The organism is Mycobacterium sp. ST-F2 (assembly GCF_001905655.1).
GTDB lineage: Bacteria > Actinomycetota > Actinomycetes > Mycobacteriales > Mycobacteriaceae > Mycobacterium.
In genome coordinates this window covers 1-56,107 of sequence record NZ_JMHT01000063.1, presented here as the reverse complement: position 1 = coordinate 56,107, position 56,107 = coordinate 1, and the positions used below count along the sequence as shown (strand labels likewise).

The following is a 56,107-nucleotide window of genomic DNA, read 5'->3' as shown; positions in this document are numbered from 1 at the left end:
TGGCCCACATGACCGGCAGGACCGCGAACAGCGACAGCAGCACGCTCAGCGCGTCGACCGGGCCCGGGTTCGGGTCCCGTGATTCCGGCACCAGCTTGGGGGCCAGCACCAGCAGCGGCAGCAGGATCGGCACCGCGATCATGAAGACCGCGCCCCAGTGGAAGTGCTGCAGCAGCAGGCCACCGACGATCGGGCCCAGGGCCGAGCCGGCCGCGAAGCACGACGCCCAGATGGCGATGGCCAGCCGGCGCGACGTGGCCTCGGTGAAGATGTTGCGGATGAGCGACAACGTCGACGGCATCAGCATGGCGCCGAACACGCCGAGCGTGGCGCGTGCGGCCACCAGGTAGCCGGCGCTGGGCGCGAACGCCGCGGCGGCCGAGACGGCGGCGAACCCGACCGCGCCGATGAGCAGCAGGCGGCGCCGGCCGAGCCGGTCGCCGAGGCTGCCCATGGTCACCAAAAGCGTTGCCAGCACCAGTGAATAGATGTCGACGAGCCACAATTGGGTGGAAGCCGACGGGCGGAATTCTTCAGCGATGCTGGGCAGCGCGAAGGCCAGCACCGTGTTGTCGATCGAGATGAGCAGCACGGGCAGCATCAGCACTGCCAGCGCCCACCAATGGCGTTGCGGGGTCCGGTTCGTCACCTCATTGGTGACGAGACTGGTGGACATGGGAATTACCTAACTTGTTGAGGATTGATCCAGGGTGATGGTGCCGGCCGTCAGGCTGGCCATGATGGCGTCGACGATCTCGACCCGCGGCGCGATGTTCCGGCGCAGTGCCTCATATCCGGCGTCGAGCAGGGCCCAGAAAACCAGGCGCGGCCACTCCGGTGGGCTGGTCTGCGGTCGTGCCGAAACCCGCGCCAGCACTTCGGCTATCGCCTCGTCGCCGGTATCGAGGATCGCGGACAACTCCGGATCGGCCACGATGGTCGGCTCGTTGTAGACGAAGGGGACGATGGGTCCGAGGTCCAGCTGGGATTCGACCACGCGGCGCAGTGCCGCGAGCGGGGGACCACAGGCCGGTTCGGCTTTGTCGATGGCGGCGTTGCACATCTCGTGCACGTACAGGGCGACGGCGCGGATCAGCTCGGAACGCTCGGGGAAATACCGGTGCAGCGTGCTGCGGCCGACGCCCGCGGCGGCGGCGATGTCACTCAGCGACGCCGCGGGATTGGTCGCCAGGACGGCGGTGGCGGCATCGAGAATCGCCTTGCGGGTGCGCGAACGCACACCCGTGTCGAGCGATTTCAGTTCAGCCATGTGTCAAAAATAGCATGTTTGGCCGAAAATGGGACAATGTTGTTCCATTATGGAGTTGGAGCTCACCGGGAGATTCGCTTGGCCGGTGTCATCCGTAGCGTCAAAAAACTAGACTTGCGGTGTCTAGCACTGATTTTGATCGGTTTGTTTCCGGAGGCGGGCCATGGCCACGTACAGGAAGATTGCATCGACAACAGCACTCGCCGCAGGCCTCGTAGCTGCGGTTCTGGGTATCGGTTCGGGAACTGCGAGCGCCGCGCCGGCGCACGATCCGGGCATGATCCCCATGGACCACGGTTGGGGCGGCGACGACTGGGACGACCACCACGGCTGGGGCTGGGGCCATCGTGGTTGGGGCAACGGTCAGGGCTGGGCGCCCGGGTGGCCGCCGCCGTGCATCACCGTGCCGTACGTCAGCATCTGCGCATAGGTCGCCGCGCGAGCTTCCCGGGTCGGTTTGGCGACGCGGGACGTCGAAGGCATTTCGAACCCGCGACCTCTTCGGCCAGCTTCAGCAGAACCTGTCGGTGGGCAGGTGGATGCTGGGCGCAACCATAGGGAAGGGGTGGATATGTGCTGGAAATGCGATAACCCAAACGGCACCACCGAGGAGTACCTCGACATGTTGCGCGGGATCATGAAGGACCACGGATGGGCCGTCCAGTTCGTGGAAGACGATCGTCGGCCATTCGCGTACACAATCGGTCTGCACAACCTGGGTCTGCCGGAGTTGCTGGTCACTGGGTTACAACCTCAGACGGCCGGCCGTGTGCTGAATTCACTCGGCCATCAGATTGTCGAGGAGGGGACGTTCTTGCAGCCCGCCATGCATATCGACTACCAGGGCGAGTTCATATTCGAGGTCATCGATGTCGAACATCCGGACGTGCATTTGAAATACGCGGTCGAACTCTGCAGTCCGCGAATTCGCGCGTTCCAACTTGTGTGGACCGATGCTCGTGGCCACTGGCCTTGGGAGCGCGGGTGGAGCCACGGTCGCCGTAGGCAACCAGTTCTTGGCGTCCGCAGGCAACCGAACGGCGGACCCGCGTAAACGAAGAAGGCCCCGACCAGATTTCCCTGGTCAGGGCCTTGCTCACTTGTCGGGGTGGCGGGATTCGAACCCACGACCTCTTCGTCCCGAACGAAGCGCGCTACCAAGCTGCGCCACACCCCGCGTGAAGCCACGACAGCGTATCGCACCGGGGCCCTCAGAAGCCAAACGGCCCTCGCGGGGTGATGTAGCCGCAGGTAGACGGGGTTAGCGGCCAAGATCACGTCCGCTGGCGGGATGGATTTTTGCTCATCGTGCGTTCAATCAAGTAACTGTGATTGGCGACAGCTCAACGGTGAGAAAGCGAGGAACGAACATGACCGGATTGGGAGCTCTGCTCTACTGCGGATTCTTCGGTCTGGCGGCGCTGTGGCTGTTCGCGACTTCTGACTACCGGGCGGCGTATCGGGCGGCCTGGAACGGCCGCCATGATCACGCCCAGCGCCCCGAGCGCTCGAACTCCGCCAGTGCCGCTACGGCTTCCGCGGAGTCCAGCCCGCGGCTGCTGACCCACGCGTCGTCGAAGTAGGTATCGGTATAACGGTCGCCGCTGTCGGCGAGGAGCGTCACCACCGACCCACTGCGGCCCTGCGCCACCATCGCGGCCAGCAGGCCGAACGCACCCCAGATGTTCGTCCCCGTGGACGGACCCACCCGGCGCCCCAGAACCTTGCTCACGTGCCGTGCTGCGGCCACTGAGGCCGCGTCCGGTACGGACACCATGGCGTCCACCACGCCGGGCAGGAACGACGGTTCCACCCGCGGCCGGCCGATGCCCTCGATGCGCGACGACGCCCCGGTGAACACGTCCCGGTCGCCCGTGGCCCACGACGGATAGAACGCCGAGTTCTCCGGGTCCACGACGCACAGCCGGGTGGCGTGGCGCCGGTAGCGCAGGAACCGTCCGATGGTGGCGCTGGTGCCGCCGGTGCCCGCGCCGACCACGATCCACTCCGGGATCGGATGAGCCTCCTCACGTAGTTGGGAGAAGATCGACTCCGCGATGTTGTTGTTGCCGCGCCAGTCGGTGGCGCGCTCGGCGTTGGTGAACTGATCCAGGTAGTGGCCGCCGGTCTCGCGTGCCAGCCGCTCCGCCTCGGCATACACCTGCGACGACTGCTCCACGAAATGGCAACGGCCGCCTTGTGATTCGATCAGTGCGATCTTCGACGGGCTCGTCGACTCCGTCATCACCGCGATGAACGGCAACCCGAGCAGCGCCGCGAAATACGCCTCGGACACCGCCGTGGAACCGGACGACGCCTCGATGACGGTCGTCTGCGGGCCGATCCAGCCGTTGCACAGCCCGTACAGGAACAGCGACCGGGCCAGCCGGTGCTTGAGGCTGCCGGTGATGTGCGTGCTCTCGTCCTTGAGGTACAGCTGGACGTCCACGTCCGCGCTCCATGCGGCCGGCAGCGGATAACGCAAGAGGTGGGTGTCGGCGCTGCGCCGGGCGTCGGCCTCGATCAGGCGGACGGCGTTGTCGACCCAGTCGCGGCTCACCGTGCCGAGACGGCCGGCTGCGTCATATCGGCGCCGATACCGGTGTGTCCGCCGCCGGTCGGCGCGGCCACGAGTGTCAGCAGCGTCACCTCGGGCCGGCAGCAGAAGCGCACCGGTGTGTAGGGCGAGGTGCCCATGCCGGCGGACACGTGCAGCTGCGTGTGCGCGCCCCAGCGGGACGGACCCTTCACCCGCGAGGTGTCGATGTCGCAGTTGGTCACCAGCGCGCCGTAGAACGGCACGCACAGCTGCCCGCCGTGCGTGTGGCCGGCCAGCACCAGCTGGTAGCCGTCCTCGGCGAACCGGTCCAGCACGCGGGTGTACGGCGCGTGGGTGACACCCAGCGACAGATTGGCCGCCGGGTTGGGCCGCCCGGCGATGGTGTCGTAGCGGTCGCGGTTGAGGTGCGGATCGTCGACCCCGGCCACGGCGATGAGCTGACCGTTGACCTCGATCTCGCGCCGGGTGTGCGTCATGTCCAGCCAGCCGCGCTCGGTGAACGCCGCGCGCAGGTCCTGCCACGGCAGCGGCCGTCCGGTGATCCGCTTGTGCTTGTTGAACAGGTAGTTGGCCGGGTTCTTCGGCTTCGGCGCGAAGTAGTCGTTGCTGCCGAACACGAACACGCCGGGCACCGCCAGCAGATCACCCATGGCCTGCACCACGGCCGGCACCGACTTCGGGTGCGAGAGGTTGTCGCCGGTGTTGACCACCAGATCGGGCTCCCAGCGGGCCAGCTCGCGCAGCCAGGCCTGCTTGCGACGCTGCGCCGGCATCATGTGCAGATCGCTCAGGTGCAGCACCCGCAGCGGCGACGAACCGGGCGTCAGCACCGGCATGGTGACCTCACGGACCACGAACGCGTTGCGCTCGATCAACGACCCGTAAGCGAGGCCAGCAGCCAGGGTTCCGGCGACGGTGACGGCTGCGTTGCGGGCGATGGCAGACATGCAGGCAGCCTACTTGCTCAGCCCGGTAATTGGCCCGTTGTCGCTGGTCATCGTTAGAAAGCCCACAGGGTTGGCTTAGGTCGTTCTGAGGTTTCTGCCGGGCCTATGGGGGCGGGGGGCCGAGCACCGGCACCGTGATGGGCGGCAGGCCGGGAATCTCCACGACCGTCGACCCGATCTGTACCGGCGGCAGGCCGTCGAGCCCCGGAATCCCCACTGGCGGGGGTGGCGGCGGAGGCGGCGCGATGCCGTTGCTCACCAGGATCGTGACGATCGAGCCGGGGATGGTCTGGCCCGACGGGGAGGTGCCGATCACCTGGCCCGACGGCGACGCGCTGTTGACCCACGACGGCTGCGGGGCCAGCTGGAAGCCGGCTTCCTTCACGCGGGTCTGCGCCAGGTCGATGTCCATGCCCGCGACGCTCGGCACCTTCGAGCCCGGTCCACCGTCCACGTAGCGCGGGTCGGTCGGCGGCATCACCACGTTGGGCGGCGTGAACTGCTTCATCGCGGTGAACCAGGTGCGGGCCGGCTCATGACCACCGTAGAGATCACCGCGGCCGCACTGGCGCAGCGGGAACGAACACAGATCCGACGGCGTCGTGGAGTCGTCGTAGATGTAGTTGGCGGCGGCGAAGGCGCTGGTGAAGCCCAGGAACGCCGATGACCGGTGGGCCTCGGTGGTGCCCGTCTTTCCGGACATGGGGAAGGTCCAGCCGACCGACTGCGCGGCGCCCGCGCCGGTGCCGCTGATGGCGTCCTTGTTCATCGCGTTGGCCAGCGTGTTGGCCAGGCCCTCGGGGACCGCCTGCTCACAGGTCTGGGTGGTCACCGAGACCTCGTTGCCGTGCCGGTCGAACACCTTGTCCACCGGGTTGGGCGGGCACCAGGTACCGCCCGAGGCGAGCGTGGCCGCGACATTGGACAGTTCGAGGGCGTTGACCTCGAACGGGCCGAGGGTGAACGAACCGATGTTCTGCCGCTTGATGAAGTCGGACAGGCTCTCGTTGCTGTTCGGGTCGTACGGCCGTGCGGTGCCCGGTGCTGCGTACGACCGCAGCCCCAGCTTGACCGCCATGTCGACGGTGCGCGGGACACCGATCTGCGAGATCAGCTTGGCGAACCCGGTGTTCGGCGACGACGCCAGGGCGTCGGTGATGTTCATGCTGCCCCGGTAGCGGCCGTCGTTCTCGACGCACCACTTGTCTTTCGGGCAGCCCTTGGCGCCACCGCTGCCCAGACCCTTGGCCTCGAACCGGCCGGGCACGTCCAGCTGCGCGTTGATGCCCATGCCCATGTCCATGGCCGCGGCGGTGGTGAACAGCTTGAAGATGGAGCCGGCGCCGTCACCCACCAACGAGAACGGTTGTGGCTGCATGGTTTCCCCGGCCGCGGTGTTGAGGCCGTAGGTCCGGTTGCTGGCCATCGCCACCACCTGGTGGTTGTCCTTGCCGGGCCGGATGACGCTCATGACGCTGGCGATGCCGTCGATGCCGGGGGAGGCGATGCCGTCGATGGACGACTTCACCGAGTTCTGGATGTCGGGGTCGATCGTGGTGCGGATCAGGTAGCCGCCCTTGGCGACCTGGTCCTTGCTGATGCCGGCCTTCGACAGATAGTCGAGCACGTAGTCGCAGAAGAAGGCGCGGTCACCGGCGGCGATGCAGCCGCGGGGCAGCTGGTTGGGCTGCGGCAGGATGCCGAGCGGCTCGGCCTTTGCGGCGCGCAGGGCCTCGGCTTCCTGCGGAACGTTCTGGATCATGGTGTCCAGCACCAGGTTTCGACGTGCCAGGGCGCCGTCGGGGTTGACGTACGGATCCAGTCCGCTGGTCGACTGCACCATGCCGGCGAGCAGTGCGGCCTGCTGCCAGTTCAGCTGGTTGGCGTTGATGCCGAAGTACGTCTGGGCGGCATCCTGGATGCCGAACGCGCCGTTGCCGAACGACACCAGGTTCAGGTAGCGCGTCAGGATCTCGGACTTGGTGAACGTCTTGTCCAGGGTCAGCGCCATGCGGATTTCGCGCAGCTTGCGCGCCGGGGTGGTCTCGATGGCGGCCCGCCGTTCGGCGTCACTCTGCGCGACCACGAGCAGCTGGTAGTTCTTCACGTACTGCTGCTCGATGGTGGATCCACCGCGGGTATCGGCCGAACCCGACATGTAGCCGGACAGCCCCGTCAGGGTGCCCTTCCAGTCAACCCCGTTGTGCTCGGCAAACCGTTTGTCCTCGATCGAGACGATGGCCAGCTTCATGGTGTTGGCGATCTGATCGCTCGGCACCTCGAAACGGCGCTGCGAATACAGCCACGCGATGGGGTTGCCCTTGGCGTCCACCATGGTGGACACGGCGGGTGCGTCACCTTCGACGAGCTGGGCTGAACCGTTGGCCACGACGTCGGATGCCCGGTTGGACATCAGGCCGACACCCCCGATGAGCGGGAACATCATCGCGGCGAGCACCACGCTCGCGAGCAGAACGCACCACGTCATCTTGATGACGGTGACCGCGGTCGGCGGACGGTTCTGCGGTCGCTCGGGCATGGGGTACAGCCTAGCGACCGTGGTGGCCAGCAGCTGAGTGCTGGTCGATTACCACGTCCTTAGGGCATCTAGGGGGCTGCGACACGGGCAAAAATTAACGTTTGGACACACGTCCCAAAAAAGCGGCCTCTGACCCATTGCGCAAAAGGCCCCTGAGCACCTAACTTGAACACACAATGCGATCTAGGTAACACTACTAGCCGCAATGTGGCGTAGATCGCATCAGTGGTCTACTCGGGAGGACACGGCCGTCGGGAGACGGTGTGACGAAGGGATCGCTGGTGGCAGGTACACAGCCAGTAGTTCGCGCGACAATCGCTCCCCAGGCCGGAAACGGCGCGATACAGGGTGTGGTCCAACCTGAAGCAGAAGCCCGAATTGCCTGGGTCTCCCAGGCTCGGTGTCGGCAGGCCGACCCCGACGAGCTCTTCGTCCGTGGCGCCGCCCAGCGCAAGGCCGCGGTCATCTGCAGGCATTGCCCGGTGATCGTCGAATGCGGTGCCGACGCCCTCGACAACCGCGTCGAATTCGGCGTCTGGGGCGGCATGACCGAGCGGCAGCGCCGCGCCCTCCTCAAACAGCACCCCGAGGTGGTGTCCTGGGCGGAGTTCTTCGCCACCCAGCGCAAGCACCGCAACGCGGTCTGACAGACCTATATACAGCTGTGCCCGGGATTTCCTAGGAAATCCCGGGCACAAGCATTTACAGCCGGCTGCTTATCCGGCTTTCACGACATCTCCGGTGATCTGATCGGCGATGGCCCGCAGTGCCTCCAGGTCGGACACCTCGAACGGCAGTGACGGCACGCCCACCAACGCCACGTGCGGGTTGGCCCCGGTGAACCGCGACAGCAGCCGCACCTCACGCTTGGAGATGATGGTGCGGTTCGCGTGGATCCGGAGGGTCGCCGCGGCCAGCGCGTCGGCGTCCTGGCCGGACTGCTCCAGCTTGGCGGCGGCCTCGTCGGCCGCGTCGGCGGTCAGCTCGCACAGCATCGGGTGGGTGCGGTTGAGGATGAGGCCGGCCAGCGGCATCTGCTCCTGCGACAGCCGGTCGACGAAGAACGACGCCTCCCGCAGCGCATCGGGCTCGGCGGCCGAGACCACGACGAACCGCGTACCGGGGCGCTTGAGCAGTTCGTAGGTGCGGTCGGCCTTCTCCCGGAACCCGCCGAACGTGGCGTCCAGGGACTGCACGAAACCGGCTGCGTCGGAGAGCATCTGCGAACCCAGCACCGTCGACAGCGCCTTCATCGCCAGGCCCATGGCCCCGGTGACCAGCCGGCCGATGCCGCGGCCCGGTCCGAGCAGCAGCCGCCACAGGCGGCTGTCCATGAAGTTGCCGAGGCGCTTCGGCGCATCGAGGAAGTCCAGCGCGTTGCGCGACGGCGGGGTGTCGACGACGACCAGATCCCACTTGTCCTCGGCCAGCAGCTGGCCGAGTTTCTCCATCGCCATGTACTCCTGCGTGCCCGAGAGCGACGTCGCGACGGTTTGGTAGAACTGGTTCTCCAGAATCGCGTCGGCCCGGTCTTCGCCGGAGTACTGCACCACCATCTCGTCGAAGGTGCGGCGCATGTCCAGCATCATCGCGTAGAGCTCACCCGGCACCTCCGGTGCCAGCGGCACCCGCTGCGGGGTGTTGCCCAGGTCCTTGATGCCGAGGGCCTGCGCCAGTCGCTTGGCCGGGTCGATGGTCAGCACCACGACGGTGCGGCCGTACTCGGCGGCCCGCAGCGCCATCGCGGCGGCCGTGGTGGTCTTGCCGACGCCGCCCGCGCCGCAGCACACCACGACGCGATTCGCGGTGTCCGAGAGGATCGCGTGCATGTCGAGCTTCAAGGGCTTGCCGCTCATCTGGTCCCAACCCCTTGCTGCTCGAGTGCTTCGGCGAGTTCGTACAGGCTGCCCAGGTCGACCCCGTCGGGCAGGGCGGGCAGTTCCAGGCGGGGCACTTCGAGGGCGTCCAGCTGGTCGGCGCTCTCGGCGCGCGCCATCATGCGCGTCGCGTGCTGGATGGTCTCGGTGAGCAGTCCGGCGAAATCGCTGTCGGACAAGGTGATTCCGGCGTCGGCCAGCCCGGCGCGGACCGCGTCGGCGTCGACGACGCCCTCGGCGGCCTTCGCCAGATCATCCTGCGACAGGTACGCCGGGATGTTGCGGTTGACGATGACGCTGCCGATCGGCAGTTCCAGTTCGCGGAGTTCCTCGATGGCCTCCAGGGTCTCCTGCACGGGCAGCGCCTCCAGCAGGGTGACCAGGTGGATGGCGGTGAGCTCCGAGTGCAACAGCTTCACGACGCCGTCGGCCTGCGAATGCACCGGGCCGCCCTTGGCCAGATCCGAGACGGCCTTGGTGACGTCGAGGAAGCGGGAGATGCGGCCCGTCGGCGGGGCGTCGACGACGACGGCGTCGTACGGACGCTGGCCCTTGAGTTCCTTGGCGGTCTTGCCGTTGCGGACGACGACCTCTTTGATCTTGCCGGTGAGCAGCACGTCACGCAGACCGGGTGCGATCGTGGTGGCGAACTCGACGGCACCGATGCGCTTCATGGCGCGGCCGGCGATGCCGAGGTTGTAGAACATGTCCAGGTACTCCAGGAACGCGGCCTCGGTGTCGATGGCCAGCGCGTTCACCTGCCCGCCGCCTTCGGCGGTGGCGATCTTCTGCTCCCCGTACGGCAGCGGCGGCACGTCGAAAAGCTGCGCGATGCCCTGCCGCCCCTCGACCTCGACCAGCAGGACGCTGCGGCCGCCGGCGGCCAGCGCCAGCGCCAGCGCGGCGGCGACGGTGGTTTTGCCGGTACCGCCCTTGCCGGTGACGAAATGGAGGCGCGCCTGGTCCAGGCGCGCGGGCCAACCGGTGTGGGTTCGGCCCGTCGATTCGGAGGTCACCCCAGCATGTTAACCATGCGGTACCCCTCGGCCGATAAGCTCGGCGGCATGAGCGAACCGACCCGGTGGGAGTACGCCACCGTCCCGTTGCTGATCCACGCCACCAAGCAGATCCTGGACCAGTGGGGCCAGGACGGGTGGGAGCTGGTGTCGGTGCTGGCCAACCCGAGCGGTGAGCAGCACGTCGCATACCTGAAGCGGCCGAAGTGACCGTCTCCGACCGGTTGGCCGAGCTCGGCATCGAGCTGCCGGAAGTCGTTGCGCCCCTTGCCGCTTACGTCCCCGCCGTCCGTACCGGGAACCTCGTCTACACCTCGGGCCAGCTGCCCATGCAGGGCGGCAAGCTGCCCGCCGAGGGCAAGGTCGGCGCCGAGGTCACCGCTGAGGACGGCAAGGCCCTGGCCCGCGTGTGCGCGTTGAATGCGCTCGCCGCTGTGCACTCGCTGGTCGGTATCGACTCGGTGGTCCGGGTGGTCAAGGTCGTCGGATTCGTCGCCTCTGCACCCGGATTCAACGGCCAGCCCGGTGTGATCAACGGGGCGTCCGAGTTGCTGGGCGAGGTGTTCGGCCCGGCCGGTTCGCACGCCCGGTCGGCAGTCGGGGTATCCGAGTTGCCGCTGAATGCGCCGGTCGAGGTGGAGCTGATCGTCGAGGTGGCGTGACTCATCCGGCGTATGGCGTGCTGCGGCCGGTGACGGAATCGGCCTCGGTACTGCTGTGCGACAACCCGGGGATCATGACGCTCGACGGCACCAACACCTGGGTGCTGCGTGGGCGCGGTAGTGACGAGATGGTCATCGTCGATCCGGGGCCCGATGACGATGCGCACCTCGAGCGGATCGCCGCGCTCGGCAAGATTCCGCTGGTGCTGATCAGCCACAAGCACGACGACCACACCGGTGGCATCGACAAGCTGGTCGCGTTGACCGGCGCGGTGGTGCGGTCGGTGGGCAGCGGGTTCCTGCGGGGCCTGGGCGGCCCGCTCACCGATGGCGAGGTGATCGACGCCGCGGGGCTGCGGATCACGGTGATGGCGACGCCGGGGCATACCGCGGATTCGCTGTCGTTCCTGGTCGACGACGTCAGGGGCGAGCGCAGCGACGGGAAGGGTCCAGTGCTGACCGCCGACACCGTGCTGGGCCGCGGCACGACCGTCATCGACAACGAAGACGGCAGCCTGCGCGACTACCTGGAGTCACTGCGGCGCTTGCAGGGGCTGGGGCGGCGGACCGTCCTACCCGGGCACGGTCCCGACCTGGCCGATCTGGCCGCGGTGTCGGCCATGTACCTGGCGCACCGCGAGGAACGGCTGGACCAGGTGCGGGGCGCCTTGCAGGTGCTCGGCGAGGAGGCGTCGGCGCGGCAGGTGGTCGAGCACGTCTACACCGACGTCGACCAGAAGTTGTGGGACGCCGCCGAGAAATCGGTGCAGGCCCAGTTGGATTACCTGCGCACTGCCTGAACCAGACCAGACAAAGATGCCCCCGACACTGTCGGGGGCATCTACGTCAGAACTACCTCGCTCGGCGAGCCAGCCGCTCCGAGTCGGAGATCAGCACGCTCTTGCCCTCGAGCCGGATCCAGCCGCGGTGCGCGAAGTCGGCGAGTGCCTTGTTCACGGTTTCGCGGGAGGCGCCGACCAGCTGGGCGATCTCTTCCTGCGTCAGGTCGTGGGTGACGCGCAGCGCGCCGCCCTCCTGGGTACCGAACCGCTGGGCCAGCTGCAGCAGCTGCTTGGCCACGCGGCCGGGCACGTCCGTGAAGATCAGGTCCGCGAGGTTGTTGTTGGTGCGACGCAGCCGGCGGGCGAGCACGCGCAGCAGCTGCTCGGCGATCTCCGGGCGGTCCGCGATCCACGCCCGCAGCGCCTCACGGTCCATCGAGACCGCGCGCACCTCGGTGATGGTGATGGCGCTCGAGGTCCGGGGGCCCGGGTCGAAGATCGACAGCTCACCGAACATGTCCGACGGACCCATGATGGTCAGCAGGTTCTCGCGGCCGTCCGGCGAGCGGCGGCCGATCTTCACCTTGCCGGAGATGATGATGTAGAGGCGGTCACCGGGCTCGCCCTCGGCGAACACGGTGTGTCCGCGGGGGAAGTCGACCGGTTGCAGCTGTTTGGTCAGTGCGGATACCGCGGTGGGCTCGACACCCTGGAAGATTCCGGCCCTCGCCAGGATCTCGTCCACGTTGCTCCCTAAGGCTGGTGAGTGATATGAAACGCGCGCAAGCTAGCCAGTGAACTGGTTAACAAAGTCAGTCTAGTGGTAAGCCGTTTCGCAACCAGCCACGCTACACACGATTTGCGTGGCGAGTCTCGCGAAATTGCGGATTGCCCGCATAGTGGGCATACGCACGGCTGGGTAACTCGGGCTCACCGAAGGCTCCGAGCGGGTTGTCCCGCGTCGGCGACGGGGCCGCCAGCGCGCGCGGTTCGTCGAATCGGGGTGCCGAGCGGTGGGGCAACGTCCCGGGCGCCGCGCTCTGTTCCGACCAGGCGTTTTTGACCTTGTCGACGAAGGCTTTGACGTCGGCCGCGGTGTACGTCTCCTTGGACGTATCGAGCATGGCTTCGAGGCGGCTCAACCCGAAGGTTGCCAACATGAGCAACCCGGGAATGCACACCACGAGCAACCAGGACACACGCAGAAGTAAACACGCCGAATGTCTCAGGGTGATCACGAAACGACGCCGGTCAAAGTATCCTTACCGACTTCTCTCAGTACGCTTACCGGCGTGCCTGCGCGACGATCCACCGCAAAATACGACCGCGAAACCCACCTGGGTCTGGTGCGTCGTGCCCGGAGGATGAATCGTGAACTGGCGCTGGCGTTTCCCCACGTCTACTGCGAACTGGATTTCACCAATCCGCTGGAGCTGGCGGTGGCCACGATCCTGTCGGCACAGTGCACGGATAAGAGGGTGAACCTCACCACGCCGGCATTGTTCGCCAAATACCCGACGGCGCTGGACTATGCGCAAGCCCACCGGACCGAGCTCGAGGAGCTGATCCGCCCCACCGGCTTCTACCGCAACAAGGCGAATTCGATCATCGGGCTGGGCCAGGAACTGGTGGCCCGCTTCGACGGCGAGGTGCCCGACACCCTGGACGAACTGGTGACGCTGCCCGGCGTCGGCCGCAAGACCGCCAACGTCATCCTGGGCAACGCTTTCGACATCCCGGGGATCACCGTCGACACCCATTTCGGGCGGCTGGTGCGACGCTGGCGCTGGACCGCCGAGGAAGACCCGGTGAAGGTGGAACACGCGGTCGGGGAGTTGATCCCGCGCAAGGAGTGGACCTTGCTCTCGCATCGCGTGATCTTCCACGGGCGCCGGGTCTGTCACGCCCGTACCCCGGCCTGCGGCGTGTGCGTGCTGGCGCGCGACTGCCCGTCGTACGGCCTCGGGCCGACGGACCTCGCCGCGGCCGCGGCGCTGGTGAAGGGACCCGAAACCGAACACCTGCTGGCGCTGGCCGGGATCACCGAGTGAGTCGGTCCGCCCGCTGGACCGCCGTGGTCCTCGCGGTGTTCGTCGTGTTGGGCGTGGCGCTGTGGCGGCAACTGGGCGATAGCAAGGCGCCGTCAGGTCAGCAGATCGGCCAGGCCCGGGTGCATCGCGACGCCGACACGCCGGCAGCGCTGGCCGCGCCCCGGGCCAAGGCGGCCCTGCCGCCGTGTCCGGCGCCGCAGGGCGGCCCGGGACCGCGAGCCCTGCAGGGCATCACGGTCGACTGCGCGGCCGACGGCACGCCGGTCGACATCGCGAAGGCCGTGGCCGGCCGGGCCGTGGTGCTGAACCTGTGGGCCTACTGGTGCGGCCCCTGCGCCGACGAGTTGCCCGCGCTGGCCGAGTACCAGCGCCGGATGGGCGCGAAGGTGACGGTGCTGACGGTGCACCAGGACGAGAACGAGACCGCCGGGCTGCTGCGGCTTGCCGACCTCGGGGTCAAGCTGCCGATGCTGCAGGACGGCCGGCGGCTGATCGCCGCCGCGTTGCGCGTGCCCAACGTGATGCCTGCGACCGTGGTGCTGCGCCCGGACGGTAGCGTTGCGCAGGTCCTGCCCCGGTCGTTCACCAGTGCCGATGAGATCGCCGCGGCGGTGAACCCACAGTTAGGAGTGTCGGGGTGAACGTGCTGAACCCGCAGGCCGCCCCGGCCTGGCTGCGGCCGCTCGTCGACAACGCGGCGGACCTGCCGCAGGCCTACCGCCGCCGGGTGCCGGCGAGCGTGCTGGCGGCCATCACCGCTGCCGGCGCGACCGCGACATTGACGGGCACCAAGCGGGACGCCGCGGTCCTGGTGCTGTTCTCGGGGGCGCCCGACGCCCCGGCCGGAGCGCTGCCGCCCGATGCCGACCTGCTCGTCACCGTCCGCGCGTCGACGCTGCGGCACCATGCCGGTCAGGCGGCGTTCCCCGGCGGCGCGTCCGATGCGGGCGACGACGGCCCCGTCGGCACCGCGCTGCGCGAAGCGACCGAGGAGACCGGTATCGACGCCTCGCGGCTGCACGTGCTGGCGGAGCTGGACCGAATGTTCATCCCGCCCTCGGGTTTTCACGTGGTCCCGGTGCTCGCGTACTCGCCCGACCCCGGCCATGTCGCCGCCGTCGACCCGGCGGAGACGGCCATCGTCGCGCGGGTTCCGGTACGCGCCTTCGTCAATCCCGAGAACCGGTTGATGGTGTATCGCAAGGAGAACACGCGGCGGTTCGCCGGCCCGGCATTTCTGCTCAACCAGATGCTGGTGTGGGGCTTCACCGCTCAGGTGATCTCCGCGATGCTCGACGTCGCGGGCTGGGCCCAGCCGTGGAACGCCGACGTCATCGAGGAACTGGACGCGGCAATGGCGCTGCTCGGGGAGTCCAGCGGCTACCGTGTGGATCAACCATGACACCTTCACAATGGCTGGATCTGGCCGTTCTGTCCGTCGCCTTCGTCGCCGCCATCTCGGGCTGGCGGTCCGGGGCGCTCGGTTCCCTGCTGTCCTTTCTCGGCGTGGTGCTCGGCGCGGTGGCCGGTGTGCTGCTCGCGCCGCACGTCGTGGCGCACGTCGACGGGGCCCGCAGCAAGCTCTTCATCGCGCTGTTCCTGATCCTGGGACTCGTCGTGGTCGGCGAGATCGCCGGTGTGGTGCTGGGCCGCGCCGTTCGCGGCGCCATCCGCAACGAGGTGGTGCGCGGCTTCGACTCGGTGGTCGGCATGGCCCTGCAACTGGTCGCGGTCCTGGTGGCGGCCTGGCTGCTCGCGACGCCGCTGACATCGGCCGACCAGCCGAATCTGGCCGCGGCGGTCAACGGCTCGCGCGTGCTGTCGCACGTCAACGACCTTGCGCCGGACTGGTTGAAGCGCGTGCCCACGCGGCTCTCGGCCCTGCTGAACACCTCGGGCCTGCCCTCGGTGCTGCAGCCGTTCGGCCGGACCCCGATCGTCAGCGTCTCGGCCCCGGACCCCGCCCTGGCATCCGATCCGACGGTGGTCGCGGCCAAGGGCAGCGTCGTGAAGATTCGCGGTGTCGCGCAGAGCTGCCAGAAAGTGCTGGAGGGCACCGGCTTCGTGGTGGCACCCGGCCGCGTGATGTCGAACGCGCACGTGGTGGCCGGCTCCAACAGCGTCACCGTCGAGGTCGACGGCAAGACCTACGACGCCAAGGTGGTGTCCTACGACCCGGATGAGGACATCTCGATCCTCGACGCGCCCGATCTGCCCGCGACGCCGCTGAAGTTCGACATGAAGGAGGCCGCGACCGGCACCGGCGCGGTGGTGATGGGCTACCCGGGTGGTGGCGAGTTCGCCGCGACCCCGGCCCGCATCCGCGAGGTCATCAAGCTCAACGGTCCGGACATCTACCACTCCACGACCGTCACGCGTGAGGTCTACACCATCAGAGGCAATGTCCGCCAAGGTAATTCGGGTGGTCCGCTGATCGACGGCAATGGTCAGGTGCTCGGTGTCGTGTTCGGCGCCGCGGTCGACGACGCCGACACCGGCTTCGTGCTCACCGCCCAGGAAGTGGACAAGCAGATGGCCAAGGTGAACAACCAGGAGGCCGTGCCGACCGGGAAGTGCATCTCAGCGGGGTAGCTGGTGCAGGAATGTCGTCAGCTCCGAGGTGACGACGCCCGGCTGTTCCTCGTGCGCGAAATGTCCTGCGCCCGTGACCGATACGAACCGGGTCTGCGGGGCGTAGCGCTGGGTCCGGTGGACCGGATCGTCGAGCACGTAGGGATCGGCGGTGCCGTGCAGGTGTAGGACCGGCACCGTGGTGCGCTGTTTCATCGCCCGCATGAAGCGCCGGCCCTCACCGCGGACCTGACTGCGCGCCGCCCAGCGCTGGTACTCCAGTGCCGAGTGTGCCGCCGACGGAATCTGGATCGCGGTGCGCAGATGACGCACCGACTGCGTGAAATCCTCTGTCGCCGGCCAGGCCGCGCCGGCCCGGCTGCGGACCAACTGCTCGACGGCGGCGCCGCCCCGCCGGGTGAGGACGTGCTCGGGCCACCACGGCACCTGATTGCGCAGCATCGCGGGCAGCAGGGCGGCGCGCTGGCCCCGATTGGTCAGCGTCGACGATCGCAGCGCCACCGGATGCGGGGAGCTGACCAGCGCGATACCCCGCACCGCCCGCGGGTGCAGCAGCGCGGTGGCCCAGCAGACCAGGCCGCCGTCCGCGTGCCCCACCAACACCGCCGAATGGTGTCCGAGGGCGCGCACCAGGCCGGCCGTGTCCCCGGCCAGCGTCCAGCCGTCGTAGCCGGTCGGTGGTTTGTCGCTGCCGCCGTAGCCCCGCAGATCCACCGCGACCACCCGCGCGCCGCGCAGATCGCGTAGCTGATGCCGCCACGAGTGCCAGAACGAGGCGAAGCCGTGCAGCAGGATCACCAGGGGCTGGTCGGGCTCCGAACCTTCCGCCTCCACGACATGGAAGCGAATCCCGTTCGCGTGCACCTGGAGGTGGCGCCACGGACCGTCGATCCGGACGACCGACGGATCGGGTGGCGGCACTACCAGCCTGAGGTGTCGCTGGAAGCCGAGCGAATGGAGGCTTGGCCCGATGTCTTGTCGTGGCCCGGTGTCAGCGCCACCTTGGCCTCCTTGACCGTGGCGATGGTGTCGCGCGGGCCGCGGATCTTGCGGACCTTGAGGAAGCCCAGGAAGGCGAGCGCGCCTGTCGTCAGCACCATCAGCGCGAAGACGATCAGGTACGACGCCCAGCTCGGCAGCCACAGTTCCAGCAGTGAACCGAGGAAGAAGAAGAAAAAGAACGTCGAGTAGAACAGCACCACCAGCGCCGCGATGAACAGGACGCTGCCGGTCAGGCCCTTCTTCACGTCGGCGGTGATCTCGGCGCGGGCCAGCTCGACCTCGGCGCGCACCAGCGTCGACATCTGTGCGGTGGCTTCCTTGACCAGATCGCCGATCGACGGATCAGCCTTGGGAGCATGCGGATCCACCAGCGGGATCGAGGTCACCGTGGTGGGAACTGCGCCATTCTTGCGATCGGCATTGCTCACGAACACGTCCTCCCGGCGTCGGTGTAGTCCTGGCATATGTTGCCACGTGGGGCGCCGGTTAACGATCCGGGCCAGCGATACACTGCACCGATGCGTGTGGCACCCGTGTTTGCTTCGATGTCTGGGATGGCCATTGCGCTGTTCGGTGCGTTGGCCGGGGTGCCGGCACACGCGGACGCGCCGGTGCCGCTGGGTGGCGGTTCGGGCATCGTCGTGGACGGCGACACCTTCTGCACGCTGACCACCATCGGGCATGACAACCGCGGCAAGCTCGTCGGCTTCACCTCGGCGCACTGTGGTGGCCCCGGCCACGAGGTCGCGGCCGAGGGCGCCGAGAACCGCGGCACTCTCGGCGTCATGGTGGCCGGCAGCCAACCGCTGGACTACGCCGTCATCGAGTTCGACCCGGCCAAGGTGCAGCCGCTCAACAATGTCAACGGTTTCCAGATCGACGGCATCGGTCCGGACCCGACGTTCGGCGAGGTGGCGTGCAAGCTGGGCCGCACCACCGGCTACTCCTGTGGCGTCACCTGGGGCCCGGGACAGGACCCGGGCACCATCGTCGACCAGGTGTGCGGCCAGCCCGGTGACTCGGGTGCGCCCGTCACCGTCAACAACAAGCTGGTCGGCATGATCCACGGCGCCTTCAGCGACGACCTGCCGACGTGCGTCGTCAAGTACGTGCCGCTGCACACCCCGGCGGTGACGGTGTCGATCAACGCGGTGATCGGCGACCTCGATGCCAAGAACCGGCCAGGCGCGGGTTACGTCCCGATCGCCTGAGCCGGCCTGGGCCTACTTGCTGGCGCGGATGGCTTCGAAGACGCTGGGGTCGACGAGGGTGGAGGTGTCGCCGAGGTCGCGGCCTTCGGCGACGTCGCGCAGCAGTCGGCGCATGATCTTGCCGCTGCGGGTCTTGGGCAGCTCGGGCACGACGTGGATCTCGCGCGGCTTGGCGATCGGCGAGATCTCGGTGGCGACCTGGGCCCGCAGCTCCTCGACGATGTTGGCCGAACCGCCGTGCGCCGATTCCTTGAGGATGACGAACGCGCAGATGGCCTGGCCGGTGGTTTCGTCGGTGGCGCCGACGACGGCGGCTTCGGCCACGCCGGAGTGCCCGACGAGCGCGGACTCGACCTCGGCGGTCGAGATGCGGTGGCCCGAGATGTTCATGACGTCGTCGATGCGGCCCAGGACCCAGATGTTGCCGTCGGCGTCGTAGCGGGCACCGTCACCGGCGAAGTACCAGCCCTGCTCGGCGAAGCGCGACCAGTAGGTGTCCTTGAAGCGTTCGTCGTCGCCCCAGATGCCGCGCAGCATCGACGGCCACGGCTTGTCCAGCACGAGGTAGCCGGTGACGTGTTCTGCCTCGTCGGCGCCGGGGACCAGTTCGTTGCCGTCGTCGTCGACGATCTTGGCACTGATACCGGGCAGCGGGGTCATGGCCGAGCCGGGCTTGGCGGCGGTGACGCCCGGGAGGGGGGAGATCATGATGGCGCCGGTCTCGGTCTGCCACCAGGTGTCCACGATGGGCGTCTTGTCGGCGCCGATGTGTTCGCGGTACCAGCGCCAGGCCTCGGGGTTGATGGGCTCGCCGACCGAGCCGAGCAGCCGCAGGCTGGACAGATCGTGTGCCTCGGGGAGGGTGCGTCCCCATTTCATGAACGTGCGGATCAGCGTCGGCGCCGTGTAATAGATGGTGACGCCGTACTTTTCGATGATCTCGAAGTGCCGGTGCATGGTGGGCGAGGCCGGCGTGCCTTCGTAGACGACCTGGGTGACGCCGTTGGCGAGCGGGCCGTAGACGATGTAGGTGTGTCCGGTGACCCAGCCGATGTCGGCGGTGCACCAGTACACGTCGTCGGTCTTGATGTCGAAGACGTTGTGGTGGCTGTAGGCCGCCTGGGTCAGGTAGCCGCCGCTGGTGTGGACGATGCCCTTGGGCTTGCCGGTGGTGCCGGAGGTGTACAGCAGGAACAGCGGCTGCTCGGCGTCGAAGGCTTCGGGGGTGTGCTCGGGTGAGGCGGTCTCGACGGTCTCGTGCCACCACAGGTCGCGGCCCGGCGTCCAGTCGACGTCGATGCCGGTGCGCTTGACCACGAGCACGTGCTCGACGGAGGACTGGCCGTCCCCACCTGATCCCAAGGCCTCGTCGACGGCCGACTTGAGCGAGGCGGCCTCGCCGCGGCGGTACTGGCCGTCGGTGGTGATGACGAGCTTGGCCTCGGCGTCGTCGACACGGGCGCGCAGCGCCTGGGCCGAGAAGCCGGCGAAGACGACGGAGTGCATGACACCGAGACGGGCGCAGGCCAGCATCGCGACGATGGCCTCGGGCACCATCGGCATGTAGATGGCGACGCGGTCGCCGGCGGTCAGGCCCATGGCGGTCAGCGCGTTGGCGGCCTTGCTGACCTCGTCTTTGAGTTGGGCATAGGTGATGTCGCGGGCGTCCCCGACAGGCTCGCCTTCCCAGTGGATCGCGACGCGGTCGCCGTTGCCGGCTTCGACGTGGCGGTCGACGCAGTTGTAGGCGACGTTGAGCTTGCCGTCACCGAACCACTTGGCGAACGGGGCATTGGACCAGTCCAGGACCTCGGTGAACGGGGTGGCCCAGGACAACCGCTCGCCCTGGCGGCGCCAGAAATCCAGGCGGTCGGCATCGGCTTCTTCATACAGCGCAGCGGTGGCATTGGCCTGCGCGGCGAACTCGGCAGGCGCGGGGTAAGCCTGTGGCACAGCGGTGTCTTGTGTCATGGTTGTGAGCGTAGTCACTGGCAGGTTGCAATGACGTTGGAGGTGGCCCGCCACCGGGACGTTGGAGGTGGCCCGCCACCGGGACGTTGGAGGTGGCCCGCCACCGGGACGTTGGTGGTGGCCACCTGGTGGCACTACCCTGTGCGTCCGTGGCTGCACCTGACCCGTTGGCTCCTCTGGCCGAACTACCCGGCGTGGCCGAGGCCGGAGACGAGGCGCGTGAAGCGCTCGGTCGGGCCCATCGGCACAAGGTGAATCTGCGCGGTTGGCCGGGCACCGCGGCCGAGGCCTCGCTGCGGGCGGCCCGGGCGTCGTCGGTGCTCGACGGCGGCTCCCTGAGTTTCAGTAAGGACGGTGAAGCGCCGGCCAAGGGCGAGCGCGCCGATGCCGTGCTGGCCGGCGCGCTGCGCGTGGCGGAAGCTCTCGAAGGCGGCGCGACGGCGCTGGTCGGGGTGTGGCAGCGCGCGCCGCTGCAGGCCATCGCCCGGCTGCACACGCTCGCGGCCGCGGATCTGACCGATGCGGAGCAGCTCGGCCGGCCGCGCACCGACGACCCGGACGTCGGGCGGCGGCTGGAGTTGCTCGGCGAGATCGTGGGTGGCGGGAGCCGGGTGCCGGCGACGGTGCTCGCGGCCGTCGCTCATGGCGAACTCCTGAGCCTGGCTCCGTTCGGGGTGGCCGACGGTGTGGTGGCGCGCGCGGTGTCGCGGCTCATCACGATGTCGAGCGGACTGGACCCGCACGGTCTGGGTGTCCCGGAGATGTACTGGATGCGTGAGGTCGGCCAATACCGTGCCGCGGCACGGGGCTTCGCGTCGGGGACTGCCGACGGGTTGACGGCGTGGCTCATCTGCAGCAGTCGTGCTCTGCATGCCGGGGCGCGTGAAGCGTTGTCGATCGCTCAGGCCTCGGCGAAGTAGAGGCGTTGCTCCAGCAAACATGCAGACATAAAAGCGGGCGGCGCTCCGTCGTCAGAGGGCATCTGACTCGGCTCGCCGCCCGCTAGCACGGAACCCCGGTTACCAAGCGTGCTTGTCGGGTTGTGTGGGTGGCCTCGGCGTCCCTGCAATGCGCTGCGGCTACAACTCCACCCAAGGAATTCTCTTAGCCGTTCGCTTTTCGCAATTACGCAGGCCCACAACGCTTTTACCATTGTCGCGGTATGTGCTCCGCGTGGGTGCCGGTATTCCGTGCTGGGATGCCCACTTCGGGAGGTCGAACCTTCTCTTCCGGTTCGGTCTTGGCCTTGGAGGGCTTCCGTGCTTCCTTTGTACTACGTGACCGCAGTCACATCAAGGGTCAATCGCCGGCGATTTGGGATTGTTATTGAGCCCGGCTCAGCAACTCGTCAGTAGCTTTCAGAAGTTCAGTCGGCGGAGCAGCGAGTACGTCACGGCGCCCGCCGCGAGGGCGCTCGCGCCGACGGCCAGCGTGGTGGCCACCGCGGCTCCCGACGGCGCCGGCAGCCGGTCCCGCAGCGACACCGGACGGGTGAAGGTCAGCACCGGCCAGCCGCGGGCGACGGCCTCCTTGCGCAGTGCGCGATCCGGATTGACGACGGCCGGGTGTCCGACCGCCGACAGCATCGGCAGATCGGTGATGGAGTCCGAGTACGCGTAGCAGTGTTCGAGTGCATAGCCCTCGCGCGCGGCGAGGTCCTCGATCGCCTGCACCTTGCCTTCGGCGAAGCAGTAGAAGTCGACGTCGCCGGTGAACTTGCCGTCCTCGACGACCATCCGCGTGGCCATCGAATGATCGGCGCCGAGTTCGCGAGCGATGGGCGAGACGATCTCCTCGCCCGATGCCGAGACGACCACGACGTCGCGGCCACACAGCTTGTGGTCGGCGATCAGGTTGGCGGCTTCGGCGAAGACCAGCGGGTCGACGATGTCATGCAGTGTCTCGGCGACGATCGACTTCACCTGTTCGACGTCCCAGCCGGTGCACATGTTGGTCAGGTAGGACCGCATACGGTCCATCTGGTCGTGGTCGGCACCGGACATCAGGAACAGAAACTGCGCGTAGGTGGACTTGAGCACGGCCTGCCGATTCAGCAGTCCCTGGTTGAAAAAAGGTTTGCTAAAAGCGAGGGTGCTCGACTTGGCGATCACCGTTTTGTCGAGATCGAAGAAGGCTGCGGTGCGCACCGGACCGCCGGACTCGGCCTCCTGGCGCGGCGCGGCCGCGGCCGGGGCGGCCGGATCGGATGCGGTCACGGCTCCCAGCATATGCTCCGGACCGCCGGTGCCGGGTGGACGGCGGTGTCGCCGTGTCGGTCGCCGTTGGCATGGCTGCCGAGGCGATTGACGTGCTGACACGCCCATTTCACAGACAACCAACAGTTGCGCAGAGCCCTGTTGACGTGTGTATAGTGGGCTTTACCCGGCTAGCTCCGGGTGTGCATCAGCCCGACCCCCCGGGGCTGATCCACGACGACCTCCGCCTCCTCCCCCCCTGGCGGGGGTCGTCCCTTTTTCGGGGTAGGTCGAATTTTCCGAAGCTTCGCCATGCTGGCGCGTTCGCGTTGGCGCCGCATCCTACTTGCTCGGGCTCGGCGGCACTGCCTCGGCCCCGCTGAGCGGAATCGTGCGCGGGGTATGCAAAAAGTTGCGGAACGACATTCTCACGGGTCCGTCAATAAAGTTGTCCACAGTTTGCGATCCATCCACATTTCGGGCGCGCGCTCTGGCGCCGCCGCCTGTCGCGGATCACGGTGGACCCATGGCAACGAACGGGGCACTGGCGCTGATCGCGGACGCCGGACTGCGCGATGAGATCGAGCGCATCGCCGCCGCCGCGGGCATCCGGGTGGTGTACGCGGCCACGCCCTCCGGTCGGAGGGCGTGGGTCGGCGCCGCGGCGGTGCTGTTGGATGTCGCCGCAGCGCAGCGCTGCCGCGAGCTCGGAATGCCCCGCCGGTCCGGCGTGCTGCTGCTCGTCGGCGAGGCGCCGGGGACCCCCGAGTTCGAGGCCGCGATGACGATCGGCGCGCAGGAGGTCATCACCTTGCCCGGACAGGAGGCCGGGTTGGTCGGCCTGCTGTCCGACGCCGCCGCCGGAGATTCGGACGGGCGTCGAGGGGCCGTCGTCGCGGTGATCGGTGGCCGCGGCGGTGGCGGCGCGTCGGTGTTTGCGATCGCCCTCGCGCAGGCCGCCGGTGAGCCGGGCGGCGACTGTCTGCTGGTCGATGTGGATGCCTGGGGCGGTGGCCTCGATCTGGCGCTCGGGGCCGAGGGCGACGCCGGCCTGCGGTGGCCGGACCTACCCGCCGCGGGCGGCCGGCTCAGCTACCCGGCGTTGCGTGACGCGCTGCCGCATCGCCGCGGGGTGGTGGTGCTGTCGGCCGGACGCACCGGCGTGGAGCTGACGCCGACGGCCGTCACCGCGGTGGTCGAGGCCGGGAGCCGCGCGGGCGCGACGGTGATCTGCGACGTGCCGCGGCAGTCGTCGGCCGCGGCAGAGACGGTGCTGGCGGCAGCCGATCTGGTGGTTGTGGTGGCTCCGGCGGAGGTGCGGGCCTGCGCGGCCACGCGCGCGGTGGCGGATTGGGTGACGGCGATCAACCCGAACGTCGGCCTCGTGGTTCGGGGACCCGCACCCGGTGGGCTCCGCGCCGCCGAGATGGCAGCGATTCTGGGGTTGCCGCTGCTGGCGGCCATGCGGGCGGAAAGCAATCTGGATGGTGCGCTGGAACGGGGTGGGCTCGGCCGGAGTCTGCGGCGCCGGTCCCCGCTGGCGGCGGCGGCCCGCCGCGTGCTCGCCGTGCTACCGCCGCAGTCAGGGGAGGCGGCATGACGTCGTCGTTGGTGGACCGGGTCCGGGAACGCCTGGCTGCCCAGAGCGGCGGTGCGCTGCACCCGAATGCGGTGGCCGCGGCCATCCGCGCCGAGTCCGGCGGTGTCGTCGCCGACAGTGATGTGCTGGCCGGCCTGCGGGTCGTGCAGACCGAGCTGACCGGTGCCGGGATTCTCGAGCCGCTGCTGCGCGGGCCGGGCACCACCGACGTGCTGGTGAGCGCGCCCGACGAGGTGTGGGTCGACGACGGAACCGGCTTGCGCCGCAGCCCGATCCGATTTCCGGACGAGTCCGCGGTGCAGCGCCTGGCGCAACGGCTGGCACTGGCTGCCGGTCGCCGGCTCGATGACTCGCAGCCCTGGGTCGACGGGCACCTGCCCGGTCTGGGCGGCGGTGGCTTGAGCGTTCGGCTGCACGCCGTGCTGCCACCGATCGCGGCGGCCGGTACCTGCCTCTCGCTGCGGGTGCTGCGGCCCGCCACCCAGAACCTGACGGCTCTCGTCGACTCCGGCGCCATCGCGGGTCCCGCCGCCGCCCTGATCGCAGACATCGTGGCGGCGCGACTGGCCTTCCTGGTCTCGGGCGGCACCGGCGCAGGGAAGACGACGGTGCTGTCGGCACTGCTCGGGGCCGTCGACCCGGCCGAACGCATCGTCTGCGTCGAGGACGCCGCCGAACTCGCACCGGAACATCCGCACCTGGTCCGGTTGGTCGCGCGCGGCGCCAACGTCGAAGGCGTCGGCGAGGTGACGGTCCGCGATCTGGTACGGCAGGCGCTGCGGATGCGGCCCGATCGCATCGTGGTCGGAGAGGTTCGCGGCGCGGAGGTCGTGGACCTGCTGGCCGCCCTCAACACGGGCCATGAGGGCGGGGCCGGGACGGTCCACGCCAACAGCCCTGCCGAGGTGCCGGCCCGCATGGAAGCGTTGGCGGCGGTCGGTGGGCTGGACCGGGCGGCTCTGCATTCTCAGCTGTCGGCCGCGTGTCAGCTGGTGCTGCACACCGCGCGCACCCGGGATGGGCGTCGGCACTTGAGCGAGATCGCGGTACTGCGCCGCGCCCCGGACGGGACCGTGACGGCAGTGACCGCATGGCATGTCGAGAAGGGACACGGGCCGGGACTCCCGGCATTGCGCGCACTGCTGGCCGCTCGGGGCCGGTCGTGAGCTCCGCGTTGATGCTGGCGCTCGCCGTGCTGGTGGCACCCGCACCGGGCGGTATCGGTCGGCTCGGGACTCGAAAACGGTTGGTGGGATTGGGGCCGAGGCTGGTGTGGTCGGTGGCCGCAGCGGTCGCTGCCGGGGCACTCGTCGTGCTGCCGCTGACCGTGATGCTGGCGGGCGCGGCGGTGGTGCTGACCGCCGGGCTGCGGTGGCAGCGCGCGCGGCGAGCGGCCGAACGCACCCGGGAAGCGCAGACCCTGCAGGGTGCCCTCGGCATCCTGGTCGGAGAACTGCGTGCCGGGGCGCATCCGGTGGCGGCCTTCGACGCCGCGTCCCGCGAGGTCGACGGGCCGGTCGCTGCGGCACTGGGGGAGGTTGCGGCCCGGGCCCGGCTGGGCGCTGATGTCGCGGCCGGTCTGCGCGCGGTCGCGGGGTCGTCGGCGCTGCCCGCGCATTGGGAACGGCTGGCGGTGTACTGGCAACTGGCGCTCGACCATGGCCTCGCCATCGCGCCGCTGATGCGTGCCGCCGAACGAGATGTCGTTGCACGCGAACGGTTCTCGTCGCGAATCAGGGCGGGGATGGCCGGCGCCCGGACGACGGCGGCGGTGCTGTCCGGACTGCCCGCCCTCGGAATTGTGTTGGGGCAGTTGATCGGTGCGCATCCGGTGCGCTTCCTGCTCGGGGACGGCGCGGTGGTGCTGGGAGTCGGCGTGGTGCTGTGCTGCCTCGGGCTGCTGTGGTCGGACCGGATCATCGCGCGGGCGCAGCGATGAACGGAATCATGCTGCTGGCGTTGGCCCTCGTCCTGATCCCCGGCGCGGCGGTGCACCGGATCCGTCCCCAGCCGCCGGACCGGTCATCGCCCCCGGTGTCTCCGCGCGCCGATCCGTTGGCCGTGCCGTCGAGCCTGGATGTGCTGGCGGCCTGCCTCTCGGCAGGCATGGCGACCAGCGCTGCGGCCATGGCGGCGGCGCCATCCGCGCCGGCCGGACTGGCTGCCGTGCTACGCCGCGCGGCCGAACTGCTGGCTTTGGGCGCCAGCCCGGCGACGGCCTGGTCGGAGCGGGGTGACGGCACCGACCCGCAGGTGGCCGCGCTGCTGCGGTTGGCCCGGCGGTCGGCGTCATCCGGGGCTGCGATGGCGCACGGCGTCGCGGAACTGGCCGAGCAGGCCCGGGCCGACGCCGGCGACGCGGCGGACGCGGCCGCCGAGCGGGCCAACGTGTTGATCGCCGGACCGCTGGGGCTCTGCTACCTGCCGGCGTTCGTCTGTCTCGGCATCGTGCCGGTGATCGCCGGTCTGGCCGGTGACGTGTTCCGTTCGGGGGTGTTGTGATCTGTCACAAGGGGAGGAAAAACCATGAAAATCAACAGAATTCGTGCCTGGGAGGCGCGGGCGACCCTGCTGCTCACCGATGAGAGCGGCATGTCGACCGTCGAATATGCCATCGGCACGGTGGCTGCCGCGGCGTTCGGCGCGATCTTGTACACGGTGGTCACCGGGGACTCGATCGTCAGCGCACTGACCAACATCATCGCCCGTGCCCTCACCACCAAGTGATGACTCTGGCGGTGTCACGGTCGAGGCCGCGTTCGCGGTTGCCGCGCTCATCGCCGTCGCGGTCCTGGGTGTCGGTGGGCTTGCCGCGGTCTCGATGCAGGTGCGCTGTGTCGACGCGGCCCGGGAAGCCGCCCGCCTCGCGGCCCGCGGCGACGACCGCGGCGCCGTCGACACCGCCCGGCGCACCGGACCCGAGGGTGCCTCGGTCGAGGTGCGGCGCGACGGTGGCCGGGTCGTCGCACGGGTCCGTGTCGCGGCACCGATGCTCCCCGGCATCACGGTGGGGGCCGAGGCGGTGGCTGCCGACGAGCCGCGTGCGTGAGGACCGCGGCTCGGCGACGGTGGTCGCGGTCGCACTGATTGCGGTGCTCGCCGGGCTCCTGTCGGGGGCGGTCGCCGTCGGTGCCGCGGTGATCGGTCGGCATCGTGCGCAGTCGGCCGCTGACCTCGCCGCGCTGGCGGCCGCCGGGGTCTTGGCTTCGGGGCCGGGCCAGTCGTGCCGTCGGGCCGCCGCGGTTGCGGAGGCCATGGGAAGCCGGGTCGGTCAGTGCTCGGTGCAGCGGCTGGACGTGGTGGTCGATGTGGAGGTGCCGGTGCGGTTCGGCCGCTGGCACCTGGGTGTGGCGCACGGGCGGGCCCGCGCCGGACCACCCTAGAATCGCAACTATGGTTGAGATCAAGCGCATGGGTCCGACCGACCTGCTGACCATCGGCGAGATCGTCAAGCGGACGGGAGTCGCGGCGTCCGCGTTGCACTTCTACGAGCGAAAAGGCTTGATCCACCCGGAGCGCACGGCCGGCGGGACCCGGCTGTATCCGCGTCACCTGGAGCGGCGGATCGCCGTCATCCAGGTGGCGAAGCGGCTCGGCATTCCCCTCAGCGAGGTCGCCGAGCACTTCCGGACGCTGCCCGACGACCGGATGCCGTCACTGCGGGACTGGACCCGGCTCAACAAGCGGTGGCGTGCGCAACTGCGGGAGCGTCAACTCGAATTGGAACGGCTTCAGTCGGAGATGGACCAGTGCATCGGGTGCGGCTGCATCTCGCTCAACCACTGCCTGGTCATCAACCCCGGGGACGAGCTCGCTGCCGAAGGGCCGGGAGCGCGGCGGCTGCTTCCCATCGACGAGCCGAACTAGGAAGGCGCCGAATCGGATTCGGGCCCATCATCGGTGAGCCGATCCCCGGCGGCCATCAGCTCACCGTATGTGGGTAGCCGCAACGACAGCAGACCGGCGAACGTGTCGTCGGCGACTTCGAGCCGGTGCGCGGTGACGTGGATCGGCACCCACCCGCCGTCATTGGCCCGCAACCGGAGTACCCGCGACGTCGGTCCGCTGCCGAATTCGACGGTCATGACAGCCATTTCGGCGATCTCGTCCGGGTGCACCACCTTTTCGGACGGCGCGTCGGCGCTCCAGTCGAAGAGCGGACAGGGTTCGTCGACCCAGTTGATCAGCTTCCAGCTGTTGAGATCGACCACGGCCCGGTATACCCCGGGCACCTGCGGACCGTTGATGATCTGCTGTGCCCGGTCGAGCGGTGTGGCCGACGAATTGTCCCGGACACCCCGCCAGTTCATGGCCCGGCAGATCAGTCGATCCTCGCCGTCCTCGTCGGGCTCGTTCAGTACCCGAGCGGCGAACCCGACGGTGATGGGGCGTCCCCGGAAGTCGGTCATTTCCCAAGTGCTGGTGAAGGTTTGACCCGGCTTGGGTTTGATGACCGCGGAGATGACCCGGGCCTCGTTCGGGTTGAGCTTGCGGGTCTGCAGGTCGTCGGCGAAGGCGCGGCCGTGGGTGGCCTCGGCTGCCGGGTTGAGGCCGCTGTTGGCCAGCGACTCCATGGTGTCGGTCGCGATGCCGCCCGTCAGATCCCACTTCAGCGGGCCCGGGATCATCCGGTCCGGCGGGTCGGCATCGGGGGTGCCGACCCACACGTGGACGCCGTGGATGCGGCCGTCGGTCATCTGCACGACTTCCGTCCGGATCACCCGGTCGCTCTTGGGCGTGATGCTCGTCAGCGGTAGGGCGGCTCGCACCGTTTCGCCGATGGCCGACTGGATGGCCATCAGACTGGAGTTGCGCCGCAGAAAGGAGCTGATGGGCACCATATCGACGGTTTGCTGTCCTTGTGCGACGACGGCAGGTTCGGCGCCGAGGGTCTCGACGAGGAGCCAGTCGTCTGTCATGGCCGTAGTTTATCCGTTTCGGTGCGCTTTGCTCTGCCCAACATTGCCGGGCCGGCTACCTCCCGTGGGCCGCCAAAGTGTCGACAACCAGGCGAAGTACCTGGACAGCACCGGCTTTGTCCAGTGGGTCGTTCGCGTTGCCGCACTTGGGCGATTGCACACAGGAGGGGCAACCGTGACGGCACTCACAGGCCTCGATCGCCGCGGCCGTGGCCGCCCACCAGGTGGACAGCTGCCGGAACCCGCGGTCGGCGAACCCGGCGCCGCCCGGATAGCCGTCGTACACGAAAATCGTTGGCAGACCGGACGAATCGCCGGGTGCTGGTCCCGATGCGGTGGACACTCCGCCGATGTCGCCCCGGTCGCAACTGGCCACCAGCGGCAGCAGGCCGATCGCCGCATGCTCGGCGGCGTGCAGCGACCCGGGCACCCGTAACGGGTCAATTCCGTTGTCCAGCAATATCTCCGGGGTCAGGGTGCACATGACCGCCATGGTGTCCAGCGTGCGGGTGGGCATGTCCAGGTCGACGAAGTCGAGCACCGCGCCGTCCATCGCCCGGCGTAGGAACCCGACGACGGTGTTCGACACCGACACCGGAACCAACCCGATGGCGACGGAGCCGAACCGGTGGATCTCCCCGGTTCCCCGAACCGAGATGTCGGTGACCTCCCGGGCCGACGTCGTGTAGCCGGGATTCTCGGCGTGCACGAAGGCGACGCCGGCCTCGAAATCCAGCGCATCCACCAGGAACGTCTCACCCTGGTGCAGGTGGACGGCGCCCGGGTGCACCGAGGCCGGCGCCTGCCCGGCGCCGGTGCTGCCCAGCATGCGTCCGGTCCCGGACTCCAGGATGGCGATCTGCCCGCCCGACGAGCCCCGGATGTCCACGGCGGGATGTGGATCCACGCCGGGCGCCGGGAAGTAGCCGGCGGGACGCTTGCGCAGCAGGCCGTCGTCGACCAGGGACTCGGCCACCGCTTCGGCGTCCCACATCCGGACCTCGGCCGGTGTCAGGGGTAGTTCGGTTGCCGCGCAGAGCAATTGCGGCGACAGCACGTACGGGTTGCCGGGATCGATCACGATCCGCTCGATGGGCTTGTCCAGCAGCGCCGCGGGATGGTGCACCAGATAGGTGTCGAGTGGGTCGTCGCGGGCGATCAGCACGATCAGCGCGCTCTGGCCGCGTCGTCCGGCCCGGCCCGCCTGCTGCCAGAACGAGGCCACGGTGCCGGGGAACCCGGCCAAGACCACCGCATCCAGTCCGGCGATGTCGACGCCGAGTTCCAGCGCGTTCGTGGTGGCCAGACCGCGCAGTTCCCCTTCCGTCAGGGCATGTTCCAGTGCCCGACGGTCCTCGGCCAGGTAGCCGGCGCGGTAGGACGCCACCAGGTCGGCCAGCTCGGGTGCGACGGTCTCGAGCCGGGCCCGGGCGCCGAGCGCCGTCAGCTCTGCGCCGATGCGCGAGCGGACGAACGTCAGGGTCCGGGCACCCTCGGCGATGAGGTCGGCCATCACCCGGGAGGCCTCGGTTCCCGCGGACCGGCGGACGGGGGCACCGTTCTCCCCGATCAGATCGGTGAGCAGCGCGGGCTCCCACAGCGCCACCGTGCGACCGCCGTGCGGTGACCCGTCTGCGGTGATGGCGGTGACCGTCTGGCCGAGGAGCTCGGATGCCGTCTGTGCCGGCGCGGCGGTGGTCGCGCTGGCGAACACCACGGTGGGCGCTGATCCGTAGCGGTCACACAGCCGCAACAGCCGGCGCAGCACCATCGCCACGTTCGATCCGAAAATGCCACGGTAGTAATGGCATTCGTCGATCACCACGAACTTCAACTGACGCAGGAACACGGCCCAGCGGGCGTGGTTGCGCAGCAGGGACAGGTGCACCATGTCGGGATTGGAGAAGATCCACCGGGACCGTTCCCGGGCGAATTGCCTTGCCTCTGTGGAGCTGTCGCCGTCATAAGCCGAGGGCGCGACGTTGGTGAGGCCGGGGATCGTCGCGCACAGTGATTGGGCGGCGCGGAGCTGGTCGTGGCCCAGAGCCTTGGTGGGGGACAGGTACAGGGCACGGGCGTGGCTGTCGGTCTGCAGTTCGTGCAGGATCGGCAGTTGATAGGCCAGGGATTTACCGGATGCGGTGCCCGTCGCGATCACCACGTGCCGGCCGGCATGCGCCAGCTCGGCCGCGGACACCTGATGCGACCATGGCTGCGCCACACCACGATCGGTGAACGCGCGCACCACGTCGTCGCCAACCCAAGTGGGCCAGGGCATTCGGCGCGCCTGCCGCGGCGCCAGGTCGGCGACGTGCCGCAGCGGCTGCTCGTCGGCCGGGGTGCCATCGAGAGCCGAGGCCAGCAGCTCGCGCCCGAAGTTCGACTCTCCCTGCGTCACAAGATGAATTGTTAACCACAGATCGCCGTGTGACTGTCGCGACAGCGTCCGGCATGGTTGACTGATCTTGGTCGCAGCTTCTGTGTTCGTGTGTCAACACCCGGGAACGTCGTTGCTTCCCGGTACACCGGAAGACTCGGTGGACCGCACCCGCAGTAACAGAAGGAAATGAAGGACAAATGCCACAGGGGACTGTGAAGTGGTTCAACCCGGAGAAGGGTTACGGCTTCATTGAGCAGGAAGGCGGCGGCGGCGACGTCTTCGTCCACTACAAGCAGATTCAGTCCAACGGGTTCCGCACCCTGGAAGAGAATCAGAAGGTCGACTTCGAGGTCGAGCAGGGCGCCAAGGGCCCGCAGGCTCTCAACGTCCGCGCCATCTGAGGTTCTCAGACTGACAAACGCCCCCGCATCGTCTGCGACGAAGTGGGGGCGTTTTGCATAGCTGGCCTCCGAGCCTTTAGGCGTGGCCTGGCCTACCCTCGGCAGGGTGAGCCAGCTGTCCTTCTTCTCGGCGGAGTCAATGCCGCCTGCGGTGGCCGACCTGACCGGGTTGCTCGCTGCGCCGGGACAGCTGGTCCGGGTGAGCGGCGATGTGCGGCTGTCAGTTGTGGTCGACGCGTTGTGGCGGGCCGAGGCGCTGGCCGAGATGATCGCCGAAGCGGGTCTGACGCCGGAGATCACCCATACCGACGAGAAGACCCCGTTGGTGCGCACCGGAGCCGACGTGCGACTGGCGCGGCTGGCGCAGGACTGGACCCGCGGCGCGGTCAAAACGGTGCCCGAGGGCTGGCTGCCGGGCCCCCGGGAGCTGCGCGCCTGGGCGCTGGCGGCGGGTGTGGCGGAGCCGAACGGCTATCTGCTGGGTTTGGATCCCCACGCACCGGATACTCACTCGACGTTGGCGTCGGCACTCATGCGGGTCGGTATCGCACCGACGTTGATCGGCACCCGGGGCCACCATCCGGCCCTGCGCATCAGCGGCCGTCGGAGGTTGTTACGCCTGGTAGAGAACGTGGGCGAGCCGCCCACGTTCACGGAGGCGTTTCTCCAATGGCCCCGGATTTAGCGGATGCAGCCCGTATATTTTGGCCGCATCCGGTTTGCGTAGGCTCGCGCGGAGTGTCAAATTGTGACTTGCCTTGGAACCGGATGACCGTTAGGCATTCATTCGGTGTCTTAGTGCCGACCAAGAAGTGGAGCGTATAGATACGGTGGCTGACCTCGATGGTGCCGGTAGCGGCAGCCGGGTCCGGCGACTCGTCATAGTCGAGTCGCCTACCAAGGCGCGCAAGATTGCCGGTTACCTCGGCTCCAATTATGTCGTCGAATCGTCGCGCGGACACATTCGTGACCTCCCGCGCAACGCCGCGGACGTGCCGGCCAAATATAAGGGCGAGGCCTGGGCCCGCCTCGGTGTGAACGTCGACGACAACTTCGAGCCGCTGTACATCGTCAGCCCCGATAAGAAGGCCACGGTCACCGAGCTCAAGGACCTCCTCAAGGGTGTCGACGAGCTCTACCTCGCGACGGACGGTGACCGCGAGGGCGAGGCCATCGCGTGGCACCTGCTGGAGACGCTGAAGCCCAAGGTGCCGGTCCGGCGCATGGTGTTCCATGAGATCACCGAGCCCGCCATCCTGGCGGCTGCCGAGAATCCCCGTGACCTGGACATCGCCCTGGTCGACGCGCAGGAGACCCGCCGCATCCTCGACCGCCTCTACGGCTACGAGGTCAGCCCCGTGCTGTGGAAGAAGGTCGCCCCCAAACTGTCGGCCGGCCGCGTGCAGTCCGTCGCGACCCGGATCATCGTGCAGCGCGAGCGGGAACGCATGGCGTTCCGCAGCGCCGGCTACTGGGATGTCACCGCCGAGCTGGACGCCAGCGTCTCCGACCCGGAAGCCTCCCCGCCCAGGTTCACCGCCAAGCTGGGCACCGTCGACGGCCGACGGGTCGCCACGGGCCGCGATTTCGACTCGCTCGGCGCCGTCAAGAAGCCCGACGAGGTGCTGGTTCTCGACGAGGCCGCCGCCGGCTCGCTGGCCGCGGGCCTGCGGGGCGAGTCGCTGACCGTCAGCTCGGTGGAGCAGAAGCCGTACACGCGCAAGCCCTACGCGCCGTTCATGACGTCGACGTTGCAGCAGGAAGCCGGCCGCAAGCTGCGGTTCTCCTCCGAGCGCACCATGAGCATCGCGCAGCGGCTGTACGAGAACGGCTACATCACCTACATGCGTACCGACTCGACGACGCTGTCGGAGTCGGCCATCAATGCCGCGCGCACCCAGGCCGGGCAGCTGTACGGCCAGGAGTACGTCCACCCGACGCCGCGGCAGTACACCCGCAAGGTCAAGAACGCGCAAGAGGCACACGAGGCCATCCGCCCCGCCGGGGACGTGTTCCAGACCCCGGGTCAGTTGCACGGCGCCCTGGACACCGACGAGTTCCGGCTCTACGAACTGATCTGGCAGCGCACCGTCGCCTCCCAGATGGCCGACGCCCGCGGCACTACCCTTTCTCTCCGTATTTCCGGCCAGGCGCGCACGGGCGAGCAGGTGGTGTTCAGCGCGTCCGGCCGCACCATCACGTTCGCGGGCTTCCTGAAGGCCTACGTCGAGAGCCTCGACGAGCAGGCCGGCGGCGAGGCCGACGACGCCGAGAGCCGGCTGCCCAACCTGACCCAGGGTCAGCGCGTGGATGCCGCCGACCTCACCGCGGACGGGCACACCACCAATCCGCCGGCCCGGTACACCGAGGCCTCGCTCATCAAGGCGCTGGAAGACCTGGGCATCGGTCGTCCGTCGACGTACTCGTCGATCATCAAGACCATCCAGGACCGCGGCTATATCTATAAGAAGGGCAGCGCCCTCGTGCCGGCCTGGGTGGCGTTCGCCGTCGTCGGGCTGCTCGAGCAGCACTTCGGGCGCCTGGTCGACTACGACTTCACGGCCGCCATGGAGGACGAACTCGACGAGATCGCCGCCGGCAACGAGCAGCGCACCAACTGGCTGACCAACTTCTACTTCGGTGGCGACCACGGCGTGGAGGGGTCGGTGGCCCGCGAGGGTGGCCTGAAGAAGCTGGTCGGCGTCAACCTCGAGGGCATTGACGCGCGAGAAGTCAACTCCATCAAGCTGTTCGACGATGCCGAAGGTCGCGCCATCAACGTCCGCGTCGGCCGCAATGGGCCGTACCTCGAGCGGATGATCGCGGATGACGAGAACCCGGGTGAGCTGAAACCGCAGCGCGCCAACCTCAATGACGACCTGACGCCCGACGAGCTGACCCTCGAGCTGGCCGAAAAGCTTTTCGCCACACCGCAAGAGGGCCGGGTGCTGGGTGTCGATCCGGAGACCGGGCACGAGATCGTCGCCAAGGACGGCCGGTACGGACCGTACGTCACCGAGGTGCTGCCGGCGCCGCCCGAGGAGCCCGAAGACGGGGCCGGGGCGAAGAAGGGCAAGAAGCCCGTCGGCCCCAAGCCGCGCACGGGATCTCTGCTGCGCTCAATGGATCTCGAGACGGTGACGCTCCAGGACGCGCTGAAGCTGCTGTCGTTGCCGCGCGTCGTCGGCGTCGACCCGGAGAGCAACGAGGAGATCACCGCGCAGAACGGCCGCTACGGCCCATACCTCAAGCGCGGCACCGACTCTCGGTCGCTGGCCACCGAAGAGCAGATGTTCACCGTCACACTCGAAGAGGCGCTGAAGATCTACGCCGAGCCGAAACGCCGTGGGCGCCAAGGGGCTGCGACGCCGCCGCTGCGCGAGCTGGGTACCGACCCGGTCTCGGGCAAGCCCATGGTGATCAAGGACGGCCGCTTCGGCCCGTACGTCACCGACGGTGAGACCAACGCGAGCCTTCGTAAGGGCGACGACGTCATGTCGATCACCGACGAGCGGGCCTCGGAGTTGTTGTCCGACAGGCGCGCTCGTGGCCCGGTGAAGAAGGCTGCGAAGAAGACCCCGGCGAAGAAGGCAGCGGCCAAGAAGACCGCCGCCAAGAAGGCGCCGGCGAAGAAAGCCGCCGCGAAGAAGGCCTAGCTCGCGGCTTCGGTTTCGGAGGCCGGCCGCGGCGACGCCAGTGACAGGGGCCGCGCCAGCTGTGTCGGCGCAGACCGGCCGCGCAGTTCGACGGTCTCGCCGACGTCCCAGCACAGCGCTTCGGCGTCCAACGCACCGCTGACGGCGATTGCCGACGCCAGAACGTGGCCCTCCTCGAGCTTGGCCAGCTCGGTCAGCCGGGCGGCCTCGTTCACGGGGTCGCCGATCACGGTGTATTCGAAGCGGGCCAGCGCGCCGATGTGACCGGCGATGGCCCGGCCCGCGGATACGCCGATGCCGAACTCGGTGGTGCCCAGCACCGTCACCAGCTCGTCGTGCAGCTCACGGGAGGCGGCCAGCGCCGCACCCGAGGCGTCCGGGTGCTCGATGGGGGCGCCGAAGATGGCCAGCGCCGCGTCACCCTGGAACTTGTTCACGAACCCGCCGTGCCGGTTCACGGTGTCGACGATGATCCGGAAGAACTCGTTGAGGATCGACACGACCTCGGCGGCGGGCCGCGTCGAGGCCAGCTGCGTCGACCCGATGAGGTCGATGAACAGCACCGCGACGTCGCGTTCCTGGCCGCCCAGCTCGGTGCCGCGCTCCAGGGCCCGGCGCGCGACGTCCTCGCCGACGTAGCGGCCGAACAGGTCGCGCAGGCGTTGCCGCTCGGACAGGTCGCGCACCATGTCGTTGAAGCCGGCTTGCAGCAGGCCCAGCTCGCTGGCGTCGTAAATCTGCATGTGCGCGTTGTAGTTACCGCGCTGGACCTCACCGAGGGCCCATCGCAGCTGCCGCAGCGGGTCGGCGATGGACATGGCGACCAGCACGTTGCCGGCCAGGCCGACAGCCAGCGCGGTGATCGCCAGCAGCAGGATGGGGGTGTTGAGCTGGTCGTTCTGGGCGATGAAGGTCGTGTACTGGCCGGCCAGTCGGGCCACGATGATGGCCAGCAGCGGCACGCCGGTGGACAACACCCACGTCAGGACCTGGCGCTGGATGACGCCGGGAGCCCGGAAGTTCTCCGGCACGCCGTCGCGCAGGGCGGCAACCGCGACCGGGCGCAGGACGCGCTCGGACTGCAGGTAGCCGATGATGGCCGTCGCGGTGGCGCCGAGCGCGCTGGCCACGGCGACGAAGGGCGCCGAGCGGCTGGCCACCGGCCAGCTGGCGATGATGAACACCACCGACCCCAGGAACCAGTTCCCGACACTGATCAGCGTCCGGTAGTACGGCATCTTGAGCGCCCGGGTCCGGGCCAGCTCGGTGAACTCGGGGTCGTCGGCGTCGCCGTGCAGGGTGTCCCGCCGTTGCCAGCGGATCACCGGGATCAGCAGCCGCAGGCTCAGCCAGGCCGCCACGACGAACGAGACGAACAGGACGGTCAGGAACACCGCCAGGTTGACGGCCGGCAGGTCCTGTAGCTGGATACGGTCTTCGGCCGGCAGACCGAACCGCAGGAACCCCAGAACGAACAGCGCGCCGATGATGTCGGCCTGCAGCAGGCTCAGCGTGAATACCGGCCATGGCGTGCGCGCCACCCACCGGACGAACCCCCTGATTCGCCCGATGCGCTCTACATCGGTGGCCACGCGTTAACCGTATCCGGCCGGAGCGACAGACATCGCTAGTGTGGGGCCCGATGAGCGGAGTTTTCTCGCGTTTGGTCGGCCAGGATGCCGTGGAAGCCGAGTTGGTGGCCGCAGCGCGCGCGGCCCGGGGTGATTCGGCTCACAGCGGTGTCACCACCGGCAGCATGACGCATGCGTGGTTGATCACCGGCCCGCCCGGATCGGGACGGTCCATCGCCGCGGTGTGCTTTGCTGCGGCGCTGCAGTGCACCGCGGAGGCCGATGCGGGCGGCCCGGGCTGCGGGTCCTGCCGGGCCTGCACGACGACCATGGCGGGCACGCACGCCGACGTGCGGCGCGTGATTCCCGAGGGGCTGTCCATCGGCGTCGATGAGATGCGCGCCATCGTGCAGACCGCATCACGGCGGCCCGGGACCGGCCGCTGGCAGATCGTGGTGGTCGAGGACGCCGACCGGCTCACCGAGGGCGCCGCCAACGCGCTGCTGAAGGTCGTCGAGGAGCCGCCGCCATCGACGGTGTTCCTGCTGTGCGCGCCGTCGGTCGATCCCGAGGACATCGCGGTGACGCTGCGGTCGCGGTGCCGGCACGTGGCGTTGACGACGCCGCGGGCCGACGCCATCGCGCAGGTTCTGGTCGAGAACGACGGACTGTCCGAGGCCGACGCACGCTGGGCGGCGTCGGTCAGTGGGGGACATGTGGGCCGGGCCAGGAGGCTGGCGACGGATCCGGACGCCCGCAAACGGCGGGAACGGGCGCTGGGCCTGGCCCGTGACGCCGCGACACCGGCCCGGGCGTACGCGGCCGTCGAAGAGTTGGTCGCCTCGGCGGAGGCCGAAGCGGTGGCGCTGACCGCCGGCCGCAACGAGGCCGAGACCGAGGAGCTCAAGACGGCGCTGGGCGCCGGTGGCACAGGTAAAGGTGCGGCGGGCGCGCTGCGCGGTGCCGCGGGCGCGCTGAAGGACCTGGAGAAGCGGCAGAAGTCGCGGCAGACGCGGGCATCGCGCGACGCCCTGGACCGGGCGCTGATCGACCTCGCCACCTACTTCCGGGACGCGCTGCTGGTGTCGTCGGGGGCGACGGGCGTGGCCGCCGCCAACCATCCGGACATGAGTGACAAGGCCGCCGCGATGGCCGCCCATGTGCCCGCAGACCAGCTGTTGCGCTGCATCGAAGCGGTGCTGGAATGCCGCGAGGCGCTGGCCACCAACGTCAAGCCGAAGTTCGCCGTCGACGCCATGGTCGCGACCATGGGGCAGGCGCTGCGGGCCGGACAACGGAACTGACTTTGGATGCTCCGGATGCGTCCCGTAGACTCGTCCCGCCCCGCCTCGGTGGGGCGCGCCACCCTAGCTCAGTCGGTAGAGCAATTCACTCGTAATGAATAGGTCAGGGGTTCGATTCCCCTGGGTGGCTCCAAACTTGCAGGTCAGAGGCTTACCGCTTCTGACCTGCAGTCGTTTCTGGGCCGAATCCCGTATTTTCCCCGTAGAAACAGCTCGTTATCCCGCTTGACCTGCCCATTTGTCCAATGTGGCCCGCACATCTGGCCCGGTGGTTCGCCGCTGGGCATAGTGCTGCTCGGTCGTGGCCATCTGCGTGTGCGACAACTGCGCCTGCGCGGCCTCGATGCCCATGCCGTCGCGGACGACGGTGGCCACCGACCGGCGGAAGCTGTGCGGCGTCACCCATCGCAGTGATTCTGGGAGCGCATCGCGGAGCGCGCTGCGGATATTCGACAGGCTGGCGTACCCGCCGTCACGGGTGGCCAACACCGGCCCGTCCGTTGACGCAGTCCGCCCCAGCAGTTCCGTGAGGACCGTTACCCCGAACCTCGGCAGCAGCACCGTATGCGGGTCGGCGTCACCCTTGCGAGCATCCTGCCGATGCACCGACTTACCCGGCACACGGCCGTGGTCAATAACCGTCCCGTTGACCGTGACGGTCGGAGGATCCCCGAGAAGGTCGACGTCCTGCCAGCGGATCGCCAGCACTTCACCCGGCCGCACACCGGTGGCCGCCAGCAGCTCGACGAACGCGGGCAGCAACACACCCCGTGGTGGGCCGCCACGCCGATGTGGCTGCGCGTACACCTTCACGGCCTGGCGCACCTGCTCCAGCTCCAGAGCGGTCAGCCCGCGGGCCGGCTTCGGTTCCGCCTTGGCCGGCTTGGTCGCCGCAATAGGGTCGAACCGCACGACGTCGAACCGCGCCGCCATCTGGTACATGCCGGATAGAACGGTGCGCAGCAGTTCGGATTGCCGCGGCGGCAAGGTCTGTATGTGGGAGTTGGCGCGGCTGCCCTCGAGTTCGGCGATGCGGAGCGCCCCGAGCTGGGCGTCACCGTGCAGGCGCCATACCTGGCGGTACTGTGCTTCGGATTGCGGCTTGATGCCGTCCTCGGTTACCTTCGCCGATACCCACGTGTCGAATAGCTCGGAAAGCGTTGTGCGACTGTTGATTACACCAACAGGCGCCGTGGTCTCTAGCTCGGTTTTGATGCGCCGCAACAGCATTCGGTAGGCGTCTTCGCCGGAACTGTACGACGTGGCTTCGCGCTCGCGTAACTTGCCGCTGTGCAGGCGTACGTAAACGCTTGCGATATAGCGCTTTTGGTTCTTCCCGGCCTCATCTTTGAACTTCTCGACACGCTCGGTTATCCGCCCATGCTCACCGGGCTTCATCCGCTGTCTAGGCATGGCTGTCGTCCGCGGGATGTTCGATGCGTAGGTCCACCTCGGCGGTTGGGACACTGATTCCAAGTCGCTCACAAATAGCTTTGATCCGACGATTGAGCACAGCTATGTGTTCCGGGTTGTCCATCTCGTCTCTCGTTGCGATCAGCTCGTCTAGATCGCGCCACTGGTACAGCGTTTCGGTATTCTCTCGCCACTGCGTTTCAGGGTCTTCTGCCGCACCCAAACTATTGTTTCCGAGATAGCTATATATCCCCGAAAACCATTGTGCTGCATTGAATCCCGCAGCATTTCGCCCGGGCATAATCTCGAGAGCGCTCTGGTATGGGCCGGGATAGACGAGGTTCACCGGCGACGTGTTCAATGCAGCCGCGAGGATGATCAATTCGGCTAGGTCAACCTTGCCGGCCCGGTGGTTGCCCTCGATCCGGGCAATTGTCGAGCGCGTGATCGGATAACCAAGCTCCTTGGTTCGAGCTGACAACTGCACTGCAGTGAGGCCCTGCGCCACTCGAAGGCTGGCGACCGCCTGCCCGAATCGTTTGGACCCGGCCTCCTGCCACGCCTTCGCGTCCAGGTCAATGTTTGGCATTGCGCCATCTTCCCGCGATTTGGGCTTGCATGTCCAAACTTTCTGTGCAAGTGTTTGGACTTGTACGGATTTAGTCGTATCCGTGACGCATAACCAAACACGAGGAGGAGCGGTGCCACCCGAATTGCAAGACGAGATCGACAAGCTCAACAGTCGGCTGTGGCCTGTGGAGGCCGTCATGGAGCGGCTGAGCGTCGGCAGGTCGATGGTGTTCGAGCTGATGGCCAGCGGCCAGTTGCGCAGCACGAAAGTTGGTCGCAGGCGCCTAGTGTCCGAGGCCGCCATCAATGAGTTTATCGCCCGCATTGACGGTGCGGCCTAGATGAACACCACCCGCGAAAATGCCCCGGCCGGTGCTCGAACACCTGCCGGGGCCGAGAACAACCCGTCAGTCGCCAAAACCGAGAAGGAGAAGTTCAACATCATGATGTCATCTGACCCCTGGCAGCACCAGACCTGCACGTCCTGCACGGTCCCCGCAGCCACCACCACCCTTGATCCGTCCACCGGCCTGTGCCAGTTCTGCGCCTACCCCCCGCCACCGCTGGATGCCGACGAGCTGCTAACCGAGGCTGACCAGCACCTCGCCGCCGACCCGCTCGTCTACCCGCTGGCCGCGCGCATCGCCCACGGCTCACCGGCATTCCCGCTGCAGGGCTATTCCTGCTACGTCACCGAGGTCGGCCGCTCTCGCTTCACCATCACCGCGACCCGCCGCGACCCCGAGACCGGCGAGACTGCGAACCGCGAATTCGTCTGCGCCGTCCTGGAGGTGACCGCATGAGCGATCGCAACCCGTTCGTCGGCACCCGCACCGACCGCAGCCACTCCGCCTACCTGGGCGACGTCGGCGGCGGCCTCGAATGCTACGCGGTGACAACCGAAATTAGTTCCGACGGGTGCACCATCGGATTCTGGATCGAAGACCGCTCCACCCCCGATTTTCGCTGCACCGACGGATGGAATACCACCCCCGAGCACGAGCGGGTCGGCCCGCTGCCCGACAGGTGGAAGTACCGCATCGAGCTGGCGCAACACAGGCTCAGGATCAAGGCGCTGCGAGCGACAACGCCCCGGTGCGGGCGGCCCACAGCACACGGCACTGAATGCCTCAACCGGGTTCGGATAGCCGGCCAGCCATGCCACCGCCACGCGGAGGCAGTCAGGTGAAAGATGCGACGGGAGGCCGGCACCACTTCGGTGTCGGCCTCCTGGCCTCCCGCCAGGTCGACTGGTGGCCAGTCCACGAGTTCGTAGAAGAACTAGATCTTGCTGATCTTCCGTTCCCCGGCACACCCGCCTGGTGCCAACTCGACGACGAGCACAAGCGGCTGGCCTGCATCGCCGCCGCACCCCACTACGCCCTGCTGCTCGACACCCGGCAGGAACACCTCGCTGCTGCATCCAAAGCCATTGCCGCCGGGGAGAACTGGGCCGCTGTCGCCCGCACCATCACCCGCCGGGAGTCCGGCCTGTACATACCAAGGAAGGCATCGTGACAGAACCTGGCCAATCCACCAGGGAGCTGGTCGTCACCCGCGGATCACACGTCAAAGCCAAGCGGCTCGTGTGGTGGGAACTCGGCCTGATTCTCCAGTACGCCGTCAACCTTCTTGCCGCCCGTGAAGGCAAAGGGAAGTCCACCGTCGCCTCATCTTGGGCGGCCCGCGAAACCCGCAATGGCGGCGTCGTTCTCTGGATCGGCACCGAGGAATCCCGTGAGCACGCCATCGTCCCCAGGCTCATCGCGGCCGGCGCCGACATGGACCGGGTCATCTTCGTCGACGTCCAGACCGACCTCGGGACCGGCGCACTGATGTTCCCGCTCGACCTCGTGCGCATCGAGGCCGTCATCCGCGAGCACGGCGTCACCATGATCTTCCTGGACCCCGCCAAGGCCGTTGTCCCACCCGGATTCTCTGGTAACGACGACATCGCCGTGCGCCAATACCTCGAACCGATCGCGGCCCTCGCGGACCGTTGCAAGGTCACGATCATCGGCTTGGCCCACTTCGGCAAGCGCGTCGGCAACGACTCCGGGCAACTCATGCTCGGCTCGGTCGCCTGGTCCCAGGTCGCCCGCTGCGTGCTGTCCATCGCAGAAGATCAGGACACCGGAGCCCGCGTGCTGACCAACACCAAAGCCAACTACGCCGGCACCGACCGGTCTGTGGAGTTCCGCATCGTGTCCACCACGATCCAGCTCGACGACGGCCCCACCGAAATCGGCTCGGTCGAATGGCTCGGCGACACGACGGTGGACGCCCGCGACCTACTCGCCGGGGACGAGGCCGAGGACGCCGGCGAGCGCACCGCAGCCGAACACTGGCTTGAGGACTTCCTGACAGCTAACGGACCGACACCATCAAAGACGGTCAAAACCGAGGCGGCCAAGGAGAAGATCAGCGAGCGGACACTCCAGCGGGCAAAGAAGAAGCTGGGTGTCATCGACAGCTCATCCGGCTTCCCGAGGACCTCAACATGGGACCTCCCCAGTGGCGCCAGTCGGGCCAAACCGGAGGGTGTCACGCAAGACCGTGGCGCGACTGGCGCGACTGAGTCCGACCAGCGAAAACAGGGTGGCGCAACTGGTCAAGAATCACAGTCGCGCCAGCTCTGCATGTCTGGCGCGACTGATGGCCCCACTGGACCATCGCCAGCCGCGATGCCAGTCCGAGGTAGCCACCCTGCACTCATCACCGGCCACCGTCGTCCACGGGAGCGCACCCGTGGCAAACATCGCTGCATGTGCGGCGGGCTCGCCCCAGCGCGAACCGACACCGGCCTGTGCGACCTCTGCACTGCCCGTAAGCAAAGGGAAGAAGCAGCGTCATGAGACGGCGCGTGATCTTCCCCGACCCTGAAATTTGGACCAGACCCAAGGAGAACGGAACGGTGCCCGAAGACGAATACCGACGCCTCGTTGCTTTCACTCGCCTGCTCTGGGATGTAGCGGAGGCGCTGCGACTGCACGGCCGCACCGAGGCCGCAGACATCATCCACGCCGAAGCTGTCCACTTCGCCACCGAGCGCGACATCGCCAGAGCGGTGGCCGACGCCGAACTCGACACTCCGATGCAGACGGCCGACCTCGGCCGATTGTCTGACGACTGAGATATGCTGTGTCCCAACAACTGAATGAAAGTAGCGGCGCGTCGCAGGGCGAAACCCACGGCGCGCATGGGCGAAATCCAAACTTCATATTGCCGGCAGGGCGACACCCACCGGAGTCTGTAACGAAACCATCCACTGATGTGGACACGTCGTTACCACGCGAAAACTGGTTACCACCAACACTTTTCGGGCTCTGGGAGGGGCTCACAACATGGCAATGAAATCTCTTGCAACAGAACTCATGGAGCGCCGTAGCGTTCTCATCAACGAAGCCCGCGCAATCGCCCAGACCGGCGTAGCGGAGAATCGAGACCTCACCGCCGACGAACAGGGCACGTTCGACGGCCTCATCACCCAGGCCGACGCACTCCAGAAGCGCGCCAAGGAGATCAGCGACGGCGAGCAGGCCGCTCACGCTCTGGATGAGTCATTCCGCAGCGTCACCGGCGTAGACCCTCGTACCGGCCGCCGGCCCCATCTGCTGGCGGTACCCGACAGCGCGGTTCGGGAACTGCACGCGGCCACCATCGAACGCCGCACCTACAGCTGGCAGGCCGGCGCCGAGGAACGCGCCGCCCTGGTCACCAGCACCTACGGCACCACCACCGGATGGCACGGATTCGGCGCCGACGGACCCCTGCTGCTCCACGACATCGGTGGGGCTGCCATCGAGCAGCTGGTCGGCCTCAAGCTGAGCTACCCGACCTTCACCCTGCCGACCGCATCAGCGTCCGTCGCCGAGACCGTAACCGTGGGCGAGTACGCCACCAGCACCGCCGGCACACTCACCGCAGCCCGCTTCGGCCGCTGGACCGACATTTCCGCCGAGGCCTCACTCAACGGCACGAACTCGATCCTGCGCATGCACAGCATGGCCATCGCCCGCGACCTCAACGCCGCGTGTGTGGACGTGCTGGAGACGGCCGCCAGCACCCCCGTCACGTACGCCACCAGTGCTGAGTTCATGGTCAAGCGCAGCATCGCCGTGATCTGCGACCGCACCGCCTGCGACCCCAGTGCTCTGGTCCTCGTCGTCAACCCGACCGACGCGCCGGCCTTCACCGAAACCACACCGACCAACGGCGCCGACATCGCCTCGACCGTCGAACGGTTCTCAGGTGCCCGCATCTTCGCCAGCACCGCCATGACCGCCGGCATCGCAATGGTCGCCAACCTCGGCCTCGGCCTGGTCTACGGCAGTGCACAGCCGATCCGCGTCGAGACCCATCTCGACGTCAAGACGGGCGTAAGCACGCTTGCCACGTCGGTCATCGGCGGCTACGGCGTCGGCATCCCTGAAGCCGTACAGGCCGTTGACATCACTGCCTAGCCGGGACGCTCGGGCCACAGCATCGCGCGTGTGGCCCGAGCTATCCGACGACGACACCGATCGCGAGCAGTTCGAGGCTGACCTCGAAGCAAAGCAACGAACCGCACACATCACCGGGCGCTGGCCCGACTAGACCAGTTCGAGGACCGGGAAGTGTCAAAGCCTCACGCATCATGGTTGCGACCCTTCGGGCCAAGGCCGCCCACGACCGCGACAACCATCGCGCGAGGCGTGACCTGCACTTCCCCGGTCCTCGAACGCCCCACTTTTGAGCGCATCGGCCCAGGTGACACCGCCAATGTTCTTCTCGCAATGTGTACGGAGTCTGGGGGTTGTGGGCGGTTCTGGGGTCAATTGCGAACAATCGGCGGATAACCGCAGATCAGGGCTAGTTTTTAGCAGTCAAAACCCCAGGTGACACCGCCAGTGTTGCGTATCTCTCCCCGAAATTTTTTTCCACAAGCTCGAAGTTGCCGGTATGTCGCCGGATTACCCCAGACCCGGCCAGAATCTCCAGACTCCGTACATCCTGCGAAAGGAACATTGGCGCAGTAGCTTCGGCTGGCCTACTCCGCATTTTCCCCGTAAAAACGCCCGCGACACGCCGCGAATCTGGGTGAATCGACACGGACGCACCTGTTGCCAATCATGTTGGTGTGCAACACGTTAACGCACTATCGCGGGCTTCGGCGGACGCTTCGGCCTTATGAATAGGTCAGGGGTTCGATTCCCCTGGGTGGCTCCAAAACTCAACGCATCGGCCGACGTCCGTCGGGGAGTGCATCCGGGGTCTCGGTGATGGTCGCAGCACCGACAGAGTCCAAGTCGTGTCTCGGCTTACGCATCGGGACCGCGATGCAGCCCTGAGCCTTTCCGTCGACGTACGAGCATTTCGTCTTGTCGCCGTTCTTGTCGGTCGTGGTGCAGGCCTCGTACAGGTGCCCGTTGCCCACCTTGGTTTCGTAGGTCTGGTTCGAACCCATGCAATCGCTGCCGACGGAGGCGCTGGCGCTGGGCGCGTTCAGGATCACGGGTACGGCGTACAGCGCGGCAGCACTCAGCAGGGCGGCGAATGCGGGCTTGATCATCGAGTTCGTATTCATTGACGGATGTCCTTCTCTGGTGGCTGTGGACGACTGGGGGCTTCAGGAGCGATCGACCTGAACCGGGACGAGGTCGCCGGTCGGGATGTGGGTGTTCTTCACGGCCGTCCTCGGCACGGTGATGCAGCCCTGGGGTTTGTGATCGATCTCGGTGCACTGTGTCTTGACGCCCTCTTTGTCGACCGTGGTGCAGCTCTCGATGATCGACCCGTTCGAGCGGGTGCCGATGGCGAAGGTGCCGCCGCCTTTTCCGCAGCGGGTCGCCAAGGACTCGGCGCTTGCCATCGGCGTGGTCAGCGCCAGCGGGGCCACGTACAGCGCGGCCGTGCCGATGAGGGCGGCCAGTGCGATGCGCTTGCCGTTTGCGGTGCCGGTGGTGGTCATGGGCGTTCTCCTTTTCCGGTGGTCGCAGGCCCGGGCGGACTTGCTGACACAGGTAGGAGCACGCACCGTCCCGGAAGGGGACAGTTTTTTGCGCGGCTATTTGGGCGCCAGGAACCCCACCGGACCTGAGGCGATGCACACCGACAACGCCGACGTGTTGGCCTTCACCTGAATGGCGGCCCCGGCGCCCGGCAGTCGGACGAACACCCGGTTCAGGCCGGGGTGCACGGGCACCCGCGCTTCGCGGCCTTCGGGTAGCGACATGGTCAGTGACCCGTCGCTGTTGGCCAGGTAGTTGAGTTCGGCGGTCCAGTCGGCCGGCAGCAGTGGGCCGTCCAGCGGCATGGTCAAGGGCGCGTCGGTCTGCACCAGGTAGCCGCAGTTCGGTGCGGGGCCGGGCGCGATGGTGCGGGTCCAGGTCACCTTGGCCGGGACGAGGCGGCCGGCCGCCGTGAACATCTGCAGAGACGTTGTGCTGGAGGCGAATTGGGGCCGATCCCGCAGCAGCGCGAACATGTGGCTCGCCAGGTTCTCCGGCCAGGCCACGCGTTGCAGTATCAGTGGATCGACTTCCTGATCCAGCAGCGGCACGTCGCGGGGTGCGGCAGCCAGCGCAGCTTCGACGTTCAGCAGATATGCGCGCGTCGGATTGTCGCGCCAGCTGGGCAGGAACGTCGCCGACGAGTACAGGCTGCTGGCCACGAATAGTGTTGCAGCACAAGCAATGACGGCGCGCCGCCGCGGGGAGTCGTCGAACTGGGCGCTCCGGTTGGGCGCGCAGAACGCGACCGCGGCCAGCAGGGCCAGCACCACCACGAGATCGGACAGGTAGCGCAGCGTCTGCGCCAACTCCAGCGCGGTGAACTTCGATGACCGCATCAGGTAGATCGGCACCTGGCACGCCACCACGTACCCCACCGCGGCCAGCCAGACGGGGCCCAGCCGGTGCTTGCGCAGCACCGACACCGCGACCAGGGCAGCGAGCACCAGCCAGCCCAGCACCATCACGACCGGACCGGGCGTCGCCCACGGTGACGCCGGCGCCCAGCGCTGCCAGTCCCACGGCCCGCCGGCCAGTGTCGGCACCAGACCGTGCGTGACCGACCGGGCCAGCAGCTCCCACGTCATCGCCAGGTCCAGGGTCCAGCGCTTCTGGTTGACAACCAGGAGGTAGACGCCGATCCAGCCGATGGTGATGGTCAGCAGCCCGAGCCACAGCCGGAGCCCCTTGCGCCACACCGAGACCCGGGCCCCGGTGACGTACGTCAGCAGCCAGCACACCGCGAAGGCGGTGAACGGGATCACCGCGGACTTCTCGAAGAACAGCAGCCCACCCAGGTAGGCCAGGCAGCCGGTCCAGACGTAGCGCGGGTTCCCGGTACGCACCAGCAGGATGGCGTCGGCGCAGACCCAGGCCATGGCCGCTGCCATCGGCAGCGCGTTCAGCCCGGCCGACCACCAGGCGAACGCCGGCACCCCCAATGGGGTGAAGAGTGCGAAGACCAGCGGCGCCAGCAGCACCGGGCGCCATCCGAGGATGACCCGCAGGGCGCGCACCAGCGTCAGCGACGCGACCAGTTGCAGCAGCACCAGGCTCAGTGCCGGCCAGAACCAATTCAGGGGTGCCAGTCGCGTCAGGACGCCGGCCAACAGGAACCCCGCAGGCATGACGTGGCCGTCGTGGTCGTTGAAGAGGAAATCTGGGGACAGCAGGGAATGGGTGCCGGCCTGGCCGATCAGGATCAGGTCGTCCCAGTAGAAGTAGCCGCCGAACGCCAGGACCGCCCGCAGTATCAGCTGCAGCGCCACCAGTGCGGCGGCGGTTCGGGCGACCCAGTTCACTCTTGTCGACTGTACGGGTCGCGGAAAGAGTCCATAGGTATGGTTGGCCGGTGCGAACACTTGTCACTGGTGCTGCCGGATTCATCGGGTCGATGCTCGTCGACCGGCTCCTGTCCGAAGGACACGACGTCGTCGGGCTCGACGACCTGAGCAGTGGCAAGGTCGACAACCTCGCCGATGCCGAGAGCACCGGGCGGTTCGAGCTGGTCAAGGCCGACATCGTCGACGCCGACCTGCACGCCATCGTGGCCGAGACCAAGCCGGAGGTGATCTTCCACCTGGCCGCGCAGATCTCCGTTTCGCGGTCGGTGACCGACTCGCCGTTCGACGCCGCGGTCAACGTCGTCGGCACCGTGCGGCTGGCCGAGGCGGCGCGCTCGGGCGGCGTCCGCAAGGTGGTCCACACTTCGTCGGGCGGATCGGTCTACGGCGTCCCGCCGGGCTACCCGACCAACGAGGACATGCCGGTGGATCCGTCGTCCCCGTACGCCGCCAGCAAGGTGTGCGGCGAGGTCTACCTCAACATGTTCCGCAACTTGTACGGCCTGGACTGCTCGCACATCGCGCCGGCCAACGTCTACGGCCCGCGCCAGGACCCGCATGGTGAAGCCGGTGTGGTTGCGATCTTCAGTCAGGCCCTGTTGGCCGGCCGTCCCACCAAGATCTTCGGTGACGGCACCGACACCCGCGACTACGTCTTCGTCGACGACGTCGTCGACGCCTTCGTGCGCGCCGGTGGCGAGGCCGGCGGCGGGCAGCGGTTCAACGTCGGCACCGGCGTCGAGACGTCGACGGCGCAGCTGCACACCGCGATCGCCGCGGCCGTCGGCGTGCCCGACGCGCCGGAGTTCCACCCGCCGCGCCTCGGTGACCTGCGCCGTTCGCAACTCGACTACTCCCGGGCGCAGCAGGTGCTGGGGTGGAGCCCGAAGGTCTCCATCACCGAGGGCGTGGCCCGCACGGTCGACTACTTCCGCGTCTGACCTGCGAATATACAGAAAAAGATTGTGAGCACTCACTTTCTGTCCTAGTCTCGCGTCATGACTTACGACGTGATCGTCAAGGACGGCCTGTGGTTCGACGGCACCGGCCGCACGCCGCAACTGCGCAACCTGGGTATCAGCGACGGCGTCGTCGCGACGGTGTCGGCACAGCCGCTCGATGAGACGGGTTGCCCCGACGTCATCGACGCCAAGGGCAAGTGGGTGACGCCGGGCTTCATCGACGTCCACACCCACTACGACGCCGAGGTGCTGCTCGATCCGGGCCTGCGCGAGTCCGTCCGGCACGGTGTGACGACGGTGCTGCTGGGCATGTGCTCGCTGTCGACCGTCTACGCCGAGAACGACGACGCCGCCGACCTGTTCAGCCGCGTCGAGGCGGTGCCGCGCAAGTTCGTCGTCGGCGCGCTCGAGCAGAAGCGCAACTGGTCCGGCCCGGCTGAATACGTGCAGACACTCGAAGCGCTGCCGCTCGGCCCCAACGTCAGCTCGCTGCTGGGCCACTCGGACCTGCGTACCTCGGTGCTGGGCCTGGACCGCGCGACGACCGCGAACGTCACCCCGACCAACGCCGAGTTGGAAAAGATGGCAGAGCGGCTGGAGGCGGCCCTGGACGCCGGCATGCTCGGCATGTCCGGCATGGACGCGGCCATCGACAAGCTCGACGGTGACCGCTTCCGGTCCCGCGCGCTGCCGTCGACGTTCGCCACCTGGCGCGAACGGCGCCGCCTGATCAAGGTGTTGCGCAAGCGCGGCCGCATCCTGCAGAGCGCGCCCAACGTCGCGAAACTGCAAGAGGCCCTGAACTTCTTCCTCGAGAGCAGCGGCTGGTTCGGCCGTCGTCCCGGGGTCCGGATGAGCCTGCTGGTGTCGGCCGACGCCAAGTCGTCGCCCGGTGCCGTGTACGTGCTGGGCCCGGTGACGCGGCTGGCCAACAAGTTCCTGAACTCGAAGGTGCGCTTCCAGCACCTGCCCGTGCCGTTCGAATTGTATTCGGACGGAATCGATCTCCCGGTTTTCGAGGAGTTCGGCGCGGGCACCGCGGCGCTGCACCTGAAGGATCAGTTGGAGCGCAACAAGCTGATGGCCGACCCGGAGTACCGGCGCCGGTTCCGCAAGTCGTTCGACAAGAAGGTGCTGGGCCCGACCTTGTGGCACCGCGACTTCCACGACTCGACCATCGTCGAATGCCCGGACAAATCGTTGGTGGGCAAGAGCTTTGGCCAGATCGCCGATGAGCGCGGCGTGCATCCGCTGGATGCCTTCCTCGACGTCCTGGTCGAGCACGGTGAGCGCAACACCCGCTGGACCACCATTGTCGCCAACCACCGTCCCAAGCAGCTCGACAAGCTGGCCACGGAGCCGTCGGTGCACATGGGTTTCTCGGATGCCGGTGCGCACCTTCGGAACATGGCGTTCTACAACTACGCACTGCGGATGCTGCGCCGCGTGCACGACGCCGACAAGGCCGGCCGCCCGTTCATGACCACCGAGCACGCCGTGCACCGGTTGACCGGTGAGGTCGCCGACTGGTTCGGTCTGGAGGCCGGCACCCTGCGTCAGGGCGAGCGCGCCGACTTCGTCGTGATCGATCCGGCCGGGCTGGACGCCGAACTCGAGGCGTACCACGAGGATTCGGTCGACTTCTACGGCGGGCTGAGCCGCATGGTCAACCGCAGCGACTCCGCCGTGGTGGCGACCGGTGTCGGTGGCCAGGTGGTGTTCCGTAACGGCGAGTTCGTCGAGGGCTACGGCGAGACCGTGAAGTCCGGCCACTACCTGCCGGCGCGCGGGGCGAAACTGCCGGTGGCGCAAGCGGTCTGACATGGCCAGAACCCAACAGCAACGCCGCGAGGAGACGCGGGCCCGACTGCTCGACGCCGCGATCGCCACCATCGTCGAGGTCGGTTATGCCCGCGCCTCGGCGGCGGTGATCGCGCGTCGGGCTGAGGTCTCCGACGGCGCGCTGTTCAAGCATTTCGCCACCATGGGCGACTTCATGGCGGCCACGGCGCTGGAGGTCATGCGCCGGCAGCTCGAGCAGTTCAGCAAGCAGGTCGCCGAAATCCCTTCGGACCGGCCGGCTCTGGAAGGGGCGTTGATCGCGCTGCGGGACATCAGCGGCAACGCCACCAACACGGTGATGTACGAGCTGATGGTGGCGGCGCGCACCGACGACAAGTTGCGGGCGACGCTGCAGGGCGCACTCATCGAGTACGGCCGCAACATCTACGAGACCGCGCTGGAGATGCCCGGTGCGGATCAGCTGCCGCCCGAACAGCTGATGCTGATCGTTGCCGTCATGGTCAACACCTTCGACGGCGCGGCGCTGGTGCGCGCCGTGCTACCGCAACCCGAACTCGAGGACGGCCGGATTCAGCTGCTGACCGCGATGCTGGGCGGGCTGGGCGCTCAGACCTGACGGGTGTCGTCTTCGGGCACCCGCGCGCCTTCGAGCGCAACCGCGCGGGCCAACTGCGCGTAGCGCAGCTCCAGGTCCTTGAACCGCATGTACGCGCTGATGGTCGTGAACAGGAACGCGATGACCAGCGCATACAGCAGCAGGTCGGCGCCGCGCCCGATGCCGAGCCAGTGCGCCACCACCGTGGTGTCGTTGGGCCGCAGGATCGCGTAGATGGCGCCGACCACGAACAGCACGTAGCCGACCTTCACCCAGGCCCGCGACTGCGCGTTGCGTCGCGAGGAGAACAGGTAGGCCAGCAGCAGGACGACCGCGCCGATGAGTAAAGCCTTGGTCCAGATCATCGGCGCAACCTCCCGCGCAGCAGTCCGTCGACGACGATGTTGACGCCGTTGACCAGCGGCTGACCCTTCGACATCGAATAGTCGGTGTACAGGATCTGCACCGGCTGCTCGGCGATTCGCCACTGGTTCTCCACGATCAGCGCGACGAACTCGCTGGCGTGGCTCATGCCGTTCATGGTCAGGTTCAGTCCGTCGGCGACCGTCTTGTTGAACACCCGCAACCCGTTGTGGGCGTCGGTCAGATGCAGCTTGCGGCTGGACCGGCTGAGTTTGGCGACGATCGGCAACAGCAACCGCTTGAGCATCGGCATGCGGTCGGGCGGTTGGTCGGCGAACCGGGTGCCGATCACGATGTCCAGGTCCTCGTCCCGAAGGCGCTCGATCATCCGTACGACGTCCTTGACCCGGTGCTGGCCGTCGGCGTCGAATGTGGCGAAAACCTGTGCCCCAGGCCGGGATCGGGCGTACTCGACGCCGGTCTGGATGGCTGCTCCCTGGCCGAGATTCACCGGGTGCCGCACCACATGGGCGCCGGCGGCGAAGGCGCGGTCGCCGGTGTCGTCACGGCCGCCGTCATCGACGACGACGACGTTGGGGAAGACGCTGCGTACATCGGCTACGACGTCAGCGATGACGGTCGCCTCGTTGTAGGCGGGGATGACGATCCAGACGTCGCGATACAGGGACATGTTGCTGCCGAAAATACACGCTCAGCGGCGCTTGATGGCGCCGAGCGCGGCCAGGTGCACGATGATTCCGACCAGTGGGCCGCACATCAGCGCGACGATGGTGCGGGTCTGCAGGTCCAGCGGTAGCAGCAACAACAGCGCCGCGGCCACGGTGGCGCTCACCCAGCCCACCGCGTAGGCCCGGTGCAGTGCGGCCGCGACCGTCGCGGCCCCGGTCAGGGTCAGGAACGCGATGGCGACCGCGCCGGCCGTCAGCCAGGCTAGCAACGCGCCGCTCGCGGCGTACTCGGGCCCGAACAGCGTGCGCAGCAGCCACGGTCCGAGCAGTCCGGCCGCCAGCACCGCCAGCGCACCCAGCCCGGCCAGCGCGAGGGTGGGGGTGAGCAGGGCTCGCAACCGCCGGTTGTCGACAAAGTGCGCGATCAGATTGCCCTGCATTGCGGTCAGCGGCACCAGCAGCGGGGCGCGGGTCAGCGTCACGGCCAGGATGATGACGCCGCCGGTGGCGCCCAGGTCGCGCGACGTGGCCTGCAGCAGCACCGGGAAACCCATCACCAGGATGGCGCTGGCGCCGGCAGCCGCGATGGAATGCGCCGACCCGGTCAGGAAGGTCCGGGGCGTCCCCGGAGTCTGGATACCGGCCGCGGACCGGGCCACCGGCGAGGCCAGCAGCAGGATCAGCCACGACATCGAACCGGCGACGGTGGCCCACAGGTAGCCGTCCAGTCCCCAGCCCAGGACGAACGCGGCGACCGCGACGGCCACCCGGATTCCGGCGTCGGTCACCATCAACGTGCCGTACTGGGTCCAGCCGTCAGCTCCGGCGAGCACGCCGAGCAGCGTGGCGTGCAGGCAGAAGCCGGCCAGGCCGACGCTCAGCAGCGCCACGCTCAGCGGGGTGGATTCGACGAACACGTGGCCGGCCCACAGCGGAGCGGTGCCGGCGATCAGCAGTCCCGCGGCGACGGCGACCAGCGCCGCCACCCGAATGGGCTGCAGGTGTGGTCCGGGCCGGGGCTCAGCTGCACGTGCGACGCGGACCTCGCGGGTGGCCTCCTGCAGCAGCCCGTTGGCCGCACCGGTGAACAACCCGAATGCGCCCCAGAAGACGCTGAACACCGAGAACCCGGCGGGGGCCACATCGCGCGCGGCGAGGTACAGGATCGCGTAGCCGCAGAGCGCGCTGAGCACCGTCGCGACGGCGACCCGCGCCACACCGCTGGGTTTCACAGTGCCGGTAGCTCCGTCGTGTAGAGCCACGCGTTCCACAGTCCGCGCAGGGACTGGTCGGTGTAGTTGGCGGCCAGGCCGGTGAAGTCATCGGTCACCGCGGTCGAGTGCCGGTAGCGGGTCGTCCAATCCCGCAGCAGCGCAAAGAAGTTCGCATCGCCGATGGTGCGGCGCAGGGCATGAAGCGTCAGTGCGCCGCGCTTGTAGACCCGGTCGTCGAACATGTCCTCTGGGCCGGGATCGGCCAGCAGCAGGTTCTGCGGCAGGCCGCGCAGCTTCTGCAGGTTGTGCGCGGCCAGCTCGTCGGCGGTGCGCCAGCCGGACTCCTCGGCCCACAACCATTCGGCGTAACAGGCAAATCCTTCGTGCAGCCAGATGTCGCGCCACCGCCGTACCGTCACCGAGTTGCCGAACCACTGGTGGGCCATCTCGTGCGCGATCAGCCGCTCGGCACTGCGACGGCCGTCGCAGTGGTTGGCGCCGAAGATCGAGATACCTTGTGCCTCAAGTGGAATTTCCAGCTCGTCGTCGGTGACGACCACGGTGTAGCCCGTCGACAGCGGGTACGGCCCGAACAACCTGGTGAACAGCTGCATCATCCGCGGCTGCCGGCCGAAGTCGTATTCGAAGTTGCGGATCAGCCGCTGCGGCAGCGCCGCGGACATCGGCACCGGCGACTTGGACAGCCGCAGCGACTCGTACCGCCCGATCTGCAGGGTGATCAGGTAGGTTGACGTCGGCTCGGCGAGTTCGTACACCCACATGGTCTGGGCCGCACGGGTTTTGCGGCTCACCAGCTCGCCGTTGGCGACGACGCGGTACGGGCTGTCGGTGCTGATCGCGATGCGGTAGCTGGCCTTGCTGCTCGGGTGGTCGTCACACGGGAACCAGGACGCGGCACCGTTGGGCTGCCCGGCGACCAGGGCCCCCTCGGTCAGCTCTTCGAAACCGACTGTGCCCCAGATGGATTTGATCGGGCGCGGGTTGCCGCCGTAGCGCACCGTCACCTTCATCGCCGCCCCGGCGGGCAGCTGGTTGGCCAGCGTGATGTGCAATTTGCCATTGACGGTGCGGTACTTGGCCGGGCGCCGGCCGTTGACCTCGACTTTGGCCACCGACAGGTCATCGGACAGATCCAGGGTGAACCAGTGCAGCGACGCCAGGGTGACAGCGGTGATGCTGGCGATGCCGGTCAGCCGGTTGCTCTCGACCTTGTATTCGAGGCTCAGCTCGTAGCGGGACACCCGGAAGCCGAAGTTGCCATTGTTGGGCAAATACGGATCGATGACCGGGGCCAGGTCCTTCTTGTTTCTCCGGGTCACGCGGCCTGCGCCTTATGTCGATTGCCGCCGGACTTGCGCTTCTTGCCGACCCACGGGGCGATCGGGTTGCCCTGCCAGCGTGTGGAGGCCGGCACCGCGTCGCCGCGCATCACCAGGGAGGCCGGCCCGACCGTCGCCCCGGCGCCGATGCTGGCCGCAGGCAGTGCGACGCAGTGGGTACCGAGCGTCGCGCCCTCCTCCAGCACCACGGTGTCCAGCTGCATGATGCGGTCGTGGAACAGGTGGGTCTGCACCACGCAGCCGCGGTTCACCGTCGCGCCCCGGCCCAGCGTCACCAGGTCGGCTTCTGGCAGCCAATAGGTTTCGCACCACACGCCGCGGCCGATCGCGGCGCCGAGGGCCCGCAGCCACAGGTTCATCACCGGGGTGCCGCTGGCGGCGCGCGCGAACCACGGGCCGGCGACGGTCTCGACGAAGGTGTCGGACACTTCGTTGCGCCACACGAACGGCGACCACAAGGGGTGTTCGACGGCCCGAATCCGCCCGACCATCAACCATTTCGCCACCACGGCAATGGCACCGGCGATAGCGCCCGCGTTCAGCAGCACCAGGCCGGCGCCCAATGATGCCCACAGCCAACCGAATTCGTCGGCTAGCGCCTGCAGGACGCCCAGGACCGCGACGCCGATGCCGAACGACACCATCACCGGGACGATGCGCAGGGTCTCGACCGTCGACCGCATGATCTTCAGGTGCGTCGACGGGTGGAAGGTGCGCACCGCGTCGGCTTCGGTCGGCTGGCGGCGCAACCGGATCGGCGGGGGGGCGGGCCCCGAAGAGCCGGCCGCGCCGCCCGT

At 68.0% G+C, this 56,107-nt stretch carries 59 protein-coding genes, 2 tRNA genes and 1 pseudogene (1 of these 62 cut by a window edge); 35 read left to right on the top strand and 27 right to left on the bottom strand.

What is annotated here, in order from left to right:
- Together lfrA and EB75_RS21690 are read right to left on the bottom strand one after the other, a co-directional pair.
- Positions 1–676 carry the 5' portion of an efflux MFS transporter LfrA gene (gene lfrA / locus EB75_RS21695; RefSeq protein ID WP_073697329.1) on the bottom strand. Its footprint begins 845 nt before the window's first position, so only the first 676 of its 1,521 coding nucleotides appear in the window; it begins with the start codon at positions 674–676; the stop codon falls past the left edge of the window.
- Positions 677–685: 9 nt separating this feature from the next.
- Positions 686–1,270 (bottom strand): TetR/AcrR family transcriptional regulator, encoded by a 585-nt coding sequence (locus tag EB75_RS21690; RefSeq protein ID WP_073697328.1) that lies wholly within the window; start codon positions 1,268–1,270, stop codon positions 686–688.
- Between the two features lie 163 nt (positions 1,271–1,433).
- Here EB75_RS21690 and EB75_RS21685 point away from each other — a divergent pair, with 163 nt between their 5' ends.
- Both EB75_RS21685 and EB75_RS21680 read left to right on the top strand, forming a co-directional pair.
- Complete coding sequence (locus EB75_RS21685; protein WP_073697327.1) at positions 1,434–1,700, top strand: hypothetical protein; 267 nt, start codon at positions 1,434–1,436, stop codon at positions 1,698–1,700.
- A 105-nt stretch (positions 1,701–1,805) separates the two neighbouring features.
- Positions 1,806–2,324 (top strand): DUF4262 domain-containing protein, encoded by a 519-nt coding sequence (locus EB75_RS21680; protein ID WP_286150277.1) that lies wholly within the window; start codon positions 1,806–1,808, stop codon positions 2,322–2,324.
- 49 nt (positions 2,325–2,373) lie between these two features.
- Here EB75_RS21680 and EB75_RS21675 read toward each other — a convergent pair.
- From EB75_RS21675 to ponA2, 4 genes are all read right to left on the bottom strand, one after another.
- Positions 2,374–2,447: transfer RNA gene (locus EB75_RS21675), tRNA-Pro, on the bottom strand.
- Between the two features lie 309 nt (positions 2,448–2,756).
- The gene (cds1, locus tag EB75_RS21665) at positions 2,757–3,830 is read right to left on the bottom strand and encodes an L-cysteine desulfhydrase Cds1 (protein WP_073697325.1); all 1,074 of its coding nucleotides are present in this window, start codon (positions 3,828–3,830) and stop codon (positions 2,757–2,759) included.
- On the bottom strand, positions 3,827–4,777 hold the full coding sequence (locus tag EB75_RS21660) for a metallophosphoesterase (protein ID WP_073697324.1): 951 nt from the start codon (positions 4,775–4,777) through the stop codon (positions 3,827–3,829). The genes cds1 and EB75_RS21660 overlap by 4 nt, the downstream gene beginning before the upstream one ends.
- Positions 4,778–4,880: 103 nt before the next feature.
- On the bottom strand, positions 4,881–7,316 hold the full coding sequence (gene ponA2, locus EB75_RS21655) for a transglycosylase/D,D-transpeptidase PonA2 (RefSeq protein ID WP_073697323.1): 2,436 nt from the start codon (positions 7,314–7,316) through the stop codon (positions 4,881–4,883).
- 341 nt (positions 7,317–7,657) lie between these two features.
- Between ponA2 and EB75_RS21650 the strand changes: the two genes are divergently transcribed.
- Positions 7,658–7,963 (top strand): WhiB family transcriptional regulator, encoded by a 306-nt coding sequence (locus EB75_RS21650; RefSeq protein ID WP_020100988.1) that lies wholly within the window; start codon positions 7,658–7,660, stop codon positions 7,961–7,963.
- A 69-nt stretch (positions 7,964–8,032) separates the two neighbouring features.
- Here the strand turns inward: EB75_RS21650 and bagB are convergent, their stop codons facing one another.
- Both bagB and bagA read right to left on the bottom strand, forming a co-directional pair.
- On the bottom strand, positions 8,033–9,172 hold the full coding sequence (gene bagB, locus EB75_RS21645) for an ATPase BagB (RefSeq protein WP_073697322.1): 1,140 nt from the start codon (positions 9,170–9,172) through the stop codon (positions 8,033–8,035).
- Positions 9,169–10,209 (bottom strand): ATPase BagA, encoded by a 1,041-nt coding sequence (gene bagA, locus EB75_RS21640; RefSeq protein WP_073697321.1) that lies wholly within the window; start codon positions 10,207–10,209, stop codon positions 9,169–9,171. The genes bagB and bagA overlap by 4 nt, the downstream gene beginning before the upstream one ends.
- A gap of 48 nt (positions 10,210–10,257) precedes the next feature.
- Here bagA and sp36 point away from each other — a divergent pair, with 48 nt between their 5' ends.
- The 3 genes from sp36 to EB75_RS21625 are packed head-to-tail and all read left to right on the top strand — an operon-like array spanning position 10,258 to position 11,671.
- Entirely contained in the window at positions 10,258–10,419 is a 162-nt protein-coding gene (gene sp36 / locus EB75_RS21635) for a Sp36 family protein (RefSeq protein WP_090562576.1), read from the top strand.
- The gene (locus EB75_RS21630; protein ID WP_073697320.1) at positions 10,416–10,871 is read left to right on the top strand and encodes a RidA family protein; all 456 of its coding nucleotides are present in this window, start codon (positions 10,416–10,418) and stop codon (positions 10,869–10,871) included. The genes sp36 and EB75_RS21630 overlap by 4 nt, the downstream gene beginning before the upstream one ends.
- On the top strand, positions 10,868–11,671 hold the full coding sequence (locus EB75_RS21625; RefSeq protein ID WP_073697319.1) for an MBL fold metallo-hydrolase: 804 nt from the start codon (positions 10,868–10,870) through the stop codon (positions 11,669–11,671). The genes EB75_RS21630 and EB75_RS21625 overlap by 4 nt, the downstream gene beginning before the upstream one ends.
- A gap of 52 nt (positions 11,672–11,723) precedes the next feature.
- On the opposite strand, the gene crp is transcribed toward EB75_RS21625, so the two are convergent.
- Both crp and EB75_RS21615 read right to left on the bottom strand, forming a co-directional pair.
- On the bottom strand, positions 11,724–12,398 hold the full coding sequence (gene crp, locus EB75_RS21620) for a cAMP-activated global transcriptional regulator CRP (protein WP_020100982.1): 675 nt from the start codon (positions 12,396–12,398) through the stop codon (positions 11,724–11,726).
- Between the two features lie 103 nt (positions 12,399–12,501).
- Positions 12,502–12,852, bottom strand: a complete 351-nt coding sequence (locus EB75_RS21615) for a hypothetical protein (RefSeq protein ID WP_073697318.1) — start codon at positions 12,850–12,852, stop codon at positions 12,502–12,504.
- A gap of 165 nt (positions 12,853–13,017) precedes the next feature.
- Between EB75_RS21615 and nth the strand changes: the two genes are divergently transcribed.
- From nth to marP, 4 genes are read left to right on the top strand one after another with little or no spacing between them, the layout of a single operon-like run.
- Positions 13,018–13,704 (top strand): endonuclease III, encoded by a 687-nt coding sequence (gene nth, locus EB75_RS21610; RefSeq protein WP_168176092.1) that lies wholly within the window; start codon positions 13,018–13,020, stop codon positions 13,702–13,704.
- Positions 13,701–14,345 carry a TlpA family protein disulfide reductase gene (locus tag EB75_RS21605; RefSeq protein ID WP_073697316.1) on the top strand — a complete coding sequence of 215 codons (645 nt, stop codon included), beginning with the start codon at positions 13,701–13,703 and terminating at the stop codon, positions 14,343–14,345. The genes nth and EB75_RS21605 overlap by 4 nt, the downstream gene beginning before the upstream one ends.
- The gene (locus EB75_RS21600) at positions 14,342–15,106 is read left to right on the top strand and encodes an NUDIX hydrolase (protein WP_073697315.1); all 765 of its coding nucleotides are present in this window, start codon (positions 14,342–14,344) and stop codon (positions 15,104–15,106) included. Before EB75_RS21605 ends, EB75_RS21600 begins: the two co-directional genes overlap by 4 nt.
- Positions 15,103–16,296, top strand: coding sequence for an acid resistance serine protease MarP (gene marP / locus EB75_RS21595; RefSeq protein ID WP_073697314.1), 1,194 nt, complete (start codon positions 15,103–15,105; stop codon positions 16,294–16,296). Before EB75_RS21600 ends, marP begins: the two co-directional genes overlap by 4 nt.
- Here marP and EB75_RS21590 read toward each other — a convergent pair.
- Positions 16,285–17,217, bottom strand: a complete 933-nt coding sequence (locus EB75_RS21590) for an alpha/beta fold hydrolase (RefSeq protein WP_073697313.1) — start codon at positions 17,215–17,217, stop codon at positions 16,285–16,287. The two genes, marP and EB75_RS21590, sit on opposite strands and share 12 nt — an antisense overlap.
- Positions 17,217–17,726, bottom strand: a complete 510-nt coding sequence (locus tag EB75_RS21585) for a phage holin family protein (RefSeq protein WP_073697364.1) — start codon at positions 17,724–17,726, stop codon at positions 17,217–17,219. Before EB75_RS21585 ends, EB75_RS21590 begins: the two co-directional genes overlap by 1 nt.
- 117 nt (positions 17,727–17,843) lie before the next feature.
- Between EB75_RS21585 and EB75_RS21580 the strand changes: the two genes are divergently transcribed.
- Positions 17,844–18,509 carry a S1 family serine peptidase gene (locus EB75_RS21580; RefSeq protein ID WP_142239754.1) on the top strand — a complete coding sequence of 222 codons (666 nt, stop codon included), beginning with the start codon at positions 17,844–17,846 and terminating at the stop codon, positions 18,507–18,509.
- Positions 18,510–18,521: 12 nt separating this feature from the next.
- On the opposite strand, the gene acs is transcribed toward EB75_RS21580, so the two are convergent.
- Positions 18,522–20,480: an acetate--CoA ligase gene (acs, locus tag EB75_RS21575; RefSeq protein ID WP_073697311.1), complete on the bottom strand. Its 1,959-nt coding sequence runs from the start codon at positions 20,478–20,480 to the stop codon at positions 18,522–18,524.
- Between the two features lie 149 nt (positions 20,481–20,629).
- Here acs and EB75_RS21570 point away from each other — a divergent pair, with 149 nt between their 5' ends.
- Positions 20,630–21,400, top strand: a complete 771-nt coding sequence (locus EB75_RS21570; protein WP_073697310.1) for a Fic family protein — start codon at positions 20,630–20,632, stop codon at positions 21,398–21,400.
- 438 nt (positions 21,401–21,838) lie between these two features.
- On the opposite strand, the gene EB75_RS21565 is transcribed toward EB75_RS21570, so the two are convergent.
- Complete coding sequence (locus EB75_RS21565) at positions 21,839–22,696, bottom strand: HAD-IB family hydrolase (protein ID WP_217267719.1); 858 nt, start codon at positions 22,694–22,696, stop codon at positions 21,839–21,841.
- A gap of 505 nt (positions 22,697–23,201) precedes the next feature.
- Between EB75_RS21565 and ssd the strand changes: the two genes are divergently transcribed.
- From ssd to soxR, 8 genes are read left to right on the top strand one after another with little or no spacing between them, the layout of a single operon-like run.
- Positions 23,202–24,275, top strand: coding sequence for a septum site-determining protein Ssd (gene ssd / locus EB75_RS21560; protein ID WP_073697308.1), 1,074 nt, complete (start codon positions 23,202–23,204; stop codon positions 24,273–24,275).
- Positions 24,272–25,441: a TadA family conjugal transfer-associated ATPase gene (locus tag EB75_RS21555; protein WP_073697307.1), complete on the top strand. Its 1,170-nt coding sequence runs from the start codon at positions 24,272–24,274 to the stop codon at positions 25,439–25,441. The genes ssd and EB75_RS21555 overlap by 4 nt, the downstream gene beginning before the upstream one ends.
- Positions 25,442–25,452: 11 nt before the next feature.
- Positions 25,453–26,214, top strand: coding sequence for a type II secretion system F family protein (locus tag EB75_RS21550; RefSeq protein WP_073697363.1), 762 nt, complete (start codon positions 25,453–25,455; stop codon positions 26,212–26,214).
- Complete coding sequence (locus EB75_RS21545; protein ID WP_217267718.1) at positions 26,211–26,777, top strand: type II secretion system F family protein; 567 nt, start codon at positions 26,211–26,213, stop codon at positions 26,775–26,777. Before EB75_RS21550 ends, EB75_RS21545 begins: the two co-directional genes overlap by 4 nt.
- A 24-nt stretch (positions 26,778–26,801) precedes the next feature.
- Positions 26,802–27,002: a DUF4244 domain-containing protein gene (locus EB75_RS21540; RefSeq protein WP_073697306.1), complete on the top strand. Its 201-nt coding sequence runs from the start codon at positions 26,802–26,804 to the stop codon at positions 27,000–27,002.
- Positions 26,983–27,324 carry a TadE family type IV pilus minor pilin gene (locus tag EB75_RS21535; protein ID WP_073697305.1) on the top strand — a complete coding sequence of 114 codons (342 nt, stop codon included), beginning with the start codon at positions 26,983–26,985 and terminating at the stop codon, positions 27,322–27,324. Before EB75_RS21540 ends, EB75_RS21535 begins: the two co-directional genes overlap by 20 nt.
- A complete protein-coding gene (locus tag EB75_RS21530; protein ID WP_073697304.1) occupies positions 27,317–27,658 on the top strand; it encodes an Rv3654c family TadE-like protein in 342 nt (113 codons plus the stop codon). Before EB75_RS21535 ends, EB75_RS21530 begins: the two co-directional genes overlap by 8 nt.
- A gap of 10 nt (positions 27,659–27,668) precedes the next feature.
- Positions 27,669–28,142: a redox-sensitive transcriptional activator SoxR gene (gene soxR / locus EB75_RS21525; RefSeq protein ID WP_073697303.1), complete on the top strand. Its 474-nt coding sequence runs from the start codon at positions 27,669–27,671 to the stop codon at positions 28,140–28,142.
- On the opposite strand, the gene EB75_RS21520 is transcribed toward soxR, so the two are convergent.
- A complete protein-coding gene (locus tag EB75_RS21520) occupies positions 28,139–29,194 on the bottom strand; it encodes a PAS domain-containing protein (protein WP_073697302.1) in 1,056 nt (351 codons plus the stop codon). The two genes, soxR and EB75_RS21520, sit on opposite strands and share 4 nt — an antisense overlap.
- A gap of 55 nt (positions 29,195–29,249) precedes the next feature.
- Complete coding sequence (locus tag EB75_RS21515) at positions 29,250–31,592, bottom strand: DEAD/DEAH box helicase (RefSeq protein ID WP_073697301.1); 2,343 nt, start codon at positions 31,590–31,592, stop codon at positions 29,250–29,252.
- A 179-nt stretch (positions 31,593–31,771) separates the two neighbouring features.
- On the opposite strand from EB75_RS21515, the gene EB75_RS21510 reads away from it, so the two are divergent.
- From EB75_RS21510 to topA, 3 genes are all read left to right on the top strand, one after another.
- On the top strand, positions 31,772–31,975 hold the full coding sequence (locus tag EB75_RS21510; RefSeq protein ID WP_073697300.1) for a cold-shock protein: 204 nt from the start codon (positions 31,772–31,774) through the stop codon (positions 31,973–31,975).
- Positions 31,976–32,081: 106 nt separating this feature from the next.
- Positions 32,082–32,660: a hypothetical protein gene (locus EB75_RS21505; protein WP_073697299.1), complete on the top strand. Its 579-nt coding sequence runs from the start codon at positions 32,082–32,084 to the stop codon at positions 32,658–32,660.
- A 145-nt stretch (positions 32,661–32,805) separates the two neighbouring features.
- Positions 32,806–35,631, top strand: a complete 2,826-nt coding sequence (gene topA / locus EB75_RS21500) for a type I DNA topoisomerase (protein ID WP_073697298.1) — start codon at positions 32,806–32,808, stop codon at positions 35,629–35,631.
- Here the strand turns inward: topA and EB75_RS21495 are convergent.
- Positions 35,628–37,223 carry an adenylate/guanylate cyclase domain-containing protein gene (locus tag EB75_RS21495; protein WP_073697297.1) on the bottom strand — a complete coding sequence of 532 codons (1,596 nt, stop codon included), beginning with the start codon at positions 37,221–37,223 and terminating at the stop codon, positions 35,628–35,630. The genes topA and EB75_RS21495 overlap by 4 nt on opposite strands.
- Before the next feature lie 50 nt (positions 37,224–37,273).
- On the opposite strand from EB75_RS21495, the gene EB75_RS21490 reads away from it, so the two are divergent.
- Both EB75_RS21490 and EB75_RS21485 read left to right on the top strand, forming a co-directional pair.
- The gene (locus tag EB75_RS21490; RefSeq protein ID WP_073697296.1) at positions 37,274–38,506 is read left to right on the top strand and encodes a DNA polymerase III subunit delta'; all 1,233 of its coding nucleotides are present in this window, start codon (positions 37,274–37,276) and stop codon (positions 38,504–38,506) included.
- A 57-nt stretch (positions 38,507–38,563) separates the two neighbouring features.
- Positions 38,564–38,639 (top strand) — tRNA-Thr (locus EB75_RS21485).
- Positions 38,640–38,722: 83 nt separating this feature from the next.
- Here EB75_RS21485 and EB75_RS21480 read toward each other — a convergent pair.
- Together EB75_RS21480 and EB75_RS21475 are read right to left on the bottom strand one after the other, a co-directional pair.
- The gene (locus tag EB75_RS21480) at positions 38,723–39,919 is read right to left on the bottom strand and encodes a tyrosine-type recombinase/integrase (protein ID WP_073697295.1); all 1,197 of its coding nucleotides are present in this window, start codon (positions 39,917–39,919) and stop codon (positions 38,723–38,725) included.
- On the bottom strand, positions 39,912–40,508 hold the full coding sequence (locus tag EB75_RS21475; RefSeq protein WP_073697294.1) for a helix-turn-helix domain-containing protein: 597 nt from the start codon (positions 40,506–40,508) through the stop codon (positions 39,912–39,914). Before EB75_RS21475 ends, EB75_RS21480 begins: the two co-directional genes overlap by 8 nt.
- 112 nt (positions 40,509–40,620) lie before the next feature.
- Between EB75_RS21475 and EB75_RS21470 the strand changes: the two genes are divergently transcribed.
- From EB75_RS21470 to EB75_RS21440, 7 genes are all read left to right on the top strand, one after another.
- Positions 40,621–40,830 (top strand): helix-turn-helix domain-containing protein, encoded by a 210-nt coding sequence (locus EB75_RS21470; RefSeq protein ID WP_234880802.1) that lies wholly within the window; start codon positions 40,621–40,623, stop codon positions 40,828–40,830.
- A complete protein-coding gene (locus EB75_RS21465; RefSeq protein WP_073697293.1) occupies positions 40,831–41,292 on the top strand; it encodes a hypothetical protein in 462 nt (153 codons plus the stop codon). It begins immediately after the preceding gene.
- Complete coding sequence (locus EB75_RS29390; protein ID WP_073697292.1) at positions 41,289–41,678, top strand: hypothetical protein; 390 nt, start codon at positions 41,289–41,291, stop codon at positions 41,676–41,678. The genes EB75_RS21465 and EB75_RS29390 overlap by 4 nt, the downstream gene beginning before the upstream one ends.
- Entirely contained in the window at positions 41,675–42,007 is a 333-nt protein-coding gene (locus EB75_RS21455) for a DUF2742 domain-containing protein (protein WP_168176088.1), read from the top strand. The genes EB75_RS29390 and EB75_RS21455 overlap by 4 nt, the downstream gene beginning before the upstream one ends.
- Positions 42,004–43,344, top strand: a complete 1,341-nt coding sequence (locus EB75_RS21450; protein ID WP_073697291.1) for an AAA family ATPase — start codon at positions 42,004–42,006, stop codon at positions 43,342–43,344. Before EB75_RS21455 ends, EB75_RS21450 begins: the two co-directional genes overlap by 4 nt.
- On the top strand, positions 43,341–43,622 hold the full coding sequence (locus tag EB75_RS21445) for a hypothetical protein (RefSeq protein ID WP_142239748.1): 282 nt from the start codon (positions 43,341–43,343) through the stop codon (positions 43,620–43,622). The genes EB75_RS21450 and EB75_RS21445 overlap by 4 nt, the downstream gene beginning before the upstream one ends.
- A gap of 211 nt (positions 43,623–43,833) precedes the next feature.
- Positions 43,834–44,952, top strand: a complete 1,119-nt coding sequence (locus tag EB75_RS21440; RefSeq protein WP_142239747.1) for a hypothetical protein — start codon at positions 43,834–43,836, stop codon at positions 44,950–44,952.
- 749 nt (positions 44,953–45,701) lie between these two features.
- Here EB75_RS21440 and EB75_RS21435 read toward each other — a convergent pair.
- The 3 genes from EB75_RS21435 to EB75_RS21425 all read right to left on the bottom strand — a co-directional run bounded on the left by EB75_RS21435 (position 45,702) and on the right by EB75_RS21425 (position 48,281).
- Positions 45,702–46,055 (bottom strand): hypothetical protein, encoded by a 354-nt coding sequence (locus EB75_RS21435; RefSeq protein ID WP_073697288.1) that lies wholly within the window; start codon positions 46,053–46,055, stop codon positions 45,702–45,704.
- 42 nt (positions 46,056–46,097) lie between these two features.
- Complete coding sequence (locus EB75_RS21430; protein WP_073697287.1) at positions 46,098–46,439, bottom strand: hypothetical protein; 342 nt, start codon at positions 46,437–46,439, stop codon at positions 46,098–46,100.
- 96 nt (positions 46,440–46,535) lie between these two features.
- Complete coding sequence (locus EB75_RS21425; RefSeq protein ID WP_073697286.1) at positions 46,536–48,281, bottom strand: hypothetical protein; 1,746 nt, start codon at positions 48,279–48,281, stop codon at positions 46,536–46,538.
- Positions 48,282–48,331: 50 nt separating this feature from the next.
- On the opposite strand from EB75_RS21425, the gene EB75_RS21420 reads away from it, so the two are divergent.
- From EB75_RS21420 to EB75_RS21410, 3 genes are read left to right on the top strand one after another with little or no spacing between them, the layout of a single operon-like run.
- A complete protein-coding gene (locus EB75_RS21420; protein ID WP_073697285.1) occupies positions 48,332–49,264 on the top strand; it encodes an NAD-dependent epimerase/dehydratase family protein in 933 nt (310 codons plus the stop codon).
- A 57-nt stretch (positions 49,265–49,321) separates the two neighbouring features.
- Complete coding sequence (locus tag EB75_RS21415; protein ID WP_073697284.1) at positions 49,322–51,106, top strand: N-acyl-D-amino-acid deacylase family protein; 1,785 nt, start codon at positions 49,322–49,324, stop codon at positions 51,104–51,106.
- 1 nt (position 51,107) lies between these two features.
- A complete protein-coding gene (locus EB75_RS21410) occupies positions 51,108–51,704 on the top strand; it encodes a TetR/AcrR family transcriptional regulator (RefSeq protein ID WP_073697283.1) in 597 nt (198 codons plus the stop codon).
- Here the strand turns inward: EB75_RS21410 and EB75_RS21405 are convergent.
- The 5 genes and pseudogenes from EB75_RS21405 to EB75_RS21385 form a co-directional block, all read right to left on the bottom strand.
- Positions 51,695–52,048, bottom strand: a complete 354-nt coding sequence (locus EB75_RS21405) for a DUF2304 domain-containing protein (protein WP_073697282.1) — start codon at positions 52,046–52,048, stop codon at positions 51,695–51,697. The genes EB75_RS21410 and EB75_RS21405 overlap by 10 nt on opposite strands.
- On the bottom strand, positions 52,045–52,737 hold the full coding sequence (gene ppgS, locus EB75_RS21400; protein ID WP_073697281.1) for a polyprenyl-phospho-N-acetylgalactosaminyl synthase PpgS: 693 nt from the start codon (positions 52,735–52,737) through the stop codon (positions 52,045–52,047). The genes EB75_RS21405 and ppgS overlap by 4 nt, the downstream gene beginning before the upstream one ends.
- Before the next feature lie 21 nt (positions 52,738–52,758).
- Positions 52,759–53,997: a hypothetical protein gene (locus EB75_RS21395; protein WP_073697359.1), complete on the bottom strand. Its 1,239-nt coding sequence runs from the start codon at positions 53,995–53,997 to the stop codon at positions 52,759–52,761.
- Entirely contained in the window at positions 53,964–55,289 is a 1,326-nt protein-coding gene (locus EB75_RS21390; RefSeq protein ID WP_073697280.1) for a M1 family metallopeptidase, read from the bottom strand. The genes EB75_RS21395 and EB75_RS21390 overlap by 34 nt, the downstream gene beginning before the upstream one ends.
- A pseudogene (locus EB75_RS21385) lies at positions 55,286–56,107 on the bottom strand (amino acid adenylation protein); the annotation flags it as partial. The pseudogene EB75_RS21385 and the gene EB75_RS21390, both read right to left, overlap by 4 nt.

Bases quoted from the DNA above. Each gene is read 5' to 3' on its own strand.
- EB75_RS21690 (WP_073697328.1), bottom strand. From the start codon at position 1,270: ATGGCTGAACTGAAATCGCTCGACACGGGTGTGCGTTCGCGCACCCGC.
- EB75_RS21685 (WP_073697327.1), top strand. From the start codon at position 1,434: ATGGCCACGTACAGGAAGATTGCATCGACAACAGCACTCGCCGCAGGC.
- EB75_RS21660 (WP_073697324.1), bottom strand. From the start codon at position 4,777: ATGTCTGCCATCGCCCGCAACGCAGCCGTCACCGTCGCCGGAACCCTG.
- ponA2 (WP_073697323.1), bottom strand. From the start codon at position 7,316: ATGCCCGAGCGACCGCAGAACCGTCCGCCGACCGCGGTCACCGTCATC.
- bagB (WP_073697322.1), bottom strand. From the start codon at position 9,172: ATGAGCGGCAAGCCCTTGAAGCTCGACATGCACGCGATCCTCTCGGAC.
- sp36 (WP_090562576.1), top strand. From the start codon at position 10,258: ATGAGCGAACCGACCCGGTGGGAGTACGCCACCGTCCCGTTGCTGATC.
- nth (WP_168176092.1), top strand. From the start codon at position 13,018: ATGAATCGTGAACTGGCGCTGGCGTTTCCCCACGTCTACTGCGAACTG.
- marP (WP_073697314.1), top strand. From the start codon at position 15,103: ATGACACCTTCACAATGGCTGGATCTGGCCGTTCTGTCCGTCGCCTTC.
- EB75_RS21580 (WP_142239754.1), top strand. From the start codon at position 17,844: ATGTCTGGGATGGCCATTGCGCTGTTCGGTGCGTTGGCCGGGGTGCCG.
- acs (WP_073697311.1), bottom strand. From the start codon at position 20,480: ATGACACAAGACACCGCTGTGCCACAGGCTTACCCCGCGCCTGCCGAG.
- ssd (WP_073697308.1), top strand. From the start codon at position 23,202: ATGGCAACGAACGGGGCACTGGCGCTGATCGCGGACGCCGGACTGCGC.
- EB75_RS21555 (WP_073697307.1), top strand. From the start codon at position 24,272: ATGACGTCGTCGTTGGTGGACCGGGTCCGGGAACGCCTGGCTGCCCAG.
- EB75_RS21550 (WP_073697363.1), top strand. From the start codon at position 25,453: ATGCTGGCGCTCGCCGTGCTGGTGGCACCCGCACCGGGCGGTATCGGT.
- EB75_RS21545 (WP_217267718.1), top strand. From the start codon at position 26,211: ATGAACGGAATCATGCTGCTGGCGTTGGCCCTCGTCCTGATCCCCGGC.
- EB75_RS21540 (WP_073697306.1), top strand. From the start codon at position 26,802: ATGAAAATCAACAGAATTCGTGCCTGGGAGGCGCGGGCGACCCTGCTG.
- soxR (WP_073697303.1), top strand. From the start codon at position 27,669: ATGGTTGAGATCAAGCGCATGGGTCCGACCGACCTGCTGACCATCGGC.
- EB75_RS21520 (WP_073697302.1), bottom strand. From the start codon at position 29,194: ATGACAGACGACTGGCTCCTCGTCGAGACCCTCGGCGCCGAACCTGCC.
- EB75_RS21510 (WP_073697300.1), top strand. From the start codon at position 31,772: ATGCCACAGGGGACTGTGAAGTGGTTCAACCCGGAGAAGGGTTACGGC.
- EB75_RS21490 (WP_073697296.1), top strand. From the start codon at position 37,274: ATGAGCGGAGTTTTCTCGCGTTTGGTCGGCCAGGATGCCGTGGAAGCC.
- EB75_RS21480 (WP_073697295.1), bottom strand. From the start codon at position 39,919: ATGCCTAGACAGCGGATGAAGCCCGGTGAGCATGGGCGGATAACCGAG.
- EB75_RS21475 (WP_073697294.1), bottom strand. From the start codon at position 40,508: ATGCCAAACATTGACCTGGACGCGAAGGCGTGGCAGGAGGCCGGGTCC.
- EB75_RS21465 (WP_073697293.1), top strand. From the start codon at position 40,831: ATGAACACCACCCGCGAAAATGCCCCGGCCGGTGCTCGAACACCTGCC.
- EB75_RS29390 (WP_073697292.1), top strand. From the start codon at position 41,289: ATGAGCGATCGCAACCCGTTCGTCGGCACCCGCACCGACCGCAGCCAC.
- EB75_RS21445 (WP_142239748.1), top strand. From the start codon at position 43,341: ATGAGACGGCGCGTGATCTTCCCCGACCCTGAAATTTGGACCAGACCC.
- EB75_RS21440 (WP_142239747.1), top strand. From the start codon at position 43,834: ATGGCAATGAAATCTCTTGCAACAGAACTCATGGAGCGCCGTAGCGTT.
- EB75_RS21435 (WP_073697288.1), bottom strand. From the start codon at position 46,055: ATGAATACGAACTCGATGATCAAGCCCGCATTCGCCGCCCTGCTGAGT.
- EB75_RS21430 (WP_073697287.1), bottom strand. From the start codon at position 46,439: ATGACCACCACCGGCACCGCAAACGGCAAGCGCATCGCACTGGCCGCC.
- EB75_RS21415 (WP_073697284.1), top strand. From the start codon at position 49,322: ATGACTTACGACGTGATCGTCAAGGACGGCCTGTGGTTCGACGGCACC.
- EB75_RS21410 (WP_073697283.1), top strand. From the start codon at position 51,108: ATGGCCAGAACCCAACAGCAACGCCGCGAGGAGACGCGGGCCCGACTG.
- EB75_RS21405 (WP_073697282.1), bottom strand. From the start codon at position 52,048: ATGATCTGGACCAAGGCTTTACTCATCGGCGCGGTCGTCCTGCTGCTG.
- ppgS (WP_073697281.1), bottom strand. From the start codon at position 52,737: ATGTCCCTGTATCGCGACGTCTGGATCGTCATCCCCGCCTACAACGAG.